Source organism: Novosphingobium meiothermophilum (assembly GCF_003171715.1).
GTDB lineage: Bacteria > Pseudomonadota > Alphaproteobacteria > Sphingomonadales > Sphingomonadaceae > Novosphingobium > Novosphingobium meiothermophilum.
In genome coordinates, this window is record NZ_QGHL01000005.1 from 1 (window position 1) to 56,932 (window position 56,932).

Sequence of the window (56,932 nt, forward strand, 5' to 3'; positions counted from 1 at the left end):
CAAGGACGAAGACGCCCCCATCTTCCAGGTCGCAGACATCGGCCTCGTCGCAGACCTCTTCTCAGCCGTCCCGGAACTCACAGAAAAGCTGTGAGGTTTGACCAGGGGTGAAGCGCATGAAGGCCCCGCAGCGATGCGGGGTCTTCGCTCTGCAAAGATCGACCGATTGCAATCCATGCAAGTGCAATTCCGCCCTTCGCACTTGCCGATCCAGCCGGTTTCACCCAGATAAGGCTTGCCTTCCAGGCATCCTCTCCCAAACTTTCCAAGGCTGGCCTTCGGGTCAGCCTTTCTTTTTGCGCAACCGGGCTTCGGTCAGGCAGGCTCTGTGGGCGACCGTCCTGCTTATTGCCTGCGATAGTCGGCAATGATTGCGCCGCACGCGGCAAGCTCGGCCTCGTGGCTTTCCTCGCGCCAGGTTTCCTCCAGCGCCTCGGCTTCCCACTGCTGCATCGCCGGATGGGCCAGCACCCGTTCCACCCAGTCCGCACCGCCGCCCACATCAAGCCCGTATGTGCGGATGCGGAAGGCTACTGGCGCGAAAAAGGCGTCAATCGCCGTGAAGGCCGGTCCGGCCAGCCACGGTCCGCCAAACCGCCCCAGACCTTCCTCGAAGATTTCGCGCAGGCGCGCGACGTCACGCAGCAATTCGGGCCGCATCGGGCGGGGTGTCACCCGCACGCCCACGTTCATCGTGCAATCGTGGCGCAAGGCGGCAAAGCCGCCGTGCATTTCGGTGACGGCACACATGGCAAAGGCGCGGGCGGCTTCGTCCTGCGGCCACACGCCGGGATGACGCTCGGCCAGATAGAGCGTGATGCCAAGCGAATCCCAAACCATGCGCGCGCCATCGAGCAGCACGGGAACCTGTCCTGTCGGCGAGAAGCTGCGGAACTCCTCGTAGTTCGACGGCTTGGTGAAGGGTTCGATCCGGTCGGCAAAGGCAATGCCCAGCGCCTTCATCAGCAGCCACGGGCGCAGCGACCAGCTCGAATAGTTCCGGTTCGCGGTTATCAGGACATAGCTCACCGGAAACAACTCCCCGGCTATTCAACGTAGTGCGCCGTAGTGCGGGCGCGGACGTCCGCTGCCGAGACACCGGGCGCACATTCGATGAGGCGGAAAGGCGAATTGTGATCCGGGCGCTGGAATACGGCAAGGTCGGTCACGATCATGTCGACCACGCCGCGCCCCGTCAGCGGCAGCGTGCAAGCGGGAATGAACTTGGGGCTGCCGTCCTTGGCGACATGCTCCATCACCACGATGATCTTTTTCACGCCTGCGACAAGGTCCATCGCGCCGCCCATGCCCTTGATCATCTTGCCGGGGATCATCCAGTTGGCGATATCGCCGTTTTCGGCCACTTCCATCGCGCCCAGCACGGTCAGATCGATCTTGCCGCCCCGGATCATGGCAAAGCTGGTGGCGCTGTCGAAATAGGCGGAATGCGGCAGTTCGCTGATCGTCTGCTTGCCCGCATTGATGAGATCGGGATCGACCTCATCGTCATAGGGGAACGGCCCGATGCCGAGCATCCCGTTCTCCGACTGGAGCGTGACCGTCATGCCTTCGGGCACGTGGTTGGCCACCAGCGTCGGAATGCCGATGCCGAGGTTCACATAGAACCCGTCCTGCAATTCCTTCGCGGCGCGCGCGGCCATCTCGTCACGGCTCCAGCCAGCCTTCAATCCGTCATGCGTGGTCATGGTATCGGTCTTCCTGCAAGAATCATCTGATCGGAGGCGGCACAAGGAACCAACCGGCTCCGATATGCTGCTCCAGCGCCAGCGCCACCGGCCCTTCTGGGTTGCGCAGGTAATCGAACACTTCGTCGAAATCGGCCTTGCGATCCCCGGCAATGGCCAGAACGCACCAGTCCCGGTCCAGCCGGTCGAGGATCTGCTGCTTGCGCGTTTCGCGCGGGCGCAGAAGGGCCACCGGATCGATTCCCAACGGATCGAGGCCGGTTGCCTTCAGGATCGTGCCCAGCCGTTTTGCCTCGCTTTCAGGCAGCGAGGCGATCCACAGCACGGCAACGCCCGTGGCGCGAATGGCGCGAAGGTGATCGGCAAGCCCTTCGTCCGGGCTGGGCGGATCATCGAGATCAAAGGGATCGGTGCCCACATCAAGATCGATCAGCACGGCGCCGCGCTGGCGATCACAATTGCGCAGCACCGGGATGGCGGCAAGGCTGCGCTGATCCACCAGCACCGACTTGCGGACCACGCCAGCCGCAGATCCGGATGCCTGCGCGCGGGCAAGGGCAAAGGCGGCAAAGGCAGTATAATCGCTCGCCTGAACGGCCGCGGGCGGGCGGGGGATTGCCGTTGCGGGAGGGGGCAGTTCTTCCGCCCCTTCGCCGAGGGGCTTCACCCGTGCTTCATCGATCGACGGCCCATCCTCGCCTGCTTCGAGCGCCTCGGACGGAAGAGCGGGTGCGGCCGCAGCTTCGGCGGATGCCGGCGCGTCGACAGGCGCGGCGGGGGCCTTCATCGGCGGCGGCACGGCGACACCCTGCCCAAGCGTGACCTCGGCGCGGGCGGGCTTTGCCGCAGCAGCCTTGGCCTCTTCCGGCTTGGCCTGCCTGTTGCCGACAGACCGCCCCGCCATCGCGCCGCCCGCCGCCAGCGGGGCGAGCGCCGCGGCGGCAACACAGCCGCCAAGCTGTGTCGCGCCAAGGACCAGCGCCAGCACCGCCGGGAGAGGCAGTGCCCGCAGGCTCATGCGGCTTCCCGCTCGCGCACGGTGCGGAACTCTATCTTCTTGTCGTAGGGTGCGCCCACGATCATGCGCTGGACATAGACGCCCGGCAGGTGGATGCAGTCGGGATCAAGACTGCCCGCAGGCACGATCTCTTCCACTTCCACCACGCAGACCTTGCCGCAGGTGGCCGCAGGCACATTGAAATTGCGCGCGGTCTTGCGGAAGACGACATTGCCCGTTTCATCCGCCTTCCACGCCTTGACCAGCGAGAGATCGGCAAAGATGCCCTGCTCCAGCACATATTCGGCCGGGCCATTGGGACCATCGAACACCTTGGTTTCCTTGCCCTCGGCCACCAGCGTGCCGACGCCCGTGCGCGTGTAGAAGCCGGGAATGCCCGCACCGCCTGCGCGCATCCGTTCTGCCAGTGTGCCCTGAGGGCAGAACTCCACTTCCAGCTCGCCCGCCAGATACTGTCGCTCGAACTCCTTGTTCTCGCCCACGTAGCTGGAGATCATCTTTCTGACCTGACGGGTGCGCAGCAGCTTGCCGATGCCTTCGTTGTCGATGCCGGCATTGTTGGACGCGAAGGTCAGATCCTTGACCCCGCTGTCGCGCACGGCATCGAGGAGCCGTTCAGGAATGCCGCACAGCCCGAAACCGCCGCAGGCAATGAGCAGGCCATCGCGCAGCAAGCCATCCAGCGCCGCGGCGGCATCGGGGTAGAGCTTCTTCGACATCAACAGATCTCCCTTTCGGCCAAGCGATAGCACAGCCCACAAATTGAAAAGAGCGATTGTTTTTTATCGCAATCAATAACACTCTCTGATGAAATGAAGCGCATTGCCCTGTATCATCTGGAAACCCTGTTGTGGATCGCGCGGCTTGGCACCTTCCGCGCGGCGGCCGAACGCCTGAACACCACTCAGCCAGCCATATCCGCCCGCGTGCGGGAAATCGAGGACCAGCTTGGCATCGCCATATTCCGGCGCGAAGGGCGCAACATGGTGCTTACCGCGCGGGGGCGGCGGCTGGTCAAGGAATGCGAACCCCTTTGGGCCGGGTTTGAACGGGCGCTGCTTACCGCATCGGGCTTTGAAGGCGCGACCGGCGTGGTGCGGATCGGCAGCGGAGAGATTGCCGCGGCTTCGTGCCTGCCCGGCTTCGTCCATGCTATCGAGCATGATCTGCCGGGCGTCACGCTGGAAGTGGAACTGGACCTCACCGCCCGGATGTTCCAGCACCTTCTGGCAGGCACGATCGATCTTGCGTTCCTTGCAGGGCCGGTCGCCAGCCCCGGCATCCGCACGGCTCCGATCGGCGAGGTGGGGCTGGTCTGGGCCGCCAGCCGCCAGACCGTGGAAGCGGGCGGATTTGGCGCGCCGCTGCCAGTATGGTCGATCCCCGATCATTCGCCGCTTCATGGCGTGACCGTGGCTTCGCTGGCCGAACACGGCATTGCCCCGCGATCGCTGGGCACCTGCAACAACGTGCGCACGCTGATCGACATTGTCAGCGGCGGCGGGGGCGCGGCAGTCATGCCCGAACCGATGGTGCGCGGCCTGCTGGCCTCAGGCGTGCTGGCCGAAGTCCTGCCGCGTCCGGCCCGGCGCCTCAGCTTCGAAGCGGCTATACGCAGCACCGAGAGCGATCCGCTGGTGCTTGAACTGTTCCGCCGCGCGGCCCGGCTCAGGATCGACGCGTAGGAACGCCTCAGCTCCTGCCGCCATGGGCGCGGTTTCATCCTGGCGCCAGCAGATCCAGCCCCAGCACGGCCCCAAGATCGGCCAGCGCCTGCTCCCCGCTCGTCACCTTGATGGCGTGCATTCCCAAAGCGGCTGCCGGTTTGCAGTTGATGCCCAGATCATCAAGATAGACGCACTGCGCAGGCGCAAGACCAAGGGCTTCGCACATCATGAGATAGATGCGCGGATCGGGCTTGCGCACGCCAGCCTTGCTGCTTTCGATGACATGTTCGAAGCGCGCAAAAATCTGCTCCAGCGTGTCGTGCGCATCGGCGCTGCGCGCCATGCCCGCGCCATGCCCGGCTGGCACGTTGTTGGTGATGCAGCCCAGCCGGAAGCCGGCCCCGGCCAGCCGGTCGAGCGCGCCGACCATCGCCGGACGGACCGCCCCCGCCAGCACCGCGAGGACCGAAGCACCATCAAGTTCGTGGCCCAGCGCGCGGGCTTCTTCGGCAAAGAGCCGGTCAAAGGTCGCAGCATCGATTTCAGAACGCTCGAACTGCGCCCAGGCGTTGCTGTCGGGGTTGGTGGCGTTGATCCGCCGCACGAAATCGCGCGGCAATCCGCGTTCGGCCTCAAGCCGGTTGAATGCCTCGAACGGCGAGGATGTGATGACCCCGCCAAAATCGAAGATCACCGCTTCAACAACCGATGCAGAGGTCATGCAATCTCTCCGAAGGCCGGGTCAGGCCGTCATTCATCCGACACCTCCTAATCATCCGATGAAATGGCGCAACTGCTGATATTGCCATGATATTTGACGCAGATCATGGTCTCGGTCATGCTGCGGTCCATAGAGAGTCCCGACCAGGCGGCCATCAGGAGGATCCCCATGCGCTCCATTCTTTGCCCGATCGATATTTCGCAATCGCTTGACGACCGGATCGAAACGGCGCTGGCCTTGGCACGGATCTGCGATGGCCATGTCACGTTCCAGATTGCCACGCCTTTTGCCCAGATGGCGGTGTGGGAACCCTTTGGCGGGGCAGCTGTATCGGCCTATGCGCTGAAGGAAGCGCGCGAAGCCAACGAGAAACTGGCCGCCGAACTGGATGCGCGTTTCGCCTCGCAGGACGTGCCATTCTCGATCGAGGTGCTCGATGCCGAACGAATCACCGCGGCTGCTGCCGCAGCGCGGTTTGCCGATGTCGTCGTGGGGAGCCTGACCGATCCCACCATCGAGGAAATGTCCCTCAGCCTGCGTTGCCCGGTGCTGGGCGTGCCGCGCGGCCTGCCGATGCTGACGTTCGACAAGCCGGTGCTGATCGCATGGGATGGCGGCCACGAAGCTGCCAACGCGATGCGCGCCGCCCTGCCGCTCCTGCAGATTTCGGGTCAGGTCCATTTGCTCACCGTGCGGGAGAAGGACAACAGCTTCCCGGCCGCGGATGCAGCAGTCTATCTGTCGCGCCATGGCGTTCATGCCGAAACGCATGAGCGCGAGCGCAGCGGATCGATCACTGGCACCATTACGGAAACGGCGGAACAGATTGGTGCCGGGCTGATCGTCATGGGCCTTTACGGGCACAGCCGCCTGCGCGAGCTGCTGCTGGGCGGCGTATCGCGCGAAATGCTCGACGGATCGCGCATCCCGCTGCTCATGGCACACTGAACCCGCGCCCCTCGGCACAATTTGCCCCCTGCAACCGCGCCGGCACAGCCGTGCGCGGTTGCGATTGTATTGGGACTGGCCGTCGGAATCCGGCACTGCGGCCCTGCGACTCGTGCAGGCTCTGCCTCACCTGCGCGATTCCGCCGCATCGGCGGAAATTGTCTACAAATCGGCATTTTGCATTGCACCATCCTGATTCGCAGCACCCCACATCAATCGTTTGCGAAACGGACGATCACGTCTCGTTTCCATGGAAACCATTTTAATTTCTGTTTAAATCAATATTTTGATTAGAGGATTGCAAAAAGCGCAACCGATACGGTTTATTTCGCAATTGCACAAATCCATGGCGTGATGCATACAGAAACTGCCTTTCAGGCATCCTCTCCCAAAACTTCCCGGCCCGGCAGGCAACTGCCGGGCCTTTTTTTGCCCGCCATTGCCCGCAAGGCGCCATCCCGGCCCCCGGATGGCGCGACGGCGCATCCTGCCCTTTGAAATCCTTGAACGGCTCACCACATCGGCTCGTATCAGCAGTTCAGGAGGCAGCGGAAAACCCATGGCAGATGCGGCAAACGAAGCCCGGCAGGATCAGCGCACGGCCCGCCTTCAGGTCGCTGGTGCCCGTCAGGAGGAAAGCGGCCACGGCCTTGCCCGCATCAGTCGCCACGTCATGGCCCAGCTTGGCCTTGCCGAAGGGGACGTCATCGAGATCGTGGGCAAGCGCGCCACCGCCGCGCGCGTGATCCAGCCCTATCCCGAAGACGAAGGGCTGGAATTGATCCGCCTTGACGGCTTGCAGCGCGCCAATGCCGATGTCGGTTCGGGCGAGCATGTCGAAGTGCGCAAGCTGGAAAGCCGCCCCGCCCAGCGCGTGGTCTTCGCGCCCGCCCAGAAGGACCTGCGCCTGCAAGGACCGGCGCTCGCGCTCAAGCGCAACTTCGCGGGCCGTCCGCTTGTCACCGGTGATCTTGTTGCCACGGCGGGACAGCAGCAGATCAGCCGCGCCGACATGCCCCCGCAACTGCGCCAGATGCTGAATGCGCCCGCCTTCGCACTGACGCAGATTCGCCTGACCGTCGTTTCCACCAGCCCCAAGGGCGTGGTTCACATCGACGAGAACACCGAGGTGGAACTGCGCCCGGAATACGAGGAGCCACGTTCGGGCCGGGCCGATGTCAACTATGACGATGTCGGCGGAATGGGCGACACGATTCGCCAGTTGCGCGAGATGGTCGAACTGCCGCTGCGCTATCCCGAACTCTTCACCCGTCTCGGCGTTGATCCGCCCAAGGGCGTTCTGCTCCACGGCCCGCCGGGCACGGGCAAGACCCGCCTCGCGCGTGCGGTGGCGAACGAAAGCGATGCCGCCTTCTTCACCATCAACGGCCCTGAGATCATGGGTTCGGCCTATGGCGAGAGCGAGAAGCGTCTGCGCGAGGTGTTCGAGGAAGCAACAAAGAATGCGCCCTCGATCATCTTCATCGACGAGATCGATTCGATCGCGCCCAAGCGCAGCGAGGTTCACGGCGAGGCGGAAAAGCGCCTCGTCGCGCAGTTGCTCACGCTGATGGACGGATTGCAGGCGCGCTCCAACCTCGTGGTCATTGCCGCCACCAACCGGCCTGATGCCATCGATGAAGCCCTGCGCCGTCCTGGCCGTTTCGACCGCGAGATCGTGGTGGGCGTGCCCGATGAACCCGGCCGCCGCGAGATCATCGCCATCCACACCCGCGGTATGCCGCTGGCCGAGGATGTGGACCTGAAGGAACTGGCCCGCACGACGCACGGCTTTGTCGGCGCCGATCTTGCCGCGCTGGCGCGTGAAGCGGCTATCGAGGCAGTGCGCCGGATCATGCCGCGCCTCGATTTCGAACAGCAGACGATTCCGCAGGAAGTGCTCGATTCGCTGCGCGTCGAACGCGACGATTTCCTGCAGGCGCTCAAGCGGGTGCAGCCTTCGGCCATGCGCGAGGTCATGGTCCAGACCCCCACCATCGGCTGGGCCGATGTCGGCGGGCTTGACGAGGCGCAGGAGCGCCTGCGCGAAGGCGTGGAACTGCCGCTGAAGAACCCGGAAGCCTTTCACCGCCTTGGCATCAGGCCGGCCAAGGGCTTCCTGCTCTATGGCCCGCCGGGCACTGGCAAGACCTTGCTGGCCAAGGCCGTGGCAAAGGAAGCCGAAGCCAACTTCATCGCCATCAAGTCCTCGGACCTGCTCTCGAAATGGTATGGCGAGAGCGAGCAGCAGCTTGCCAGGCTCTTTGCCCGCGCCCGGCAGGTGGCGCCCTGCGTGGTGTTCATCGACGAGATCGACAGCCTCGTGCCCGCGCGCGGCAGCGGACAGGGCGAGCCGAGCGTCACCGCGCGCGTGGTCAACACGATCCTTGCCGAGATGGACGGGCTTGAGGAACTGCAATCGGTGATCCTGATCGGCGCGACCAACCGGCCCAACCTTGTCGATCCGGCGCTGCTGCGTCCCGGCCGGTTCGACGAACTGGTCTATGTGGGCACGCCCAGCCTTGCAGGACGCCAGCACATTCTGGGCATCCACACGCGCAACATGCCGCTGGCGGCGGACGTTGATCTGGCCGCCATCGCGCGGGAAACCCCGCGCTTTACCGGGGCCGATCTGGAGGACGTAGTGCGCCGCGCCGGTCTCAATGCCATCCGGCGCGCAGGCGGCAACGTCGAAAGCGTGACGGCGGCCGACTTCGCCGATGCCCTCGCCGCCTCGCGTGCAACGGTGACGGAGCAGATGGAAGAAGAATATGCCCGCATGAAGGGTGAACTGAAGAAGCGGGCGATGAACCCCGGTCCGCTGGGCTTCATCACGCCGGGCATGGTCCAGCCGCTGCGCGAGAGCAAGCACGGCTGACAACGCGGCCGGGAAGGCTCGAACAGCAATGGCTCAGGCGTGGGGCTGGCCGGAACCGGTCAGTTCCCCGCTTCGGCCAGCGCGAAGCGCATTTCCACAACGAGCCCGCGCTCGCTCGCGCGGCGGGTGATCGTGCCGCCAAGCTGGCGCTCGGACGAGCGGATGAGCGCCGAACCGAAGCCCTCGCGGCCCGGCTCCATGGTGACACCGCCCGGCTGCGCGCAGATTTCCTCCCACAGGAGGTGGGCGCCGTCCCCGTCGCGGCGCCATGCGATGCGCAGCAGCCCCCCCGGCTGCGCCCATGCGCCGTATTTCACGGCATTCGTCACCAGTTCGTGCAGCACCAGCCCAAGCGGCACGGCATGCCTGCCGGGCAGGACCAGCGAATCACCATCAAGTTCACACCGCTCGCTGGCCGAACGGTAGGGCGCAATGGCCTTGCCGATCAGGTCGGCAAGATCGACTGTCTGCGCCTGCCCCGCGCCTTGCGTTACTTCGTGTGCCGTCACCAGCGCATGGATGCGGCTGGCGATGCGATCGACCGCAGGCGCGGCGGCAGTATCGCCCCGCGCGCTCATCTTCACGATGGCAAGGATCACGGCGAACAGGTTCTTGACCCGGTGGTTGAGTTCTTTGGCCAGAAGATCGGCACGGTCGCGTGCTGCGGCGATCTCGGCGGCATTGGCGGCGCGCGCTTCGGCTTCGGCCATGCGGATGGCCTGCCACAGGCCCAGTGCGAGCGCACAGACGATGACCACGAACAGCGCGGCCAGCGATGGCAGCATCCGCGCCTCGGCGGCAGCGGCGCGCTGCACCGCCAGATCAAGCCGCGCCTGCTCTATCGCTTCGAGACGCGCCACTGCCCGGCGCAGCCCGGCCATGGCCAGTTGCCCTTCATCGGACAGCACGCGAACATGCGCATCGGGAATGCGCCGGGCGGCCACAAGCTCCACCACCCCTGCCATTTCCGCCCACTTGGCATCGCCCATCCGGGCGATCTCGGCCAGAAGGCGTTCCTGTTCGGGCGGCAAAGGCCCGCCCATGCGGCTGCGCAGGCGTTCCAGCGCGGCATCATATTGCGCCCGCCCCTGATGATAGGGCGCGAGATAACGGGTATCGCTGGTGATAAAGAAGCCGCGCTGCCCGGTTTCACCGGTGATCGTGGCCCGCACGATCTCGTCAAGCGCGGCAAGGATGCCGCTGGTGCGCGCAGCCTGCGCGCGCTGCACGCGCTCGGCCTCGACCGTCGTCAGGATGAGCGTGAAAGTGCCCAGCAGCGCAAGTGCCACCACGCCGAACAGCGCCAGGGTGGGAATACGCTGGCGCCAGGTGCGGCCCTTGCCATCGCCTTGCGCGGGGCTGCTGCCAGTCATTGCACGTTGCCTGTCATTGCACCGGCCTAACGCCTCGCGTATCGCGCCGCAATGCGCCGGAGGCGGGAACCACCGCCGCCGCGCGATGAAATGGCGCCGCGCGGGCATCGCACCGCGAGTGTCCGAGAACACCGCAAGGGTTGACGCGGCAGCCCCCTTCGCCTATCGGCCACCCCCTGATTCCGGGCGGCTCAACGCTGGCGTCCGGCACTTTCAACAGATTCGCCAAAGAAGAGAAAACCGATGAAGCGCACTTTCCAGCCCAGCCGCCTTGTGCGTGCCCGCCGCCACGGCTTCCGCGCCCGCATGGCGACGGTCGGTGGTCGCAAGGTTCTGCGCGCCCGCCGTGCCCGCGGCCGCAAGAACCTCTCGGCCTGAAGCCAGACACAACCGTTCCGGCCAAGGCGAAGGCGGGCATGACCCGGATCGCCACCATCCGGAAACGGGCAGACTTCGTTGCTGCAAACCGCGGAATCCGGGTCGCAAGGCCCGGATTCGTGCTGTTGGTCAACCGCGATGTCGTGCCGCCGGACGAGGCGGACCTGCGCTTCGGTGTCACCGTAACGAAGAAGATCGGCAACGCGGTTGTCCGCAACCGGATGAAGCGCCGCTTCCGCGCCCTGCTACGCGAAGCCCTGCCGCAAGGCGGCATTGCCGGCGCGGATCACATCCTGATCGGGCGCGAGGGCGGAATCGAACGCGATTTTGCCCTGCTGCGCGATGAACTGGCTGCCGCGCTTGCCCGTGCTGCGGCGGGCAAGGGCGATCCCCCCCGCAAGCGTCCCGGCGACAGGGGCGGTTCGGGCAGGCAACGCGCAGGCAGACAATGAAGCGCGTTCTCATCCTCATCGCGCGGGCATGGCAGCTTGGCCCATCGCGGATTCTGCCGCCTTCGTGCCGTTACAGTCCATCGTGCTCGCAGTATGCGATCGAAGCTCTGGAAAAGCATGGCGCGATTAAGGGTGGCTGGCTTGCAGCGAAGCGGCTATTGCGCTGCCATCCATGGGGCGGTTGCGGCTACGATCCGGTCCCTTGAACCTATTTCATGCAGTTTGCGCCGCATCTGGCGGCCACGAGATACAGGATTCGAAACCCGGTGCAAAATCAGCGCAACGTCATCCTCGCAGTGGTCCTGACGGGCCTGCTGCTGATCGGTTGGGAAGCGGCCATGCGCTGGTTCTACCCGCAGGCGGACGTCAAGCCACAGGCGGCCGCAAGCGCGCCCGCCGCGCAGGCCGACAAGCCCAAGCCCACCCGCGAAGGCGGCCTGCAATCGCCCGCCGACATTGCGCTGGAGAAGAAGGATCTTGCCGCCGAACTGACTGCTGGCAACCGCCTGCCGATCGATGCGCCCGGCATCAAGGGTTCGATCAACCTCAAGGGCGGGCTTGTCGATGACGTGACGCTCGTGCGCCACCGCGAGACGGTGGACCGCAAAAGCCCCCCGGTGCGGCTGTTCTCGCCCGCGGGCACCCCGGCGCAGCACTTCGCGCAGATCGGCTGGGTTGGCGAGGGCGTGGCCACCCCCGATGCCGGAACGGTGTGGACCGCCGACGCCGCGAAGCTGACCCCGCAGACGCCCGTGACGCTGCGCTGGACCAACTCCAGCGGACAGACCTTCTCGATCCGCTACGCGATCGATGCCGATTACATGATTACCGCCACGCTGGCCGTGGCCAACACCGGCCCGGCGCCAATCGTGGTAAAGCCCTTCGCGCTGGTATCGCGCACCGACAAGACCGCCAGCATCGACACCTGGCAACTCCACTCCGGTCCCATCGGCGCGGTCGATGGCACGGTGACGTTCGACAACAACTACAGCACCGTGAGCGAGGCGCCGGGACAGCTCGTGCCGCTCAAGGGCGCAACCAACTGGATCGGCTTCACCGATATCTACTGGCTTTCCGCGCTCATCCCGGATGCCGGGGCCAAGGCGGAAGGCGCCTTCCGCGCCATCGGACCGGGCCTTTACCGCGCCGATCTCATCTTCCCCAATGTCTCGATCGCGCCGGGCAAACAGCAGACGCAGACCGTGCGGCTCTTTGCGGGCGCCAAGGAAAACTCTGTCCTTGAACGCTATGAGGCGGCCGGCGTTGCGAACTTCAGCCTGTCGATTGACTGGGGCTGGTTCCGCTGGTTCGAGAAGCCGATCTTCTGGCTGCTCGATTCGCTGTTCAAGCTGGTCAAGAACTTCGGCGTGGCGATCATCCTGCTCACGCTGATCGTGCGCGGTGTGATGTTCCCCATTGCCCAGCGCCAGTTCGCCTCGATGGCGGCCATGCGCGCGCTCCAGCCCAAGGTCAAGGCGGTGCAGGAGCGCTACAAGGACGACAAGCAGAAACAGCAGCAGGAAATCATGGAGCTGTACAAGCGTGAGAAGGTCAATCCTCTCGCGGGATGTCTGCCCATCTTCCTCCAGATCCCTGTGTTCTTCGCGCTCTACAAGGTGCTGGTTATCGCCATCGAGATGCGCCACCAGCCCTTTGTCCTGTGGATCAAGGATCTTTCCGCCCCTGATCCGGCGCATGTGCTCAACCTGTTCGGTCTGCTGCCGTTCGATCCGCCGGGCTTCCTCGGCATTGGCGTGCTGGCGATCCTGCTCGGCATCACCATGTGGCTCCAGTTCAAGCTTCAGCCCGCCGCGATGGACCCGGCGCAGCAGCAGATCTTCGCCTTCATGCCGTGGATCATGATGTTCGTCATGGCACCGTTCGCGGCCGGTCTGCTGATCTACTGGATCACCTCGAACGTGCTGACCATTGCCCAGCAGAAGTATCTCTACAGCCGTCATCCGCAACTCAAGGCGCAGGCCGAAAAGGACCAGCAGAACATCGACCGCGCCGCTGCGCGTGACGAGAAGGTGGCTTCCGCGCGGAAGCCGAAAGCCCGGTGAGCGCGACCGAACCTTCAGGCCCCGATTCCGCACAGCAGGATCAGGAAGCGCGGGCTGAACGGATCGAACAGGCGCGCCTGCTCTTTGCCGGTCGGGTCGAGTTCCTGAAATCGGCCCCGGCGCTCAAGTTCCTGCCCGATCCCGATGTGCCCGAAGTGGCCTTTGCGGGCCGGTCCAACGTGGGAAAGTCCTCGCTGCTCAATGCCCTGACCGGGCGCAAGTCCATCGCCCGCACCTCGGTCACGCCGGGCCGCACACAGGAACTGAACTATTTCGAGGTAGGTGATCCCACCCGTCTGCGTCTGGTCGACATGCCCGGCTACGGCTTCGCCAAGGCCCCGCCAAAGGTGGTGGAAACATGGCGCCGTCTGGTGCGCGATTACCTGCGCGGGCGCGTGGTGCTGAAGCGCACGCTGCTGCTGATCGACAGCCGCCATGGCATCAAGCCAGTCGATGCCGACATGATGCAGATGCTCGATGAAGCGGGCGTAGGCTATCGCATCGTTCTTACCAAGGCCGACAAGATCAAGGCCAGCGAGCTGGCCGAAGTCACGGCCCAAACGCTCGCCGCCGCCCGCAAGCGCACCGCGGCCTACCCCGAAGTGATCGTCACCTCATCGGAAAAGAAGATGGGGATCGAGGAACTGCGCGCCGCCGTCCTGCAAGACGCGCTCGGCTGATTCGCTGGGGGATGGTGAGCCCTGCTGGGTTCGAACCAGCGACCTACTGATTAAAAGTCAGTTGCTCTACCGACTGAGCTAAGGGCCCGCCCTGTGTGCATCGAAGCGCGCGGCGTGGCGCGTCACCTAGGGGGACGGGGACGGCTGGTCAAGTAGGCCGGTCATTTCCTCTTGCCCAGCCGGTGGTGCAGGTGGGCAAGTCTGAGCCCGGTGATCGGATCGCGCCAGTCGCGGGCAATCCGGGCGGCCGGATCAAGCACGAAGCTGCGGCCGCGAAACGCGCGGTGCGGGATCACCAGCACGGCATCCGCCCAGCATCCGCCGCTCCAAAGGATCAGATCAAGGTCCAGCGTGCGTGCGCGCCAGCGCTGGCCGAGTCGTCTGCGGCCAAAGTCCCGCTCGATGCCCTGCAGCAGACACAGCAGCGCGGGCGGTTCAAGACTGGTCGAAACCACTGCCGCACCGTTCGCATATTCACGCTGCGAAGGACCGACGGGACGGCTGCGCACGAAGGTGCTTGCCGCCTCGATCCCAAGCCCGCGCGCAGCCATTTCCGCCAGTGCCGCGCGCAGCACGGCCTGCGGGCGCCCATGGCGCGGATGGCGCTGGTTTGATCCCAGCGCAACGAGATAGCGGTGCCTGATCGTCCGGCCTTCCGTCAGATGTCCTCGGCCAGCCGTCCGTAAAGCTGCGGACGGCGATCGCGGAAGAAGCCCATGCCGGCGCGGTGCGTTGCAGCGCGGCCAAGATCGATCGCAGCATGAAGAACACCGGTTTCCCCTGCGCCGAATGCGGCCAGGAAATCGCCCCATTCATCGGTGATGAAGCTGTGGCCATAGAAGCGCTGGCCCTCTGCGCCATGCTCGGTTTCCGTTCCGATCCGGTTGGCGGCAATCACCGGCATGCAGTTCGATACGGCATGGCCGATCATGGCGCGGCGCCACATGCGGCTAGTATCAAGACCGGCATCATAGGGTTCCGATCCGATGGCCGTGGGATAGAACAGCAGCTCTGCCCCCATCAGCGCCATGGCGCGCGCGCATTCGGGATACCACTGGTCCCAGCACACCCCCACCCCGATGCGCGTGCCGAACACATCCCAGACCTTGAAGCCGGTATTGCCGGGGCGGAAATAATACTTTTCCTCATAGCCCGGCCCATCGGGGATATGGCTCTTGCGATAAATCCCCATGACCGCGCCATCGGGGCCGATCATTGCCAGCGTGTTATAGTAATGGTGGCCATCGCGCTCGAAGAAGCTGGTGGGGATGGCCACCCCGTGCGCCTTCGCCAGCCGCTGCATTTCGCGCACCGAAGGATCCTCGGCCAGCGGGTGGGCCATGGCAAAGAGCGCCTCGTCCTCGACCTTGCAGAAGTATGGTCCGGCAAAGAGTTCGGGCGGCAGAATGATCTGCGCGCCATCGCGGGCGGCCTGTTCCACCAAGGCAGCGGTGGCGGCGATGTTCTCGGCCTCGCCTCCGGGAAGGGCGAGTTGCAGGGCGGCAACGGTGATCGTGGTCATGGCTGCCGGACTAGGCTGCTCCCCCCTTCAATTCAACCATCGCCGCGCCCCTGTCACATCAGGCCTGTCACATCAGGCGTGTCACATCAGGCGTGCTATATCATGCACGCTTGCGGAACAGCAGCGTCATGCGATCGCTCTCGCCAATGGTGTTCAGCCGCGCCTTCTCGGCATCGTCCTTTGCCCCGGCATACGTCGGCGGCAGGGTCCACACCCCGCCGGGCCAGTTGGCCGGGTCTTTCGGATTGGCGTTGGCCTCGCTCTTGCCCACGAAGGTAAAGCCGTTCACTTCCATGAACTTGATGACATCGGCCTCGCGCAGATAGCCCTTGGACCCGTCGCTGTCGGCAAAGCTGGCATCGGGTCTGGCGCGGTGCTGCTCAATCCCGATCATGCCATCGTCCTTCAGCAGTTCGCGCATCTTCTTGATCTCGTTGTCGGCAATGTTCGACCGCATGAGGTTGTGCATGGCGCGCATCACCAGAATGCGATCGAAGGTGCCCTTCTCGTCATCAGGAATCGTGCCGAGCGAAAAGGCGCTGAACTTTTCGGCAGGCTGTTTCGCCCATTCAGCTACTTCTGACGGAAACTTGGCTGCGGCCGCCTGCACCGCGGCCTGACGCTGCTCGTTTGCCGCGCTCATATCGGCAAACAAGCCCACGAGCTTGCCCTTGGACGCCAGATAGATGCCCAGCAGGCGTGAATACCAGCCGCCGCCGGGCGCATATTCGCCTACCTTCATGGTCGGTCCCACCTGAAAGAAAGCCAGTGTCTGATCGGGCTTGCGATAAATGTCGCGGGCGCTGTCCTCCTTGCGCAGCGGATGGGCCACAGCAGCCGCCAGCGCCGGATCCACCTTGATTTCGGCGTGATGCGCATGGCCTTCGTGCTGATGGGCAAGTGCCGGAGGGGCAAGGCCGACTGCCGATGCGGCAAGGGCAATCAGGGCAAGGTTCAGTCTGGACATCGGGCGATTCTCCAAAGGGCCGGTGACAAGCGCCATGCGCCTGCCTATCTCGGCGGAACACTTGGAGAATAAGACGCATGAGCGAACAAGCAACGGCCATTCTGGCAGGCGGATGCTTCTGGTGCACCGAAGCGGTGTTCCGCGATGTCATCGGCGTTACCGACGTGGAGAGCGGCTATATCGGGGGCACGCTGGCCAATCCCACCTACAAGCAGGTGTGCAGCGGCACCACGGGCCATGCAGAGGCCATCCGCGTCACGTTCGATCCGGCCGTGATCGGTCTCGACCAGATCCTCGACATCTTCCTTGCCACGCATGATCCCACCGAGCTCAACCGGCAGGGCAACGATATCGGCACGCAGTATCGCTCGGCCATGTTCCCGCTTGACGAGACGCAGAAGGCCGCGATGGAGGCCGCCATCCAGCGCGCGCAGTCCGATTGGCCCCGGCCCATCGTTACCACCATCGAACCGGCCACGACCTGGTATCCGGCCGAGGATTACCATCAGGAATACTGGCAAGGCGAAGGCCAGAGGAACCCCTATTGCCTTGCCGTCATCCCGCCCAAGCTGATGAAGTTGCGCAAGAGCTTTGCCGGAAAGGTGAAGGGCTGACCGGCTAGCCGCGCAGCGCCGCCAGCGCGATCCGGCGGTAGATGCGCGCAAGCGTGTGCAGATCGGCCATGGCCACCGCCTCGTCCTTCTTGTGCATCGTGGCATTGCACAGGCCGAACTCCACCACCGGACACACCGCGCGCAGGAACCGCGCATCGGACGTGCCCCCGGTGGTGGAAAGTTCAGGCTCCAGCCCGGTTTCGGCCTTCACCGCATCCACGATGAGATCAGAGAACGCGCCGGGCAGGGTGATGAAGCTTTCGCCCGAAATCACGGCGCGCACTTCGCCGCGATGGCGTTCGGCAACCTCTTCGACCAGCGCAATCAGCGCCGCGCCGGTATGCCGGTCGTTGAAGCGGATGGAGATTCGCGCCCGCGCCTCGGCAGGGATCACGTTGGTGGCCGGATTGCCCACATGAAGATCGGTGATTTCGAGATTGGATGGCTGGAACCATGCCGTGCCCTCGTCGAGCACCAAGGCATCGAGTTCGGCGAGCAGGGCAACAAGGCGCGGGATCGGATTGTCAGCCAGATGCGGATAGGCCACGTGCCCCTGCGCGCCCTTGCAGGTGATCCACATGTTCACCGAACCGCGCCTGCCGATCTTCACCATGTCGCCCAGACGGTGCACCGATGTCGGCTCGCCCACAAGGCACAGGTCAGGTTCGACCTTCATCTCGCGGATAAGGTCGATCAGCGGCAGGGTGCCGTATCGCGCGGGGCCTTCCTCGTCGCCGGTGATGATGAAGCTGATGGTTCCGGCCTCGGCGGGAATATCGGCCACGGCCGCCACCATGGATGCGATCGCCCCCTTCATGTCCACCGCGCCGCGTCCGTAAAGCAGTTCGCCCCGGCGTTCGGCTGCGAAGGGCGCCGAAGTCCAGCCCTCGCCCGGCGGCACCACATCGAGATGCCCGGCAAAGGCAAAGTGGCGCGTGCCCTGCGGCCCCTGCCGGATGGCGAACAGGTTCTCGACCGGGCCGTCGGGCGCCTCGCCCGCCACGAAGCGGTGGATGGCAAAGCCCAGCGGGGCCAGCATGGCGGCAAGGCAATCGAACACCGCGCCTGTGGCAGGTGTCACGCTGGGGCAATCGATCAGCCGTTCGGCAAGGATCACCGGATCGGGATTGGCGGCATCGGACGGCATCAGCGGGCTGGCTCCTCGAACTGTTCGATGACCCAGTCCTCGCTTTCCGCCGCGTGCAGCCACGCCTGCATCCAGTCATGGGTCCAGACCGCTTCCATGTAGGCGCGGGCAAACCCCGGCACAGGCACCCCATAGGTCATGAAGCGCGAAACCACCGGTGCATAGATGATGTCGGCGGCGCAGAACGTGCCGAACAGGAACGGCCCGCCCTTGCCAAAGCGCGCTCGCGCCTCGGCCCAGAGGGTGAGGATGCGCACGATATCCGCGCGCACTTCGGCGCTGATTTCCACGCCTTCAAAGCGCTTGCGCATGTTCATCGGCAAGCTGCGGCGCAGCGGCAGATAGCTGGAATGCATTTCCGCCACCATCGAACGGGCCATGGCCCGCGCGGCATCGTCCTTTGGCCAGAACCGGTCACGCCCCACCTTGTCGGCCAGATAGTCGATGATCGCCAGACTGTCCCAAACCACGGGGGCATCGGGGCCTTCGCCATCCCACAGGATCGGCACCTTCCCTGATGAAGGGGCCAGATCGTCGCCGCGCCGGAGTTCGTCCCAGTCCTCGCCATAAAGCGGCACGGTCACTTCCTCGAAGGCAAGGCCCGATTGCCTGCACGCCAGCCAGCCGCGCAGCGACCAGCTCGAATAGTTCCGGTTGCCGATAATCAGCTTCATCAAACCGCCTCGATCATGCCCATGGGCCGATTTCACGTCTCTGGTCGCCTAGCCATTCAGATTACGGCTGTCGAGCATGAACGGAACGCTCGCCGGGTGTAACCCGCTTAACCCGATGGAAATGATGACTGACGCACCCTTGACAGATGAAGCACCGCCGCAACCAGCGCCAGTTTACCTCCGTCCAACGCCGCCGGACCCAGCGCAGATCAAGCAGGGATCCGCTATGGTTCAAGCTGCTGCTGGTCGCCCTGCCCATCGGGGCAGGCAGCGCTATATTCTTCACTGGCGGGCCGCCTCAGGCCGATGCAGCGGCGCTATCGGCGCTGCCTGGCTCCGCACCGAGAGACCGCGAACGCGCCACGTTCACCAGATGCAATGGCGGGGGCTGGAACTGCGTCATCGATGGCGACACCATCCGCTACCAAGGCCGGAAAATCCGTATTGCCGATATCAACACGCCCGAAACCCGCGAAGCTCGTTGCAACACCGAACGCGCACTGGGCGACAGGGCGACGGCAAGGCTGATTGCCCTGCTGAACGCCGGTCCGTTCACCCTTGAAGCCACCGACCGTGAGACCGACCAATACGGTCGAACCCTGCGCATCATAACCCGCGGCGGCCAAAGTCTGGGCACCGCGCTGGTTGCCGAGGGACTGGCAGAGAACTGGAAGGGCTACCGCAGAAACTGGTGCTGATCGGAATTCGGGCTACGCAGAAACGAAGGCAGGCTCACGGGAAACATGGTATTCGTGGTTTTTCCCTAGAGTGGCCTCATGCTTCACGCTTTCAACGTTCGGATGGCCAGTTTCCAGATGGCACTCGCCATCGTATCTGAAGTGTAACCGGTGCGGCTATCTGGCGGCAGCGCGTCAACAATTCCAATTCTCCAGGCACGGCAAAGCCAAAGCGCCACGCCGCGCGCGGGGAGTGAGGTCCGCAGGTGGGTGCAATCATCATTGGCAAGAGCGAGATGTTGACGCTCGCCCTGCCGGGGTTGATCGCGGGTCTGGTCCTGCTGATGGCAGGCGGGCAGCTTGTGGTGCGGGAAGCGGCAACCCTTGCTGCGCGCCTTGGCATTTCCCCGATCGTCATCGGGGTGGTGATCGTGGGCTTCGGCACCTCTGCGCCCGAACTGGCAACGGCGGTGCGCGCAAGCCTTGCCGGCACGCCAACGCTTGCCTTCGGTAATGCGGTTGGCGCTTCCATGGCCAATCTGCTGATTGTTCTTGGGCTGGCCGCGTTCCTTGCCCCGCTGCACATCGCGCCTTCGGCCATACGGGCCGAGATCGTGGCGATTATCGTCGCCGCAGCTGTGTTCGTGCTGCCCGGCCTTTTGCCGACACTCGCGCAGCCGGGTGGCTTCGTCATGCTGTGCGGGCTGGCACTGTGGATGGCCTACAGCCTGCGCGGCCAGTTCCGGGCTGCCGCCGCCGTGCAATCTGCCGCCTTGCAGGCGCGAGAGGCCGCGGCAATGGTCAATCCTTCCGAACCGCAATGGCGTGCAGCGGCCCTGCTGGTTGTGGGAATCGGCCTTCTGGTTGCGGGAGCCGATCTTCTGGTCTCGGCGGCAATCACCCTCGCCCGCCGCATGGGCATCGGCGAGGACATTCTGGGCCTCACGCTGCTTTCGGTCGGCACCTGCCTGCCGGAAATGGCCACGGCGTTCGCCGCCGTGCGCAAACGCCAGCCTGATATCGTGATCGGCAACGTGCTGGGCAGTTGCCTCTTCAACATCCTTGCCGTGGGCGGGGTGGTTCACGCCATGGCGGGCACGGCGCGGCTCTCCTCCGGCGAGATGTTCGACCGGCTGAGCCTGCTTGCGGCCAGCCTTGGTGTCGGCTTCCTGCTGCTCAGGCGCTCACCGCTTCGCAAAGGCAGCGCGGTCCTGCTCCTTACAGTCTATGGCCTGTGGCTGGCCATCCGGCTTCTGGCGATGAGCGGGGATTAGCGGCGAGAAACGCAGGGGGTGCGGGGGACGCCTTGGGAACAATTTCCCTTGGCGCCGCCCGTCCCGTCACTCCGCCGCAATGCCTGCCGCGCCGAACATGTCGATATCGGCTTCCACCGGCAGTTCCTCGTTGGCAACGGTCTTTGCCTTGCGGCGCTTGTCAAAGCTGGACCATACTGTGTTCCAGTCGCCCTTGGTGGCGGCCTTCGAATATTCCGTGGCGCGGGTTTCGAAGAAGTTGGCATGCTCCACGCCGTTCAGCAGCGGGGCCAGCCAGGGCAGCGGATGATCCTCGATCATGTAGATCGCCGGCAGGCCAAGCTGCGAAAGGCGCCAGTCGGCAATGTAGCGGATGTAGCGCTTGATTTCCTTGGCGCTCATCCCCGGCACCGGGCCTTGTTCAAAGGCCAGATCAATGAAGGCATCTTCAAGGCGCACCGTCTTCTGGCAGCAGTCGATGATGTCTTCCTTGACCGCCTTGGTGAGGCAGCCGCGCTCCTTCACGAAGGCGTGGAACAGGCGCACGATGCCTTCGCAGTGCAGCGATTCATCGCGCACCGACCACGAAACGATCTGCCCCATGCCCTTCATCTTGTTGAAGCGCGGAAAGTTCATCAGCATGGCGAAGCTGGCGAAGAGTTGCAGCCCTTCGGTAAAGCCGCCGAACATCGCCAGCGTGCGGGCAATGTCCTCGTCCGTCTCGACGCCGAAGGTCTGAAGATAGTCATGCTTGGCCTTCAGTTCCTCGTATTCAAGGAACATGCCGTATTCGCTTTCGGGCATGCCGATCGTGTCAAGCAGGTGCGAATAGGCGGCGATGTGCACCGTCTCCATGTTGGAGAAGGCGGCCAGCATCATCTTGATCTCGGTCGGCTTGAACACGCGGCCATACTGTTCGTGATAACAGTTCTGCACTTCCACGTCGGCCTGCGTGAAGAAGCGGAAGATCTGCGTGAGCAGGTTGCGCTCGTGGTCGGAAATCTTCTGCGCCCAGTCGCGGCAATCCTCGCCCAGCGGAACTTCCTCCGGCATCCAGTGGATCTGCTGCTGGCGCTTCCAGAACTCATAGGCCCAGGGATATTCGAAGGGCTTGTAGGTCGGGCGGGCTTCAAGAAGGGGCATGGGAGGTGTCCTGTGCTGATTCTTTTAATCTAAGGTCTGGCGGGGCGCGGTGAAAGCGGGCGGGGCGCTTTGCCGGCCCAAGATGCGCGGTTTTCCACTGCGGCGAATCGTGCCTTTTCGGGCATGTCGCGCCCGCATGAACGCAAAGGGCGGCGCACCGGAAAAACTCCGGCGGCCGCCGCGTCGCTTGGCTGCAAGGCAGGTTGCGCTGCGCCTATTTCCAGAACCAGCCCGGCTTGAGGCTGCGCTCCTTGCGGTTCTTCCACATCGAGACATACATCCACAGCCCGGAAATGCTGAAGAAGATCAGCGCAAGGCCGGTCATCAGCGAGATGGCCACGCCCACCGGTCCGAACTCTTCGCCCGAATGGAGGTGGTGGAACCAGCCGACCAGCGATTTCACGCCCCCCGGAGGCGCCTTGGGCCGGCACATCATGGTTTCCGGACAGACAAAGCCTTCGGGCACCGGGGGTGGCCCGGCCTGTTGCCCGGCGGGCCAGAGCGCGGTCACGTGGCTGGCGACGCCGGTAAAGGCCATCCACAGCATGAAGACCCCGAAAAACACCGTGATCCAGCGGTGCCACTTGCGCATGAAACGAACCCCTTTGATAATGCGAATTGATCGCAAGATGAGACAAAGCCGCCTTAGCGGGCTTGCCTGGGATCGTGCAAGCACAAGTCTTGTCGCGGATTGTCGCAGCCACGCGCCAGCCGCAAAGTGTCGCGGGGTGTAACGGAGCTGAAGGCAAGTTACTTCTTTTTAGGTTTATCTGGCGCTTGCGTTAATGCAGCGGCCGAAATGGATTTGATCTCCTTTGCGGTCAGCTTCTCACCCCGCAAACCTTTCGAAGCGATTGTCGCCACTCTGGAAGAAGTTCTCTCGTTTCTCATCGGGCACCTAACCTTTCACAAGCGAGAAACCAAATCACTGGCAGGCCAGGCATTCCTCGTAGTCGGTCTGGCCGGCCGAGAGTTCGATCTTCGGTGCCTCTGCGGTGTTGTCCGCCTCGACCCCGCCGGCAAAACCTGCGCGCTGGACCGACTTCGAACGCAGGTAATAGAGGCTCTTGATGCCCTTTTCCCACGCCTGATAGTGCAGCATCATCAAGTCCCACTTGTCGACATCGGCCGGGATGTAGAGGTTCAGCGACTGCGCCTGATCGATATAGGGCGTGCGGTCAGCGGCGAACTCCAGCAGCCAGCGCTGGTCGATCTCGAAGCTTGTCTTGTAAACCGCCTTTTCCTCGGCACTGAGGAAATCGAGATGCTGGACCGAACCGCCGTGTTCGAGGATCGAGTTCCACACATTGGTGGAATCCTTGCTCTTTTCCGCCAGCAGCTTCTGCAGGTAGGGGTTCTTGACCACGAACGAGCCGGACAGCGTCTTGTGCGTGTAGATATTGGCCGGGATCGGCTCGATGCAGGCTGAAGTGCCGCCGCAGATGATCGAGATCGACGCGGTGGGCGCAATCGCCATCTTGCACGAAAAGCGCTGCATCACGCCCATTTCCGCCGCATCCGGGCACGCGCCGCGTTCCTGCGCGAGCAGGATCGAAGCCTCGTCGGCCTTGGCGGCGATATGCTTGAACATCTTGAGGTTCCACGCCTTGGCCATGGCAGACTCAAAGGCGATGCCCTTCATCTGCAGGAAGGAATGGAAGCCCATCACGCCCATGCCGACCGAGCGTTCGCGCATGGCCGAATACTTGGCGCGGGCCATTTCATCGGGCGCGCGGTCGATATAGTCCTGTAGCACGTTGTCGAGGAAACGCAGCACGTCCTCGATGAAGCGCTTGTCGCCGTTCCACTGGTCCCAGGTTTCGAGATTGAGCGAGGAAAGACAGCACACCGCCGTGCGATCATTGCCCAGATGGTCGCGCCCCGTGGGCAGGGTGATTTCCGAGCACAGGTTCGAGGTCGAAACCTTCAGCCCCAGGTCGCGATGATGCTTGGGCATCATGCGGTTCACGGTGTCGCTGAACACGATATAGGGCTCGCCCGTGGCAAGGCGGGTTTCCACGAGCTTCTGGAACAGCGAGCGCGCATCGACCGTGTTGCGGATCGAGCCATCCTTGGGGCTGCGCAGGTGGAACTCGGTCCCGTCGCGCACGGCCTCCATGAACTCGTCGGTCAGGAGGACGCCGTGGTGCAGGTTGAGCGCCTTGCGGTTGAAATCGCCCGAAGGCTTGCGAATTTCGAGGAACTCCTCGATTTCCGGGTGCGATACGTCGAGATAGCAGGCTGCGGAACCGCGCCGCAGCGAACCCTGGCTTATCGCCAGTGTCAGGCTGTCCATCACCCGCACGAAGGGAATGATGCCGCTGGTCTTGCCATTGAGGCCGACCGATTCCCCGATACCGCGCACCTTGCCCCAGTAGGTGCCGATGCCGCCCCCGCGCGAGGCGAGCCAGACGTTCTCGTTCCAGGTGGCAACGATGCCTTCAAGGCTGTCATCGACCGAGTTCAGATAGCACGAGATCGGCAGGCCGCGCCCGGTGCCGCCGTTCGAGAGCACCGGCGTTGCAGGCATGAACCACAGCTTCGAGATGTAGTCATAGAGGCGCTGGGCGTGCCCCTGATCGTCGGCATAGGCATCGGCCACGCGCGCGAAGAGATCCTGATACTTCTCGCCCGGCAGGAGATAGCGGTCATCCAGCGTATCCTTGCCGAAATCGGTCAGCAGGGCATCGCGGGACGCATCGGTCACGATGGTGAAGCGGCGCGGGTTGACCTTCTTGGAATCGCTGACGGGAGCAGCCGCAACGGCCGCCGCAGCAACGCTTGCCGCCATGCCCGCCACCAGCGCTTCGCTTCCCGCGTCCTTCGCCTTCATGTCCATCGCCACACCTGCCACCTTTGCATCAGCAGCAAAAGCCAGCTCGTCCTGCGCCACCACGGAGCCGTCTCCAGTCCTGAAATCCACGTCGCAACCCCCGCCAGCGACCCGGCATCCGGGCCTGCACAACCACCAAAACACCGAATCGGGAGTTGATCGCTCAACCGCACCGATCCTACAGGAGACAGAACGGAAGTGGAACATAATTGTCCCGCCCGCGCTCGGCTCCGCAATCCAATACCATTGCCCCGGAACCCCCGGAGCCATCGCCGTGACCGTGCCACAGGGGTCGGCAGACATGGGCGCGCAAACCCGTCGCGCGGAAGACACGCCCGAATGCCTGAAACTAGGTTTAGAGGTCCCCCTGAAGTCCGACCACAACCCATAGTGCCTTATCCGGATTCAGACACAAGGGGGTAATCATCCGGAGGCAGACTCGATTCGTCGCACGCCCGATTCGCTTCGTCGCGCCAAAAGCCATGTTGCAGTGCAGCGACGCGCGGAGGAAGCGGCACTTCAAGAGGAAAAATGCGCGCACCGGGATTTTTTTGCGTCCGGCCACCAAATTGTGGACAAGCTGCGGTCAATCGCCACGATAGGGCGTGTCCACAGGAATGGGGTGCATACGTGCTGAATCTGATCTCGATCCTCTTCACCGGCCTCGTCATCGGGGTGCTGGCCCGCTTCCTCTATCCCGGTGCGATCGAGATGGGGCTGCTCAAGACCATTCTGCTGGGCATAGGCGGCGCCCTGGTGGCGGGCGTCTTCGCAAGCTGGAAATCGGGCAGCACCTTTGGCGAAGGCGTGAACCGCGCGGGCTGCCTCGCCTCGGTCATCGGCGCGATGCTGCTGATCTTTCTGGGGCGCAATCTCTGAGGCTGCCCACGGCCTGAAAGGTCAGGCGCGCGGCGCGATCCGCCGATAGCTGAGCGCTTCGGCCACGTGGACGCGGCCCACCGTCTCGGCCCCTGCCAGATCGGCAATCGTGCGCGCCACGCGCAGCATCCGCGTGTAGCCGCGCGCCGAAAGCCGCATGGCCTCGGCCGCCTGGGCCAGCAGCTTTCGCCCTGCTTCATCCGGCGCGGCGTGGGTATCCAGCAGATCACCATTCAGTTCGGCGTTGCAGCGCATCCCCGTGCCCTCAAGCCGCGCGGCCTGCACGCCCCTTGCCCGTGCGACACGTGCTGCCACCTGGTCCGATCCTTCGGCGGGCGGCGGCAGGGCAAGATCAGCGGCTGACACGGGATCGACTTCCACGTGCAGGTCGATCCGGTCGAGCAGCGGGCCGGATACCTTCGACTGGTAATCGCCCGCGCAGCGCGGCGCGCGGCTGCACCCCAGCGCCGGATCGCCCAGATGCCCGCAACGGCACGGGTTCATCGCCGCGACAAGCTGGACGCGCGCGGGAAAGGTCACATGCGCATTGGCACGGGCAACAGTCACCTCGCCGGTTTCGAGCGGCTGGCGCAGCGAATCAAGCACTGCGCGCTGGAACTCAGGCAACTCATCAAGGAACAATACGCCCAGATGCGCGAGGCTCACCTCGCCGGGGCGCACTTTCAGTCCCCCGCCCGTCAGCGCGGCCATCGATGCCGAATGGTGGGGGCTGCGAAAGGGCCGCGCGCGGCTGATGCGCCCTTCCTCCAGCGTGCCCGCAACCGATGCCACCATTGAAACCTCCAGCGCCTCGGCCGGGGTCAGTTCGGGCAGGATTCCGGGCAGGCACGAGGCCATGAGCGATTTGCCGGCGCCCGGCGGCCCGATCATCAGCAGGTTATGCCCGCCGGCCGCTGCAATCTCCAGCGCGCGCTTGGCGGTTTCCTGCCCCTTCACCTGTCTGAGGTCTGCCATCCGCCGGGCAGGTTCGGCCAGCCCTTGCGCAGGTTGCGGCAGACGGTGCGCGCCCTTGAGATGGTTGAGCAGACCAATGAGATCGGGCGCTGCAATCACGTCGATTCCGCTGGCCCAGCGCGCTTCAGCCCCCTGCGCCGCGGGGCAGATCAGCCCCTTGTCCTGCCCGCTGGCGTGGATCGCCGCCAGCAGGACACCCGGCGATGGCAGCACGCGCCCATCCAGCGCCAGTTCGCCCACGGCCACGTAATCGGCGATCTGCTCAAGATCGACCACGCCCATCGCGGCCAGCAGCGCCAGCGCGATGGGCAGATCATAGTGCGAGCCTTCCTTGGGCAGATCGGCAGGCGAAAGGTTCACCGTGATCCGCTTGGGCGGCAGCGCCAGCCCCAGTGCCGAGAGCGCCGACTGCACCCGCTCGCGGCTTTCGCCCACGGCCTTGTCGGGCAGGCCGACAAGCCGGAAACCCGGCATTCCGGGAGCGATCTGGCACTGCACCTCGACGCTGCGCGCCTCAAGCCCAAGGTAGGCAACCGTGGCAACCAGCGCGACCATGCAAACTCCCGCCCATAAGCAATTGCCCTCAGGGTAGCGCGCATGAGGCTGCAATGCAGACGGGATGCTGCCATTCTCGAAGCAATTGGCCGATGGCCGCCCTCATTACGGTAAACCGCCCTTAACCGCCTTCCTTCGCATTCCGGCAATGCCCCGCGCGCGAGAAGGCGGGTCATGCTCTGCCGCGTTCTCCTGTCCCTTGCATGTGCCGCTCTGGCCTTTCAGACCGCTTCGGCGCGCGAGGTGATGACCCGCACATGGGTGGAAGACGGCATCGAGTGGACCGAGACCACGGTGATCGAAGTGGTCGAGCCGGGTTCGGAACGCTTCATTGCCAACATGCGCGACGAGGCGCCCGTTACGCGCGGAATTGCCAGCTTCGGCCCGTTTGCCGTGCTTGACGGTTCACACGCCGCGCTCGTGGCAGAGACTGACAGCCATTCCCCGGCCGATTTCCAGAAGATGCTGCGCGCGTTTCCCGGCATCCGGGTGCTGGAAATGGCCGATTGTCCCGGCACGGTGGATGATTTCGCCAATCTTCGCCTTGGCCGCATGATCCGTGCGCAGGGCATTGCCACGCATGTGCCCGAACATGGCTCGGTGCGGTCGGGCGCGGTGGAGCTGTTTCTGGCCGGGGCCACGCGCAGCGCCGCGCCCGATGCTGCCTTCATCGTCCATTCCTGGCTCGACGAGGATGGCCGCCAGCCCGCAGACTACGCGCCAAGCCATCCGGTGAACCGGGCCTATCTCGATTACTACCGTGACATGGGCCTTCCCGCCGACAAGGCGGCCGCCTTCTATGCCCTGACCAACTCGGTCCCGCACGAGGAAGTGCTGATGCTGGGCAAGGGCGATCTGGCAAGGTTTGCCGCCCTGAACTGAGCTGCTGAAGTTATGTGCTGAACCGGGGCGCCCAGCCAGGGCGCGAAATCCTCGCCCCCTGCGGCGCCTGCCGGATCAGTGCGCCGCCCCCCACGAAAGGCCCGTGCCGATTTCCACGCCCAGCGGAACGCTGAGCTTCACGGCCGGTTCGGCGGCCGTGGCCATGACCCGCTCGATCACGGGCCGGGCCGCGCCGACATCTGCCTCCGGCAGTTCGAACACCAGTTCGTCGTGCACCTGAAGCAGCATCTTCACCTGCCCCAGACCCGCCTCTTGCAGCGCGGGCATCATGCGGGCCATGGCGCGCTTGATGATGTCGGCGCTCGTGCCCTGGATCGGCGCGTTGATCGCGGCGCGCTCGCTGCCCTGCCGTTCGGCCTGGTTCCTGGAATTGATGCGCGGGAACCACGTCTTGCGGCCGAACAGCGTTTCCGAATAGCCACGCTCGCGCACGCTCTCCAGCGTTTCGTGGATATAACGCTGGATGCCGGGGAACCGCTCGAAGTAGCGATCGATCATCGCCTGCGCCTCGTCTGCACTTACCCCCAGCCGCGCGGCAAGGCCCCAGCGGCTGATGCCATAGAGGATGGCGAAGTTGATCGTCTTGGCCCGGCCGCGCGTGTCACGATCGACGTGGCCGAACATTTCCATCGCGGTGCGCGCGTGAATGTCCTCCCCGGCCGCGAAAGCCTCCTTCAGGGCGGGCACATCGGCCATATGGGCTGCCAGCCGGAGTTCGATCTGGCTGTAGTCCGCCGCCAGCAGCAGGTTGCCGGGCTCGGCCACGAACGCATCGCGGATCTGGCGGCCGATCTCGGTGCGGACCGGAATGTTCTGCAGGTTCGGCTCATTCGATGAAAGGCGCCCGGTCTGCGCGCCCACCAGACTGTAACTGGTGTGCACCCGGCCCGTATCAGGATTGATCGCGGCCTGAAGCGCGTCGGTATAGGTTGATTTGAGCTTCGACAGTTGCCGCCATTCGAGCACCAGCGTGGCCACTTCCGCGCCTTGTGCCGCAAGGGCTTCCAGCACCGACTGGTCGGTCGAATATTGCCCGGTCTTGCCCTTCTTGCCGCCCTTGTAGCCAAGCTTGTCGAACAAAACCTCGCCAAGCTGCTTGGGGCTGCCGATGGCAAACGTCATGCCCGCCTTCTCGTGGATCGCCGCTTCCAGCCGCGCGATTTCGGCGGCAAAGCCGGTGGAAAGCCCGGCCAGCTTCTCGCGGTCCACCCTGATGCCGTTACGCTCCATCATCGCCACGACCGGAATCAATGAGCGGTCGACTCGCTGGTAGATGCGGGTGCCGCCCTCATCCGACAGCCGCGGCAGGAACAGGCGATGCAGGCGCCATGTCACGTCGGCGTCCTCGGCGGCATAGCGTGTGGCATCGGTCAGCGGCACTTCGGCAAACGAGATCGCCTTCCTGCCCGTGCCGCACAGATCCTTGAACTTCATCGTCGTGTGCAAAAGATGCCGCTCGGCCAGTTCATCCATGCCATGGCCGCCCATTCCCGCCTCGCCGCGCCCGGCATCAAGGCAGAAGCTCATCACCATGGTATCATCGATCGGCGCAACCGTTATGCCGTGGCGCGCCAGCACATTGATGTCATACTTGATGTTCTGCCCGACCTTGAGCACCGCATCGCTTTCCAGCAGCGGCTTGAGTGCGGCCAGCGCATCGGCCCGGTTCACCTGCACAGGCCGTTCGGCAAACATGTCGGCCCCGCTGTGGCCCATCGGGATATAGCAGGCATCGTTCGGCCCGATGGCAAGGCTTACCCCCACCAGATCGGCACGCATGGCATCAAGCGCGCTCGTCTCGGTATCCACCGCCACCACCCGCGCTTCGAAGGCGCGGGCGATCCACTGGTGCAGTTCGCCCATGGACTGAATGCAGGCATAGGCCCCGTAATCGATCATCGGCCATTCGGGCAGGGGCTGGCGGGTGCTTGGCTGCTTGCCTTCGCTGCCGGGCCTTGGCGCAGGAGCCGCGCCATTCTCGGCCTTTGCGGGATTGAGCTGCGTCTTCGGCCCCGGACTGCCCTTGCCATCGTTCAGGCGCCGGAGCAGGCTGGTAAAGCCGTGTTCTTCGAGGAACGCCGCCAGCGGTTCGCGCGGGATCTGGCCCAGCGCGAAATCATCCAGCGCCACCGGCAGCGGGCAATCCTCCTTCAGTTGCACCAACTGCCGCGAAAGCCGCGCCATGTCGGCCTGTTCGATCAGGCTCTCGCGCAGCTTGCCCGGCTTCATCGAAGGCGCGGCGGCGAGCGCGGCTTCAAGATCGCCGTATTCCTGAATCAGCTTGGTGGCGGTCTTGGGACCGATGCCGCGGATGCCCGGCACGTTGTCGACCGAATCGCCCATCAGCGCCAGCACGTCGCCCACACGCTCAGGCGTGACGCCGAACTTTTCCATCACTTCCGGCACGTGGATGCGCTGGTTTTTCATCGTGTCGAGCATGTCGATCGACGCGCCGTTCTCGGCCGTGCCGACAAGCTGCATCAGATCCTTGTCCGAAGATACGATGGTCACATCCCAGCCGCGTGCAGTGGCGGCGCGGGCATAGGACGCGATGAGATCATCCGCCTCCAGCGCGTCCTCCTCGATGCAGGCAAGGCTGAAGGCGCGCGTGGCATCGCGGATGAGCGGGAACTGCGGCACCAGATCTTCGGGCGGCGGCGGGCGGTTGGCCTTGTACTGATCGTAAAGGTCATTGCGGAACGAGGTGCCGGCCTTGTCGAGAATCACCGCCAGATGCGTCGGTCCATCGGCCTTGTGGAGATCCTCGGCCAGCTTCCACAGCATCGTCGTATAACCATAGACCGCGCCAACGGGCACGCCCTCAGGATTCGTGAGAGGCGGCAGGCGGTGATAGGCACGAAAGATATAGGCCGATCCGTCAACCAGATAGAGATGCTGTTTTTCGCTCATCGGCGCGTGTTAGCAGGGCGCCGCCCGCGCGTCATCGCTCTTGCGGCACCACCTTTGTTGAACTTTTGCGCGGCGCACGATGGCGCGCAAACCCCGCAAAATCCGGCAGAAAAAAGGCAGCCCGCCCCGCCCGGCAGGCAGGTTGAGACGAAATGCATACGTCTTGTGCTTGCAACCGGATGAATTGCCGATTAATTGGGTCGCGAAGTCTACCGGTTGAGTAGGCTTTGCGGCGGGCTGCTTGCCCGGCGCTGTTCACTTCAATCCAGGGATTGTAACGCATGCGCAAGCTCATCCTCGCCGCTGTCGCCGGCACCGCCTTCGCTCTCGCTGGCTGCTCGGAAAAGCCGGCTGAAGAAGCCACCGAAGCTGCTGTTGAAGCCACCGACGCTGCTTCGGACGCTGCTGCTGACGCTTCGGGCGCTGCCTCGGAAGCTGCTGCTGAAGCTTCGGAAGCTTCGATGTAATCTTTGCCTCACGGCAGATTGCAAGAGTTTCAAAGGGGCGTGGTCTTCGGACCGCGCCCCTTTCTCTTTGGCATCATGCGGATTGCGCCACATCAGGTGCCATGCAGCGGTGCGCCCTGCGACAAACCCGGCGCTGCGCCTCAGCGCCGCCGCGCAAGATCCTGTCCGCCACCCGACAGCGGCGTGGCATAGCCGTCGTAGATGACGCGCATCATCCGCGCGATGAGCTTTGCATGCGCGGCGTGGCCTTCCGGACCGGTCACGAAGAACGCCACCGCCAGATGCCGACCGTCGGGCAGGCGCACGATGCCCACATCATCGGTCACACCCCATAGCGTCCCGGTCTTGTGCGCCACCAGCGTGCCTTCGGGCAACCCTGCGCGAATGCGGGTCTTGCCCGTGCTGGTGCGAGTCATCGTATCGAGCAGCACCGCGCGGCTTTCCGGGCTGAGCACGCCGCCACGGTCGATCGCGGCCAGCAGGGCAATCATGGCGCGCGGCGTGCTGGATGTGCGGGTGTCGATCACCTTTGCCGGATCGACCTTGCCATCATCGCGCACCAGCGTTGCCATCGTGTGATCGAGACGCTGTCCGGCGATGCCATTGCGCGTAAGCCAGCGATTCACATTCTCGACCCCGCCGACAACCTGAAGCAGACCATCGGTTGCCTCGTTGCTGCTGCGGGTAATCATAAGTTCCATCAGCGTCTGCGCGGTCATCAGATCGCCCGCGCGCAGCGGCGCTTCAGGGCTGATCCGCCCGGTCTCGCGCACCGGAAGCATCAGCGGAAACTGCTGGTCCAGCCGGTAGTTGCCCTTCTCGACCTGTTCCAGAAAGGTGGCGGCAACCGCGATCTTGGCGGTGCTGGCCATGGGAAAGGCCATGTCGGGGTTGATGAAGATCTGCCCGCCGCCATCAAGGTCCATCGCTGCCACGCCAATGCGGCCGCGCCCTTCGGCGGCGATCGCCTCGACCTGCTGCTGGATGATCTGGTCGCGCTGTTCCTGAATGGAAAGCGACGCGCGGCTCTGCACCGATGGAACCGTCGCCACAAGCGCCGGGGCCGCCATGAACAGGCTGGCGATGATTCGTGCCGTGCGAAACTTCATGCCCAAAGGTATCCCGACCGTGCCTTATCCCTGGTTAACGACACTAACCTTTTGCAAATCGCGGGGAAAGTGTCCTTCTGAACACCTCGGCGCAGCCAGCGTGCAGGTTGGCCGATCCCCGTGCCTGATATCGCCATGTTTCCTGCCATGATCTGCCAAGCTTTTCCCGCTGGACTTTAACCGGACGGTTAAGGATAGTCCGCCCGGCGGCGCAACGACCGCAGCATGGAGAGGCTATGGAAAGGCTTCTGGAAGCCGTGATCCGCCGCGCCGGATCGGTAAAGGCCGGCACCCCGGTCGAAGCGCTTGAGCGCCTTTCCGGCGGCGCGAACATGGAGTCCTGGCGGTTCTCCTGCGGCGCAGACAGGTTCGTGCTGCGCCGCGCGCCATCGGCGGAATGGATTGCTGCGCGCCCGCTCGACATGGCAGGCGAAGCCGAACTGATCCGCCGCGCCCATGCCGCTGGCGTCGCCGCGCCCGAAGTGATCGCCGAACTGGCACCCGAAGATGGCCTCGGCATCGGCTTCGTGATGCGCTGTCTGCCCGGCACGGCAGATCCCGAAACGGCGCTGTCCTCACCCCCTATGCCGCTTGCTGCGGACCTTGCGCAGGCCATGGCCCGCATCCACGCGCTCGATACCGGGGGGCTGGATTTCCTGCCTCGCCTCGATCCGGTTCAGGGCATCGAAGGTCTGGCCCGGCAGTTTGCCGAAGCCGGAGGCGACCGGCCGCTCATCGCGCTGGGCCTTTCCTGGCTGCGCCGCAATCTGCCGCCGCCCGCGAAAAGCGTGGTTGTCCATGGCGATTTCCGCATCGGCAATCTCATGGTCGACAAGGGGCGGCTTTCGGGCGTGCTCGACTGGGAACTGGCGCATCTGGGCGACGGGCACGAAGACCTTGCCTATGGCTGCATGACGGTCTGGCGTTTCGGCAGGCTTGACCGGCCCGGCTTCGGCCTGACCGACGTAGCGGGCCTTGCCCGCGCATACGAAGCGGCAGGAGGCGAACCGTTCGATCCGGCGCGCTTCCGCTTCTGGCTGGTCTATCGCACTGTCTGGTGGGCGCTGGGCTGCCTTGGCATGGGGCAATCCTGGCGCAGCGGCACGGACCGCTCGCTCGAACGGGTGGTGGTGGCGCGGCGCTGCGCCGAACAGGAACTGGACCTCCTGCTCCTGCTCGAAGCCGAGGCTCCCGAAGCGGAACGCCTGCGCCCCCTGCCCCCGCCAGCCCCGCCACCCGCCGCGCAGAGTGGCGAGCCAACCGCGGCTGAAATTCTCACGGCCGTGTCCGAATGGCTGGCCGCCACGGTCAAGGACCGGCTGACCGGGCGCGAACGCTTCGAACTGGCCGTGGCGCGCAATGCGCTTGGCATCGTGCAGCGCGAACTGGCCGGGCGCACCGATCCGGCCGACAGAACGCTGGCCGATGATCTGCTTGCCGGACGCCTTTCCCTCGCCACGCCGGGCCTGCTGGCAGACCTGCGCCGCCGCGCCCTGTCCACCCTTGCCGCCGACATGCCAAGATACCCGGCCCTTGCCGCCGCCACCGCCCTTTGGGAGCACGCCTGATGGACTTCGATCTTCCGCAAGACCTTGTCGCCTATCTTGGCGAACTTGATGCCTTCATCGAGGCCGAGATCAGGCCGCTCGAACAGGCGGACGACAACATCCGCTTCTTCGACCACCGCCGTGAATGGGCGCGCACCGATTTCGAGAATGGCGGCCTGCCCCGCCACGAATGGGAAGCCCTGTTGACTGAGGCCACCCGCCGTGCCGATGCCGCCGGGCACTGGCGCTTTTCCGCGCCCAGAAAGTATGGCGGCAAGGACGGCAAGAACCTCTGGATGGCAGTAATCCGCGATCACTTTGCCGCCAAGGGCCTTGGCCTGCACAACGATCTTCAGAACGAACATTCGATCGTGGGCAACTTCCCGTTCGTGGCGATGTTCGAACACTTCGGCACCCCCGAACAGCAGGACGAGTTCATCAACGGCGGCTTCGCACGCACCCGGCGAGTCGCCTTCGGCCTTACCGAACCCGGCCACGGATCGGATGCCACCCACATGGAAACCCGCGCCGTGCCCGAAGTGCGCGATGGCGTGCCGGGCTGGCGCATCGACGGCGAAAAAATGTGGACCACCGGAATGCACGTGGCCACCCATTGCGCCACTTTCGCGCGCACCAGCGGCGCGGATGGCGATGCGCGCGGCATTACCTGCTTCCTCGTGCCCAATCCCACCGAAGGTCTGGTGATCGAGGAATACCTGTGGACTTTCAACATGCCGACCGACCACCCGCGCATTTCGTTCAGCAATGTCTGGGTGCCTGAGAGCGCCATTCTTGGCCCCATCGGCGGCGGGCTGGCGATTGCGCAAAGCTTCGTCCACCAGAACCGCATCCGGCAGGCGGCATCCTCGTTGGGGGCAGCCACCTTCTGCATCGAGGAATCGGTTCGCTACGCGCGCGAGCGCAAGCCCTTTGGCCAGGAACTGGCGCGCAATCAGGCCATCCAGTTCCCCCTGGTCGAACTTGCCACCCAGTGCGAGATGCTGCGGCTGCTCATCCGCAAGACCGCGTGGGAAATGGACCGGCTCGAAGCCGAGGAAGGCGGGCACAAGCGCATCGAGCGCGAACTGTCGGACAAGGTCTCGATGTGCAATTACTGGGCAAACCGGCTGGTCTGCGAAGCGGCCGACCGTGCGATGCAGGTTCATGGCGGCATCGGCTATTCCCGGCACAAGCCGTTCGAGCACATCTACCGCCACCACCGCCGCTACCGCATCACCGAAGGTGCCGAGGAAATCCAGATGCGCAAGGTGGGCGCCTTCCTCTTCGGCTATCTGGGGCCGAGAAAGGACTTGTTCGGCAAGGGTTAGGACCGGGGCATCACTCGAACAGGCGATCGAACCAGGTCTTCGTCGGGGCTGTCACGCCCGGCGAGGCTTTGGCCGCTGAAGCCGGGGCGTGGGCGAACAGGCCCTCAACCAGCGCGCGCACCTGCACGCGCCGCCCGCGCGCAGGCTGGTAGGAAGGCTTGGCCACGTCATAGACCAGCGCGGTGCCGTCCTCGCACCACGTCCCATCGAAGAACAGTGCCTGTTCCTTGCGCCGGCGGGGCAGAAGCTCCTTTGGCCTCGCCCAGTCTAGCATCCGGGCGCGCGCGCCTGCCACGTCGCCGCGCACGAACCGGCCCAGCCAGCTTGCCCGCGCAATCGCGCCGGTGTTCCAGTGGAATGACAGCGCTGCCGCAAGCTGGGCCTCGCTCGGATCGTGCCGCCCGAAGGCGGCCAGCACTGGCGGGAGATACTTCTCGCGCAGCAGCCACAGATAGACGCCGATGCAGTGCTCAAGTGGCTGCGGCCTGTCCTTGTAGCGGGGGAACACCGTATGCCCGCTGGCATCGGTGATGCCCACGCTCCATGTCCACACCCCGACACTGTCCCTGTAGGCTTCGGTGACGATTCCTTCGTGGGCAATCAGTTCAAGAGCGATCCGGGGGGTAAGTTCGCGCATGAGATTTTCCGACTCCGTTGCAAAGGCCAGAGTCGTGCGCATCGGTTCGCGTGTAGGAAAGCGCAGATGAAACCCATCAAACGCAAAGCGGCCCGCCGCGCGTGGCGCAGCGGGCCGCTGAGTCCACGGTCATGAGCCGCGTGTGCCCGGATCAGGTCGAGATCAGGCGAGCGCTGCCTTGAGATCATCCACCAGATCGAGCCGCTCCCACGGGAAGAAATCCCCTTCGGCCTTGCGACCGAAGTGGCCATAGGCGGCCGAGCGCTGATAGATCGGCTTGTTGAGGCCCAGATGGGTGCGGATGGCGCGCGGGGTAAGGCCCCCAAGCCGGGCAATGCCCAAAATCGCCTTTTCGATCCTGTCGTCGCCCACGGTGCCGGTTTCGTGCGTATCGACATAGAGCGACAGCGGCTCGGATACGCCGATGGCATAGGCAATCTGGATGGTGCAACGCGTGGCCAGCCCTGCCGCCACCACGTTCTTGGCAAGATAGCGGGTGATGTAGGCGGCCGAACGGTCAACCTTGGTCGGATCCTTGCCCGAAAATGCGCCGCCACCATGCGGGGCCGCACCGCCATAGGTATCGACGATGATCTTGCGCCCGGTCAGGCCCGCGTCGCCATCCGGCCCGCCGATGACGAACGAACCGGTCGGGTTGATGTAATACTTGGTCTCGCGCAGCAGAACGGGCGGAATCACTTCGGCCACCACGCGCTTCACGTATTCGTGCAGTTCGGCTTCCTTTTCGCCTTCGTCATAGCCCGGCGCGTGCTGGGTCGAGACGACGATGGCAGTGGCGGCCACCGGCAGCGAGCCTTCATAACGCAGCGTGACCTGGCTCTTGGCGTCAGGCTCAAGGAAGGGTGCCGCGCCCGAATGGCGGTCGGCCGCCATGCGCTCAAGGATCTTGTGGCTGTAGTAGAGCGTGGCAGGCATGAGATCGGGCGTCTCGTCGGTGGCATAACCGAACATGATGCCCTGATCGCCTGCGCCCTCGTCCTTGTTGTCGGCCGCGTCCACGCCCTGCGCAATGTGCGCCGACTGGCCGTGCAGACGGTTGATGAATTCGAACTTCTCCCAGTGGAAGCCGTCCTGCTCGTATCCGATGCGCTTCACCGTCTCGCGCACGGTCTTCTCGATCTCTTCCTGCGCGCCCGGCGCCCATTCACCTTTCTCGTAAACGCCCTTGCAGCGGATTTCACCCGCCAGCACCACAAGCTGCGTCGTCGTCAGGGTTTCGCAGGCGATGCGCGCTTCGGGGTCCTTCGACAGGAACAGGTCGACGATCGCGTCGCTGATCTGGTCCGAAACCTTGTCGGGATGGCCTTCGGAAACGCTTTCGGAAGTGAACAGGTAATCGGTGCGCATGGGTGATCCTGTGCTGGTTGGCCTGTGCCAGAGAGCGGAGGCGCTGAAGTGAAACCTTGCGGATGCGATATAAAGAAACCTTTATGTCACCTTCCGCTTAGCGTTTCCGCGTAGTCCTTGCAACCAGTGCGACGAAAAGAAGCACTATCGCCCACCCAAGACCCAGCATGTTGCCAGCCTGCGCAAAGAGCGTCGGCGCGCGGGCGGGCGGAACCTTGCCCTCAAGACGCCCGGCCATCTGGCTCGGCACGAACTGGCGCACGATGCCATGGGCATCGATCACCGCACTGATTCCGGTGGTGGTGGCGCGCAGCACTGGCAGTCCTTCCTCGATCGCGCGCATCCGGGCCTGCGCCAGATGCTGCGGCGGCCCCCATGATCCGAACCAGCCATCGTTCGAAGGGTTGAACAGGTAATCCGGGCGCTTCGTCCGATCGACCACCTGCCCGGAAAAGATGATCTCGTAACAGATCTGGATCCCGGCCTTGCCCCATCCTCCCCGGCTGACCGGGCCAAGATCGAGCGTGCGCGGACCCGGCCCGGACAGGAAATCAAGGCTGCCTGCCACCAGCCGCGAAAGGCCGATGGGCTCCAGCAGCCAGCGCATCGGCAGATACTCGCCATATGGAACAAGATGCGCCTTGGCATAGGATGCGCGGATCGCACCGGAGGCATCAAGCGCCGTCACCACGTTCCAGGCGCCAACAACCCTGCCGCCTTCCATCGCCAGATCGGTGGTGCCGGTCATCAGCAGGCCGCCCTTGCCCGTCACCCTGCCCAGCCGCTCGCGCGCCAGCGCCGGATTGCCGAGATAGGTCGTCTCGTCATACCAGAACGGGGCATAACCCGGACGCAGGAAATCCGGCACGCCGCTTTCCGGCCAGAGCAGCAGCCGCGTCTCGCCCGGCTTTCGCGGCAACGACAGCGCCGCCGTCTTGCGGAACTGGTTTTCGTAGTTGGCCGGATCGTTGAGCAGGTCCTGCCGCACATCGGGCTGGACCAGCGTATAGGCAAGCGTGCCCTCGCGCTGCTGCGGAGCATGGAGCAGCGGCACCAGCATCACCAGTGCCGCGCCCAGCGCATGAACGCCGCTCATGTGCCACTTGCCGCGCTGCAGGGCCTGCCATGCCGCCAACCAACAGCCCCCCAGCAGGACAACCAGCCCCGATAGGCCATAGGTTCCCGTCCACGGCGCCACCAGCGCCAGACCCGGCCTGCCAAAGCTGCCAAGCGTGACCATCGCCAGCGGATTCCAGGCAAAGCCGGTAAACACCCAGGCGCGCAGCCATTCGGTCACGATCCATGTCGCCGCCAGCGCCGGAACCAGCAGGGCGCCATGCCTTCGCGCCAGCCACCAGCCCCCCAGCGCTGCGAGCGCCGGATAGACCGCCAGATAGACCGCCAGCAGCACAACCGCGATCCAGCCCAGCCACTTGGGCATTTCCGCCTGATAGGTGAAAGCCGTGGCAATCCAGCCATTGCCCACGATGAAATGGCCAAGGCCGAAGCACCATCCGGCCAGCAGTGCATCGCGCCAGCCTTCGGCATGACTGAGGCGAAGAAGCAGGAATGCGAGAGCCGCCAGCGTCAGCGGCCACAGGCCGAGCGGCGCAAATCCGCAGGCCGCAAGGCCGCCAGTCAGAGCCAGCAGGGCGCAATCACGATAGCGGGGGTGCAGCTTGCGGATCAGGGAGATCATCGCCGCCTGCTATGCGGCGCGCCGGGGCCGACCGCAAGCGGCCAGCGCCCGGCGTCATATCCTCGGCAAACGGTTTCAGCCTTCTACCGGCTCGCTCGCTTCGACAATCGGGGTCTTGCGCGGGCGGCCGCGCTTCTTCGGCGCAGCAGCAGGCGCTTCGGCCGCTTCGGCTGCGGCTTCAGGCTCTGCCCTCACGCTGATCGAAGGAGGCAGGAACGAAGCGTCAAGCGTTGCCGGAGCCTCATCGGCCGAAGCCTCGGCACCTGCGGCCTCGCCTTCAGCAGCAGGCTTGCGCGGGCGGCGTTCCCCGCGCGGGCGCAGGCCGCGCGCGGCCCGGTTGTCCCGCACGAAGGGATTGTCCTCGGCCGGGCTGACCGGTTCACCCTCGATTGCGGGAATGCCCTCACCGGGCAGAGTCTCCTGCGCGGCGGCCACGGCTTCGTCGTCACGGGCGCGATTGCGGTCAAACCGCCTGCGGCCATCGCCGCGATCTTCGCGAGAACGGGCCTCACGCGAACGATCATCACGGGGACGCTCTTCGCGTTCGCGGCGTTCGCGGCGCTCATCGCTCCGGTCACTGCGTTCGCCCGGCTCGGCGCGCTCCTGCCGATCCTCGCGCTCCTCCCGTTCGCGCCGGGTCGATACCGGCCGGTCAAAGGCGGGGAAATCGCCCTCGACGCTGAAATCGCCGCCATCGTCCTCGATGTCCTGCTCCTGCCAGCGATCACCGCCGCCCTGGCTTCCGTTCTGGCGGCTGCGCTGCTCTTCCTGACGCAGGCGGGTATCGGCGATCACGCGGAAATAGTGGTCGGCAAACTGAAGATAGTATTCGGCCTGAACGCGGTCGCCGTTCATGTGGGCGTCCTGCGCAAGCTTGCGATACTTCTCCAGCATCTGGGGCGCATTGCCCCGTGCACGGCTGTCGATCCGGTTGAGCTGCTGGCCACCACTCTGCGATCGGTTGTTGCCCCGGCCGCGACGGCGGTTGTTCCCACGATTGTTATTCAACTCAGGCACTTCCTTCATTGGGGCGGCCTATCTGGAATGCAGGTTCGCCGGATGCGGGCAAGCCACACAAGCTTGCTTGCAGGACGTTCCCGTATTGTCGAGCTACCCTTTAGCCGCGCAACCTCCGCCACCGGCCTGCATTGCCGGCCAGCAGTTCCCAGCATCTGCGCTCGTCCCGGCCCCTGTGGCCGTTCATCCCTGCAAATGGTGGAGTGGGCCGGAACGGGAAGGCTTCATCCGTTCCTGACCTGCCCCTTCAATTAGTCGGCCACAGCCTGCTTGCCAAGAGGAATATTGGCCGGAACGGCCATTTCCACAGCCCTTTCGCGCCCGCCAAGATCGCGATGGATGCGCGGTGCCATCCCGCAGGCGCGCGCCAGTTCTGCCACCGCCGCGCCCTGCGTCCAGCCGATCTCGATCACGGCACTGCCGTTTTCCGCAAGCAGACCGGGAACTTGGGGAATCAGGCGGCGATAGTCATCCAGCCCGTCCGGACCGGCAAACAGCGCCTCGGCAGGCTCGAAGCCCCGCACCGACCGTTCCAGTTCGGCCCCGGTTTCGACATAGGGCGGATTGGACAGGACAAGATCGAACCGGCCGATTCCCGCAGCCCAGCCCGGCATCGTCCAGTCCCCTTCGATGAACCTTGCAGCAGGCGCCAGCCGCGCGCCATTGGCCCGCGCCACGCCGATCGCAGCGGGCGAGCGCTCCAGCCCGATACCTTCGGCATCAGGCCACAACGAGAGCGCGGCCAGCAGGAGCGCCCCCGACCCGGTGCCCAGATCCAGAATCCGCGCTGGCGCCGGCCGCCCGGCAAAGGCCGCCCGCGCCGCATCGATCAGCGTCTCGCTGTCTCCACGCGGAATCAGCACGGCAGGGCTGACCTCAAGCTCCAGCCCGTAAAACGCCGCAGAACCGGTGATGTAGGCAACCGGCTCATGCCGCGCGCGGCGCTCTACCAGCGCCGCAAATCCTTCCGGAACACTCGCGGCCATGTGGCGCAGCAGCAGATCGGTGCGGGTGCAGCCAAGCGCGTGCGCCATCAGCAGTTCGGCATCGAGCCGCGCCGTGTCGGACATGGCAGCGAGCCGCGCGGCCGCACGGCGCAGCGCTTCGCCGATGGTCACGCGTCCATCGCCGCCAGCCGCTTGGCCTGATCCTCGGCGATCAGCGAGTCGATCAGTTCGCCAAGCCCTGGCCCTTCCAGCACTTCGGGCAGGCGATGCAGCGTAAGGTTGATGCGGTGATCGGTCACGCGGCCTTGCGGGAAATTGTAGGTGCGGATGCGCTCCGAACGGTCGCCGCTGCCCACCATTGCCTTGCGCGCCTCGGCCTCCGCGCCCTGCGCGGCCTCGCGCTTGAGGTCATAGAGCCGTGTGCGCAGCACCTGCATGGCCTTGGCCTTGTTCTTGTGCTGGCTGCGTTCGTCCTGACATGTCACGACAAGCCCGGTGGGCAGATGGGTGATGCGCACGGCCGAATCGGTCGTGTTCACGTGCTGCCCGCCTGCGCCCGATGCCCGATAGATGTCGATCTTCAGGTCCTTGTCCTCGATCGCCACATCCACTTCATCAGGTTCGGGCAGCACAGCCACGGTCGCGGCAGAAGTGTGGATGCGCCCGCCGCTTTCGGTCACGGGAACCCGCTGCACGCGGTGAACCCCGCTCTCGAACTTCAGCTTTGCAAAAACGCCGGTGCCCGAAATGTTGGCCACCACTTCCTTGTAGCCGCCAAGGTCGTTGGCGTTGACACTGATCGTCTCCACCCGCCAGCCCTGTTCAGCGGCATAGCGTTCGTACATGCGGAACAGGTCTGCGGCAAACAGCGCGGCCTCGTCACCCCCCGTGCCCGCGCGAATTTCCAGCATGGCCGGGCGGCTGTCGGCCGAATCGCGCGGCAGCATGGCAATGGCAAGCCGGTGCTCGGCTTGCGGAAGCTCGGCGCGGATGCGGGCCAGTTCTTCCTCTGCCAGTTCGCGCATTTCGGGATCGGCACCGGAATCGCCCAGCGCGGCAAGGCTGGCCATTTCCGCCCGCATGTCGGCCACCGCGCGCGCCGCGCGGGCAACGGGTTCCAGTTCCGCATAGTCGCGGCTTGCGGCGATGAAGTCCGCGCCTTCCAGCGTACCGGATGCCAGCCGCGCCTCAAGTTCGGCGAAGCGGTTGGCAAGCTGGGCAAGGCGGGCATCGCTTACCGACATGCACACCTCCTCACGCCGCGCACGGCCTCAACGGCACTCACTGCGCCGCCGAAACGGCCTGAGCGTGCCGCTCCAGCCTTTCCACAAGCGCAGTGTCCGCCCCTTCGTCTGCCCGGACACGGGCCGCAGGGCGGCCATCGCGCATGGCCAGTGCAAGGATCGCCCGTGCTCCCATCTTCACCGCCTTGTCGAAACGCTTGCGTGCCGACCCGGCGGACACGATCTCGGCCGCCACGCCCTCGCGGCGCAACTGCGCGACATGCGCAAGGCCCACGATCAGCAGGGAATCATCCTCGACCACGACGATCACGTCCGCCCTCGCCTCGCCCTTCTCGCCCACGAGCATCGCCAGACGCTCGATCCCCGCCGCCCAACCGACGGCCGGCGTAGGCGGCCCGCCCAGCGTTTCCATCAGCCCGTCATAGCGCCCGCCGCCCAGCACGGTGCCCTGCGCGCCCAGCCGGTCGGTGACGAACTCGAACGCTGTATGCCGGTAATAGTCCAGCCCGCGCACCAGCGCCGGAGCGCGAGTCCATTGGACGCCTGCCGCATCGAGGCCGCTCGTCACCTTGCCGAAGAAGTCCTGCGCCTCCCCGCTCAGGAAATCGTCGATCCTGGGCGCGAGCGCGGTGAAGGGCTTGTCGCGCGGATCCTTGCTGTCGAGGATGCGCAAGGGATTGCGCTCAAGCCGGTCCTGCGAATCTTCGGACAAGTCGCCCTTCACGGCGCGGAAATGGTCGACCAGCGCCGTGCGCCACGCCTCGCGGCTGGCGCCATCGCCCAGCGTGTTGAGCTGGAGCGTCACCCCGTCTGCAATGCCCAGCTCCTTGAGCAACTGGTCGGCCATGACCAGCAGTTCCACGTCTGCCTGCGGTTCGGCCGCGCCGATCACTTCGGCATCGATCTGGTGGAACTGACGATAGCGCCCCTTCTGGGGGCGTTCATAGCGGAACAGCGGACCATGGGTGGCCACCTTCAGCGGCGCATACTGCTGCCAGCCATCGGTGATATAGGCGCGCGCGATCCCTGCGGTGAACTCCGGCCGCAGCGTCAGCGATTCGCCGCCCCGGTCCTCGAACGAATACATTTCCTTGGAAACGACATCGGTCGTCTCGCCCAGCGAACGGCTGAAGACCGCGGTCTTCTCGAACACCGGCATCTCCACGCGGCGAAACCGGTAGAGCTTGCGAACGCGCTCGAAGGTTTCCACGACAAAGGCGAATGCCTCGGCATCGGCGCCGAAGATGTCCTGCGTGCCGCGAACAGGCTGAGGCGTCTGGATGCCTGAAGTCTGGGTGCTGGGGGTTTGCTGACTCATGGCGCGCGATTAGCGGCATTCGTGCAAAACGGAAAGTGCGGGAAAAAAGGCGCAGGCCAATGGTTGCGGATGCGACCGGTTCGGGCCATGAACTGCCTCCATGCTCAAGACATTCGCGGTCGCCCCGCTCCTCCTCGCCCTTTCGGTTTCCTCGCAGGCCCTTGCCGCCAACTCGGCCCCCATGGCCGTCCCCATCGTGCAGACCGTGCCCGATGCGCAGGATGTTGCATATCCCGGCACGATGACGCTCGATATCGATGCTTCGGACATCACCCGCCGCGCCTATCGCGTCACGCAGACCATCCCGGTCGCTGCGGGCGCGAAGGAACTCATCCTGCTGTTCCCGCAGTGGCTGCCCGGCAATCATGGCCCGCGCGGCCCGCTGGCCGAACTGGTGGGCGTGCAGTTCTTCGTCGATGGCAAGCCCGTGGAATGGAAGCGCGACCGGGTCGAAGTCTATGCCTTCCACGTGAAGCTGCCTGCTGGCGCAAAGGAAGTGGTGGCCCGCTTCATCCACACTTCGCCGCTCGATTCCCGTGAGGGCCGGGTGACGATGACCCCGGAAATGCTCAACCTGCAATGGGAGAAGATGAGCCTCTACCCTGCCGGCCACTATGTGCGCCGCATCCGGGTGAAGCCATCCGTCACCCTGCCCGAAGGCTGGACGCCCGCCACTGCGCTCGACGGCATGAGCATGGCGGGCAATCGCGCGACATGGGCCGAGACGGACTATGAAACGCTGGTCGATTCGCCGATCTTTGCCGGCAAGCATTTCCGCAAGTGGGATCTGGGGCAGAAGGTCACGCTCAACGTCGTGGCCGACCGGCCCGAACTGCTGGCCGCCAAGCCCGAATATATTGCCGCCCATTCCGCGCTGGTCGACGAGGCCCAGATTGCCTTCGGCGCAAACCACTTCGATCACTATGACTTCCTGCTGGCGCTGTCCGACAAGATCGGCGGGATCGGGCTGGAACATCACCGTTCCAGCGAGAACCAGCTTGAACCCGATGCCTTCACCGCATGGGCCGCCAACGAGTGGGACCGCAACCTTCTGCCGCATGAATATGCGCATTCGTGGTCGGGCAAGTTCCGCCGCCCCGCCCGGCTTTGGACGCCCGATTACCGGCAACCGATGCAGGGCGATCTGCTGTGGACCTACGAAGGGCAGGACCAGTTCTGGGGCCTGGTGCTGGCCGCGCGTTCCGGGCTGCAAGGCAAGGACATGGTGCTGGGAATGCTGGCCGCATGGGCGGGCGGTTATACCCAGCAGCCGGGGCGCGAATGGCGCTCGGTCGAGGATACCGGCTTCGACCCGGTCTTTGCCGCGCGAAAGGCCAAGCCCTATCCCTCGCTGGCCCGTAACGAGGACTATTACACCGAAGGCGCGCTCGTCTGGCTGGAAATCGACCAGATCCTGCGCGAAGGCACCGGCGGCAAGCGGTCGATCGACGATTTCGCCAGAGCCTTCTTCGGCATGAACCCCGGCGACTGGGGCCAGATCCCGTTCGAGGTGGACGAGATCATCACCAAGCTCAATGCGCTCTACCCCTATGACTGGGCCAGGCTGATAGACACCCGCATCAACCAGCCGGGCCAGCCCGCGCCGCTGAACGGGATCGAGAAGGGCGGCTACCGGCTGGTATGGAAGGAAGAGCCGAACCCCTACACCAAGGCGGTGATGGACTTCAGCAAGAGCCTCAGCCTTGCCAACTCCATCGGCCTTGTGCTCGACAAGGAAGGCAAGGTCACATCCAGCCGGTGGGACAGCCCCGCCTTCAATGCGGGAATCGTGACAGGCGCGCAGATCATCGCGGTCAACGGCGCCGCCTACAGCGCGGATGAGATCAAGAAGGCGATCACCGCCGCCAAGGGCGAGAAGGGCGCCCCGCTTGAACTTCTGGTCAAGCGGGGCAGCCGCTATGACACCATCATGCTCGATTATCGCGACGGCTTGCGCTTCCCGTGGGTGGAGCGCGTGGCCCCCGGCAAGGCTCCCACCGGGCTTGATCTGCTGCTTCAGCCCCGCCGCCCAGTCGCCGCTAAGAAGTGACGAAATGGTGCCCACTGCGGCGGAGGAGGCAGCATCCCCCGCCGCAGCAAGTGTCGCCATAAGTATTGTTGCAGCGCAACAGCGGCTTCGCTAGGGGCGGGGCGTTCTCTCCACCCCTAACGAACAGGGCCACAGATGCGCATCGACATGATTCCCACCGGCGACAATCCGCCGGAAAGCCTCAACGTCATCATCGAAGTTCCCGTCGGCGGCGAACCGGTCAAGTACGAGTTCGACAAGGCATCGGGCGCGCTGTTCGTGGACCGGATCCTGCACACGCCGATGCGCTATCCGGCCAACTACGGATTCGTGCCGCACACGCTTTCGCCCGATGGCGATCCGCTCGATGCGCTGGTCATCGCGCGCTCGCCGTTCGTGCCCGGATCGGTGGTGCGCGCTCGCCCCATCGCGGTGCTGAACCTTGAGGACGAGCACGGCGGCGATGAAAAGCTGGTCTGCGTGCCGGTCGATTCGACCTTCCCCTACTATTCGGATGTGAAGGAGAAGGAAGACCTGCCCGAAATCGTGCTTCAGCAGATCGAGCACTTTTTCACCCACTACAAGGATCTGGAAAAGGAAAAGTGGGTGCGCGTTGGCACCTGGGGCGGCGCGGAAGACGCCGCGCGCATAACGATCGAGGCGATCGAGCGCGCCAAGGCCGCCAAGGCAGGCTGATCGGTTCCGCACCGCAGGCCATGCAAGGGGCGCCGGTTCAGGCTGAACCGGCGCCCCTTTCCTGCGTTCAGTCTCCCGCCACGCTCATGCCGTCGATCCGCACGGTGGGCGAATCTATGCCGCGCCAGATTTCAAGATCATTGGCAGGCGTCAGCGCGGCGAACATGTCGATGAGGTTGCCCGCTACGGTGAACTCGGCGATCGGTCCAGCCAGTTCGCCGTTGACGATGCGCAGGCCCGAAGCGCCCCGGCTGTAATCGCCGGTCACGCTGTTCACGCCCTGCCCGATCAGTTCGGTGACATAGACCCCCTCGGCAATGTCCGCGATCAGTTCGGCCGGGCTGACGCTGCCGGGCTGGAGCACGACGTTGCCCGCCGTGACATGCGGTGCGCCCGATGACCCGCGCGAGGCGTGCCCCGTCGGTTGCCCGCCAAGCTGGCGTGCGGCGGCGGCATCCATCAGCCAGCCGCCCAGCCGACCTGCATCGATCAGCTTGCGCGCCGACGTGGGCAGCCCTTCACCGTCGAACGGTCGCGAACGCAGGCCGCGCGGGCGCAGGGGATCATCAAGGATCGTCACCGCACCGTCGAACAGCTTCTGGCCGTCGCGGTCGAGCAGGAAGCTGGCGCGCCGCGCAATCGCCGCACCCGACATCGCGCCGATAAGGTGCCCGATCAGCGAACCGGCAACCCGCGGGTCAAACACCACGGGCATGGCCGCGCTTTTCACTCGGCCCGGATTGAGGCGCGCCACCGCGCGCTCGCCTGCCTCCCGCCCGATCGCTTCGGGAGAAAGCAGATCGGCGGCATGACGCGTGCTGCGCCAGGCATAATCGCGCTGCATCGTGCTGCCCTCGCCCGCCACCACGCTGGCGGAAAGGCTGTGGCTGGAGGCGGCATAGGCCCCGGAAAAGCCGTGGCTGGTGGCCAGCGCAAAGAGGCCGCGCCCGGCGCTGGCCCCGCCACCTTCGCTGTTGGTCACGCCCGGAACGGCGCGGGCGGCATCCTCGGCTTCCTCGGCCAGACGGCGCAGCTGCGCCGGGCTGCGCTCGGCCGGATCATCAAGATCAAGATCGGGGATGGCACCGCGCAGCAAGAGGTCTTGCGGGGCCAGACCCGCAAACCTGTCGGACGGGGCAAGGCGGGCCATCGCCACCGCGCGGCTGGCCAGTTCATCAAGCGCACCGTCACCAAGGTCGGTCGATCCGATCGAGGCGGAAGCCCCGCCGACAAAGACGCGCAGGCCAATGCTTTCCGATTCGGAACGTTCGACATCCTCCAGCGCCCCCAGCCGGACCGAGACCGATTCGGACGAATTGCCCACATAGACCGCATCGCCTGCATCGGCCCCCGCGCGACGCGCCCGATCGATCAGCGCTTCGCAGCGTTCGCGGGCTTCGGCGGGTGAAAGCATGAACAGACCTTTCGCAACAGCAAGGCTGCGGGGTCTAGCGTCCGGAGGGCGTTACCGCAATCGAGAGGCCACCGTTCAGGACCGGCATGCCGGTCAATCAGAAGAGCACAGACAAGACCCGGAAAGCGCCAGTGATGACGAAGGGCAGAACCGCAGCCAGCAGCCAGACGCGGATCTGATCGCGCCGGAACGCCGCCTTGTAGGCAAGGTCATGCGCCTGTTCATCGGTGAGATGTTCCCAGCGCCGTTCGAACTGGCGGAACATCGGAATGATCGCGGCCACAAGCACGACCAGCGCGAACAGCGGCAGGATCGAGGCGCTGGTCCCCTGAATCTCGTGCATCGTCACGAAGATCTGCAACCCGGTATAGACCAGCAGACCATAGGCGACATTGTCGCTCATCTGCTTGCGCCAATCGCCCCTGTGCGACCATGTCGAAACGTCGGAGTGCGACCATGCCGCCCCATCGTGATGCGACTGCGCTGCCCGGACATCTGCGTCCCGCGAGTGGAGGGCCTTGTTCATGGCGCCGTTCCCTTCATCCTGCTCCGGGGAGAGTAGAACACGCACGCGCGCGGCCCGCAAGGCCAAATCCTGTGCGCTGCGCGCTTCACCGGGGCTTAATCCGGCTGGTGTAGGCCATGCTAAACAGGCAACCATGCATAAATCCTGCCAGATCGAAGCGGCAGGCTTTGCCCTGCGGGCCCGACCCGCTATTGGGTGGCATCGAGCCTGAGCAGGAAGCCGAGCCAGATTGATGAGCGTGATCGAAGAATCATCCATGCCCGCCAATGCCGCCCCTCCCCTTCCGCAAGGCGGGCTGGAAGTGGTGTCGATCGCCAAGTCCTACGACAAGCGGGCCGTGCTTACCGACATCTCGCTTTCGGTGGGCAAGGGCGAAGTCCTGGGCCTGCTGGGTCCCAACGGCGCGGGCAAGACCACCTGCTTCTATTCGATCATGGGGCTGGTCCGCCCGGATTCGGGCCGCATCCTTCTCGATGGCGTGGATATCACCAAGCTGCCGATGTATCGCCGCTCGATCCTCGGCCTTGGCTATCTGCCGCAGGAAACCTCGATCTTCCGGGGCATGACGGTGGAGCAGAACATTGCCACGGTGCTGGAACTGATCGAACCGGACAAGGCCACGCGCGAGGCGGAACTGGAACGCCTGCTGGATGAGTTCGGCCTTGCGCGGCTGCGCGCCAGTCCGGCCATGGCGCTTTCAGGCGGTGAGCGTCGCCGCTGCGAGATCGCCCGCGCCCTTGCCGCGCGGCCCTCGATCATCCTGCTCGATGAGCCTTTCGCCGGGATCGACCCGCTGTCGATCAGCGACATCCGCCATCTGGTGAAGGATCTGAAGCGGCGCGGCATCGGCGTGCTCATCACCGATCACAACGTGCGCGAGACGCTCGACATCGTGGACCGCGCCTGCATCATCTATGGTGGACAGGTCCTCTTCGCGGGAAGCCCCGAAGCGCTGGTGGCCGATGCCAATGTCCGGCGGCTCTATCTGGGCGAAGGCTTCACGCTGTGATCGCGGCGGATTGATGCGGGTGCAGGGGGGCATCTGAACCATGGCTCTGGGGCCAAGGCTGGACATTCGCCAGACCCAGTCGCTGGTGATGACGCCGCAGTTGCAGCAGGCGATCAAGCTGCTGGCGCTGTCCAACCTCGAAGTGGAAGCCTTCATCGGCGAGGCGCTCGACGCCAACCCTCTGCTTGAAATCGGCGATACCCCACCGTCTGATCCGGCCGAAACCACCCCGCCCGAAGAACTGCGACGCACCCATCTCGAATCCTCGCCGGTCGATCAGCTCGTGGCCGAAGGGCGGGTGGAAGAGGATCGTCCGCTCGACATCGATGCCAGCACGCTCGACCGCGACCGCGATACCGGCGATGGCGCGCTGCTCGAACTGTCCTCGCAGCGCAATGACACGGGCGGCGGCGAAGGGCCGGACATCGACGAGCATGGCCGGTTCGAGACTTCCCTGGCCGAACACCTCCACGGCCAGATCGGCGCGACCACGTCCGATCCCCAAGCGCTCTTCGTTGCGCGCTGGCTGATCGATCAGCTCGACGAAGCGGGATACCTCAGGCTGCCGCTGGCCGAAGTGGCCGAGGCGCTGGGTCTTGGGCAAAGCGTGGTGGAGCAGGCGCTTGCGCTGGTCCAGTCGCTTGATCCCACCGGGGTCGGCGCGCGCAGCCTTGCCGAATGCATCGCGCTCCAGGCGAAGGAGGCGGACCGTTATGACCCGTGCATGGCGCGCCTGATCGACAATCTCGAACTGCTCGCCCGCGGCGAGATCGCGCGGCTCAAGCGCCTGTGCCACGTGGATGACGAAGACTTTGCCGACATGCTGGCAGAGCTGCGCGGCTATGATCCGCGCCCTGGCCTGCGCTTTGGCAGCGGCATGGCCGAAGCGGTGGTGCCCGACATTCTGGTGCGCCCCGCCGGAGCCGGGTGGGACATCGCGATCAATCAGGCCACCCTGCCGCGTCTCATTGTCAACCGCAGCTATTACGTGGAATTGCGCGGCGCCTGCATGAGCAAGGAGGCGAAAGCCTGGCTGGGCGAAAAGCTGGCCGATGCCAACTGGCTGCTCAAGGCGCTGGACCAGCGGCAGAAGACCATCCTCAAGGTGGCGAGCGAGATCGTGAAGCAGCAGGACGGCTTCTTCCGCCACGGCGTGGCGCACCTGCGCCCGCTTACCCTGCGCCAGGTGGCAGAAGCCATCGAGATGCACGAATCAACCGTCAGCCGCGTGACCTCGAACAAGTATCTCAACTGCGACCGCGGCACCTTCGAGCTGAAGTATTTCTTCACCTCCGGCGTCGGTTCATCCGACGGCGAAGGTGCATCGGCCGAGGCGGTGAAGGCCGCGATCCGTCAACTGATAGATGCCGAAGACCCAAAGGCCATCCTTTCGGACGATGCGCTGGTCGATCTGCTGAAGGCAAAGGGCTTCGACCTTGCCCGGCGCACCGTGGCCAAATACCGCGAGGCGATTGGCCTTGGCAGTTCGGTGCAACGGCGGCGACAGAAGGCGCTGGCCGGGGTTCGCTGAACGCCGCGTGCGGATTTCAGGGCGCAACCGGGCGTTCGGCCAGCATCTCGCGCACCATGTTCTGAAGGCGCGCATCGAAGCGGGCAAGCACCTGTCGGTCCTCTGCCTTGTCCCAGTGCGTGATGAGTTCGCGGCCATTGAACCAGTGCAGGGCATAACCCGGCGGATCGGCCACGATCAGGTCGCGCCCGTCGGGCTGGTCGGGATCGATCGGTCTCAGATCGAGTGCCACCTGCGGCGCGGTTGACGGGCACGTGGCAACAAGGGTGCCCTCCCATGCGGCCGTGATGGCCCGGTGGATGTGGCCGCAGATCAGGCCGACGATGTTGCCGCGCCCGCGCAGGCAGGCTGCCAACCGCTCGACCCAGGGCTCGGCCGGATCGGTGTTCATCCAGGCTATGCCCACCTCCATCGGTGGGTGGTGCAGCACGATCAGGGTGAGCGCATCGGGCGCCTCCTCAAGCCGCGCCCTGAGCCAGGCGGCGCGCGCTTCGCAGAAGGCCCCGCCGTGGCGCCCTTCCTCCAGCGTGTCGAGCACGATGATCCGCAGCGGCGGAGCATCGATCACATATTGCAGAAACCCCTCGGCAAAGGCCGCTTCGGGAAAGACCTGCGCGAAAGGTGCGCGCGCATCATGGTTGCCCAGCGCGTAGTGCACGGGAAACGGGATAACCGAAAACGCCTCGCGCAGCCGCTCGTAGCTTTCCCGGTCGCCGCGATCGATGAGGTCGCCGGTGGCAATGAGCAGATCAGGCCGGGGTTGCAGGCAGGCCAGTTCCTCAAGCACCCGGTCAAGCCGCTGGCGGTTGAACTCGCCGGGGCAATCCGGCTCGAACCCCAGATGAATGTCCGTGACCTGTGCGATGAGGAGCGTGCGGGGCTGCATCATCGTTCCGCGCCCCTCCCTCAATGCAGTTTCATCGTCAGGCGCGGATGCCCGGCGATGGCAAGGTTCGCGCCCGCAGGCGCGTTCGTGTCCTGCTTGGGGCGCTTGCCCTTGGGCAGCCACGGCGCATCATCGTCCATGTGATAGGAATGACACATCGCGCAGGAGGATTCGACCGGGTCTTTCACCGCAATGCCCGCAAGTCTGGCGCCTTCACCGCCGACATGGCAGGTGCGGCAGCCGCCCTTGCCGTCGATCCCCGGCACCAGAACGTCGCTGGCCTTCATCGATGTGGCGGCGGAGGCATGGCAATAGGTGCAATCGGTTTTCCTGTGGGCCTTGTGATCGAACCACCCCTTGCGGAAATAGCGCTCGTTCTGCGCCACCGGCTGGATGAGGTAGCCCCCGGTCGCTGCGGTTCCACCGCGCGTCACCACGTGGCAATCATGGCACATCCCGCCTTTGGAAAAGGCCCTGTCGATGGCCTGCCCGGCACTGGCCGGATGGAACCGCACGGCGCGCGCATAATCGGCCGCGCTTGCGGCAAGCGCGGCATCGCCCGGCACCCGCCGCGCCATGCCTGAGAGGTTTGCGGGCCGCACCGGTGCAGTGTCGCGGTAGAACGCGCGCAGATCGGCCACGACCAGTTCCGGCTCGCCATGGCGAAGCGTGCGCACCGTGCCGCCGATCCGCTCGAAGCCGAGCGCGTGGCACGACTGGCACGCCTGTTCCATCTTCACCGGCTGGAAGCGCACCCCCGCGCTGTCGGGCCGGTGGCAATCGGCGCATTGCAGGCTGTCGGCGCCCGCGAAGCGGCCTGGCATACGGCGCACCATCTGGGCAATGCCGTTGGTCTTCGAAAGGTGCTGGCCGTGGGTGAACTTGAGGCCGTTGTCCTCTTGCAGGTTCTTGCTCCACGCGGTGCGACGCAGCACGGGTTTGCCGCGTTCCACCCCCGCGACGAGCGCGGGTCTGAACTGCGGGTGGGCCGTTCCGAAATCGGCGGCATCGGCGATCTTCGTATCGGGCAAGCGCGCCTTCATCCCATCGTGGCAATCAGCACAGAACTGTTGCCGGGTGGCAGGCATAGCACCCGCGCCTTCGTGCTCGGTGTGACAATCGACACAGCGCCCGGTCGGCCGGTTGAATGCACCCGCCACCGCGCGCTGCACTGCGGCCATGCCGGAAGGTTCGCCTCGTGCCTGCATCAGCCGTGCCTTGTCGGCGACATGATCGTGCGCGTCCTTGCCGTGACAGGTCAGGCAGGCGTTGTCGGTCACGGCCACGAAGGCCTGCGTGTGGCACGACTGGCAATTCTGGCCGAGAGCCTTGTGCGAAAGGCTCAAGGGACCGGAAGACCAGGTCTGGTCGGCATGGAAACCCTGCGGACGGCGCGCATCGGCCTTCATCGCCAACGGCTTGTAGGTGGCATAGCTGTAGATTGGCAGGGCAAGAAAGGCGAACAGCACCAGCAGGGCAAAGCCCCAGGCCGATATGCGCTTGCCGGGCAGAAGGCCCCTCAGCGAATAGGCATCGGCCAGATCCCTGTCCTCTGCGCTGTCCGAGAGGGCTTCCACCCGCCGCACCGCCAGCACCGGGGTCTTCCCGTCGTCGGCCAGCGAAATGGCGATCCTGTGCCCCCCCAGTGCCAGTTCGCCGCCCACCGCCGGGTCGATCTCGGCGCGCAGGGTGCTGCGTCCGTCTGCCGTGAAGGGCTGCTCGGTGGCCGCGGTGATGACAAGCCTGCCATTCTGCGCAAGCGCGATCCGCGCGTGGACCGGGTTCACCGCAAGATCGGGCAGGTGCACCGCACATGCCGTATCGCGCCCCACGGTCAGTTCGCGGATGTTGTAGCTTGCGGACCGGACGATCTCCTCGCCGCTGGATTTGAGCGCGATCTGGCGGACAATGAAGCTCATCTCTCGCTCACCAGTAGAAAAAGACACTGACGACATGCGCGCAAAGCGCGGCAATCAGCGCGAAAGTGACGGGGACGTGAACATAGAGCCAGCCCTGCAACCACGCCTTGAGCTTGAGATGCTGGCGCAGCCGGTCGAGCATGGCATCCTTGCGCGCCAGCAGGGCATCGATCCGGCCGAGCAGGTCATCCTTGGTGCGCTGGCGCGCGGCGCGCAGGGCGCGCAGGTCCATCATCGCGCGGTGGGTGGCGCAGTCCGGATAGCGCCCGGTCATCCGGTTCCACAGGCTTCCGCCGAAGGGATTCTGTTCAAGGCTCTGCCCCACCAGCGCAGCGGCCTGCGGATCGAGCGGCTGCGCGGCTTCGTGGATCTGGCGGTCGATCGAACGCAGCGCTTCCACCATCTGCCTTTCGGTGATCGCGCCTTCCGCATCATAGCGGTTGGCAGACAGCGCGCGCGGCAGCGTGGCATAGACCCAGATGCCGAATACGCCCGATGCCACCACGATCAGCATCAGCGCCCATGCCAGCGTGTGCACGTTCCAGCCGAAGTGAAAGCCCGAATGGAGCGTCCCGATCACCGTGACGCAAAGACCCAGATAGACATGCGCCGAAGTCCAGCCCTTGAGGCTCCACCGCCCCGGCGTGATCGCCCGCTTGCGCACGCCCAGCATTGTCAGCCACAGGATCAGCAGCGCGCCGATGGTGCCCAGCGCATAGCCCAGCCAGCTTGATCCGAAGTGCGTGCCGGGCAGGGGCACGAAGATGTAAAGCGCCGTCAGCCCCAGCGCGAGCGCGCCCGAAAGCTTGGCCCAGAACATGCGCCGATGGGTGAGGAACCCTTCGTGCGTGCTGCGCCGTTCGCGGCTGGCGCCGGTCTTGCGCGCGGCCGCCGATGGCGCTGCGGGCGAGGCGGGTGAAGGTGCGGTGGCTGGCGGTTTGACAGAACTCGCCATGGTTCAGGCCCCCTCGCGTTCAAGCCGGGCCACGGTCAGGAACTCGTCGGGCGAGACGCGGATCGCCGCCCCTGTCGGGCAGGCACGCACGCAGCTTGGCCCGCCCTCGATCCCGGAACACATGTCGCACTTTATCGCCTTCTTGCGGTCAAGCGCTTCGTCCACCGCCGGATCGCCGGTATATTTCGTATGCTTCTTCGACCATGTGCGCGAAGGCTCGCCCGGCCCCGGCCCGGCGCCGAACAGCAGCCAGGACAGCAGCGAGGGTTTGCGGGGTGGCACCTTGTCCATGCGGATCACGCCATAGGGGCAGTTGCGCTGGCAGTTGCCGCAGCCGATGCAGGTATCGTTGATCCTCACTTCGCCGTCCGGGCCGCGCTGGATCGCATTGGGCGGGCAATCGGCCATGCAGTGCGGATGCTCGCAGTGCCGACACGATGTGGGAACGTGCAGATGCGCAAAGCTCTTTCCGGCCTCGCGGTCCAGCCGCGACAGGCCATCGTGCGTATCGGCGCAGGCTTTCTCGCAGTTGTCACAGCCCACGCAGAGCCGCTCGTCGATCAGCAGAACGTCGGTCGCCTCGCCCAGCCCTTGCGAGACGAGGAACTTGGCCTGCTCGGAATAGAGATCGACCACGCCGGAGAAGGTGTCCTTCTTCGTCTCGATGAAGGCGTTGGTGGCGCGGCGCACCTCCATGTCCTTGCGCGCGCGGTCCAGCAGGGCGGGCTTGGCCGCCAGAACGCGGCGGAACGCCTTGCCATCGATGCGGATGACCTCGCTCTTGATCGCGGCGCGCACCGTGGCCGTGCGCGGCCCGCCATCGATCACCGCCATTTCCCCGACATAGGATCCTGCGGGAAGATAGGACAGGAACACGGGCTTGCCGCCAACCTGCTTCTCCACGATCATCGATCCGACACGGATGACATAGACGAACCGATCCTCATCGCCTTCGGTGATGATCGCCTCGCCCGCGCGGACCTGCATGATCGTCGAGGTTTCCACCACTTCGGCAATGTCTGCCGGGGTCAGGCCCGAACCGAACATCTGGAGGATCTGGCGCTCGGTGGATATACGCTCGATCGCGCGCCTTGCGGTCGGCACCTGGCTTTGCAGCTTGAGCGCGGCATTGCGGCTGATCTCGATGCACACGGTGTCCTCGGCAGCCACCACCGTTGCCCCGCGCTTGCGCCCGGAAATGAGACCCACCTCGCCGAAGATCGAACCGGCAGGAATCGGCACCACCTTCAAGGGATCCTGCGGATCGACCCGCACATGCACGCTGCCCGATGCAATGGCGAAGAGCGAGGAGCCGGGATCGTTCTTCTCGAAGATCACCTCGCCGGCACGATAGGCGCGCATTTCGGAATCGAGCATGAACTCGCGCAGTTGCAGCGTCGTCATCCCTTCGAGGATGCTGACATTGTCGCGCAGGAACGCCAGCCATTCGTCCACCGTCCGCCCGCCAGCCAGCCCGGCGAACTTTGCCTCCAGCAGCGGCTCGTCGGCGGGCTTCAGGCCGGTGTTGCCGTTGATGAACTCGACGACATCATAACCCTGGTTCATACAGTGCTTGATGAGCGGATAGCCCGCCAGCGCACCGATCACGAAGATGCCCGGCGCGCTCGATTCGAACTGCGGCGAAAGCGTGGGGAAGGCCAGCCGGTCAGCGCTGGCAAACTCGATGCCGCACCCTTCGACAAAGGCGCGCGGCGGGGCCGAGCCGATCCGCGCGATGATCCGGTCGCAGCGGATGCGCTCCTCGCCGTCGCGGGTGGACAGCGTGACCCAGCCCGGCTCGATCGCCTTGACCTCGGTCTCGTAGCGGATGGTCAGTCTGCCCGCCGCATCATCCTCGATCAGCGCCTTGGCGTTCGGCTCCTTGGCGGTGGAGAAACTCTCGCGCACATTGGCCGACTTGGGATTGCGGTTGAGAATGGTGACGACATTGCCCTGTGCCGGATCTTCAACCAGCCCGCGCGCGTTCTCGATGCCGGCATCGCCCGTGCCGATGACGACGACATGCTCGTCCAGCACGGCATAGGGATCGTCAAGCTGATAGGTGACATGCGGCAGATCGCCGCCCGGCGCACGCACCCGGTTGGGATTGCCCTGCGTGCCGATGGCAAGGATCACGTTCTCGGCCAGCACTGTCTCGCCGCTGGCAAGGGTGATGGCATAGGGCGGGGCGTGGCGCTGCAGTTCGGTGGTGGTGGCCGAACCATCGCGGGCGCGGCTGACGATCTTCTGCACCGATCCGGCAATGGGCGCGCCCGTGCCCTGAATAGCCCTCACTTCGGCGTTGTATTTCACGTTCACGCCCAGTTCTGCGGTGCGTGCATTCCAGCGG

The 56,932-nt window shown here is 64.9% G+C and carries 51 protein-coding genes and 1 tRNA gene (1 of these 52 cut by a window edge); 20 read left to right on the forward strand and 32 right to left on the reverse strand.

The window, feature by feature from the left end; translation table 11 throughout:
- Window positions 1-345: 345 nt before the first annotated feature.
- From DKM43_RS03275 to DKM43_RS03290, 4 genes are read right to left on the reverse strand one after another with little or no spacing between them, the layout of a single operon-like run.
- Window positions 346-1,029: a glutathione S-transferase family protein gene (locus DKM43_RS03275; protein ID WP_109797079.1), complete on the reverse strand. Its 684-nt coding sequence runs from the start codon at window positions 1,027-1,029 to the stop codon at window positions 346-348.
- 17 nt (window positions 1,030-1,046) lie between these two features.
- On the reverse strand, window positions 1,047-1,706 hold the full coding sequence (locus tag DKM43_RS03280) for a CoA transferase subunit B (protein ID WP_109797080.1): 660 nt from the start codon (window positions 1,704-1,706) through the stop codon (window positions 1,047-1,049).
- Window positions 1,707-1,728: 22 nt separating this feature from the next.
- The gene (locus DKM43_RS03285; RefSeq protein ID WP_109797081.1) at window positions 1,729-2,724 is read right to left on the reverse strand and encodes a hypothetical protein; all 996 of its coding nucleotides are present in this window, start codon (window positions 2,722-2,724) and stop codon (window positions 1,729-1,731) included.
- Complete coding sequence (locus DKM43_RS03290; protein WP_109797082.1) at window positions 2,721-3,443, reverse strand: CoA transferase subunit A; 723 nt, start codon at window positions 3,441-3,443, stop codon at window positions 2,721-2,723. Before DKM43_RS03290 ends, DKM43_RS03285 begins: the two co-directional genes overlap by 4 nt.
- Window positions 3,444-3,536: 93 nt before the next feature.
- On the opposite strand from DKM43_RS03290, the gene DKM43_RS03295 reads away from it, so the two are divergent.
- Window positions 3,537-4,409: a LysR family transcriptional regulator gene (locus DKM43_RS03295; protein ID WP_109797083.1), complete on the forward strand. Its 873-nt coding sequence runs from the start codon at window positions 3,537-3,539 to the stop codon at window positions 4,407-4,409.
- Window positions 4,410-4,443: 34 nt separating this feature from the next.
- Here DKM43_RS03295 and DKM43_RS03300 read toward each other — a convergent pair whose 3' ends face one another.
- Entirely contained in the window at window positions 4,444-5,112 is a 669-nt protein-coding gene (locus DKM43_RS03300) for an HAD-IA family hydrolase (protein ID WP_109797084.1), read from the reverse strand.
- 168 nt (window positions 5,113-5,280) lie between these two features.
- Here DKM43_RS03300 and DKM43_RS03305 point away from each other — a divergent pair, with 168 nt between their 5' ends.
- On the forward strand, window positions 5,281-6,060 hold the full coding sequence (locus DKM43_RS03305; RefSeq protein WP_109797085.1) for a universal stress protein: 780 nt from the start codon (window positions 5,281-5,283) through the stop codon (window positions 6,058-6,060).
- A 273-nt stretch (window positions 6,061-6,333) separates the two neighbouring features.
- Here DKM43_RS03305 and DKM43_RS16330 read toward each other — a convergent pair whose 3' ends face one another.
- Entirely contained in the window at window positions 6,334-6,621 is a 288-nt protein-coding gene (locus DKM43_RS16330) for a hypothetical protein (RefSeq protein WP_145960465.1), read from the reverse strand.
- Here DKM43_RS16330 and DKM43_RS03310 point away from each other — a divergent pair.
- Window positions 6,620-8,938, forward strand: coding sequence for a CDC48 family AAA ATPase (locus DKM43_RS03310; RefSeq protein ID WP_109797228.1), 2,319 nt, complete (start codon window positions 6,620-6,622; stop codon window positions 8,936-8,938). The two genes, DKM43_RS16330 and DKM43_RS03310, sit on opposite strands and share 2 nt — an antisense overlap.
- Window positions 8,939-8,997: 59 nt before the next feature.
- Here the strand turns inward: DKM43_RS03310 and DKM43_RS03315 are convergent, their stop codons facing one another.
- Window positions 8,998-10,311 (reverse strand): sensor histidine kinase, encoded by a 1,314-nt coding sequence (locus DKM43_RS03315; RefSeq protein ID WP_161554027.1) that lies wholly within the window; start codon window positions 10,309-10,311, stop codon window positions 8,998-9,000.
- A gap of 243 nt (window positions 10,312-10,554) precedes the next feature.
- Here DKM43_RS03315 and rpmH point away from each other — a divergent pair, with 243 nt between their 5' ends.
- The 5 genes from rpmH to yihA are packed head-to-tail and all read left to right on the forward strand — an operon-like array spanning window position 10,555 to window position 13,884.
- A complete protein-coding gene (gene rpmH, locus DKM43_RS03320; protein ID WP_109797087.1) occupies window positions 10,555-10,689 on the forward strand; it encodes a 50S ribosomal protein L34 in 135 nt (44 codons plus the stop codon).
- A 38-nt stretch (window positions 10,690-10,727) separates the two neighbouring features.
- A complete protein-coding gene (rnpA, locus tag DKM43_RS03325) occupies window positions 10,728-11,141 on the forward strand; it encodes a ribonuclease P protein component (RefSeq protein ID WP_109797088.1) in 414 nt (137 codons plus the stop codon).
- Window positions 11,138-11,347, forward strand: a complete 210-nt coding sequence (yidD, locus tag DKM43_RS03330) for a membrane protein insertion efficiency factor YidD (protein ID WP_109797089.1) — start codon at window positions 11,138-11,140, stop codon at window positions 11,345-11,347. The genes rnpA and yidD overlap by 4 nt, the downstream gene beginning before the upstream one ends.
- Before the next feature lie 60 nt (window positions 11,348-11,407).
- Window positions 11,408-13,204, forward strand: coding sequence for a membrane protein insertase YidC (yidC, locus tag DKM43_RS03335; protein ID WP_109797229.1), 1,797 nt, complete (start codon window positions 11,408-11,410; stop codon window positions 13,202-13,204).
- Window positions 13,201-13,884 carry a ribosome biogenesis GTP-binding protein YihA/YsxC gene (gene yihA, locus DKM43_RS03340; RefSeq protein WP_109797090.1) on the forward strand — a complete coding sequence of 228 codons (684 nt, stop codon included), beginning with the start codon at window positions 13,201-13,203 and terminating at the stop codon, window positions 13,882-13,884. Before yidC ends, yihA begins: the two co-directional genes overlap by 4 nt.
- Window positions 13,885-13,896: 12 nt before the next feature.
- On the opposite strand, the gene DKM43_RS03345 is transcribed toward yihA, so the two are convergent.
- From DKM43_RS03345 to DKM43_RS03360, 4 genes are all read right to left on the reverse strand, one after another.
- A tRNA-Lys gene (locus tag DKM43_RS03345) sits at window positions 13,897-13,972 on the reverse strand.
- Between the two features lie 73 nt (window positions 13,973-14,045).
- Window positions 14,046-14,459, reverse strand: coding sequence for a 2-amino-4-hydroxy-6-hydroxymethyldihydropteridine diphosphokinase (gene folK / locus DKM43_RS03350; protein ID WP_236632357.1), 414 nt, complete (start codon window positions 14,457-14,459; stop codon window positions 14,046-14,048).
- Between the two features lie 83 nt (window positions 14,460-14,542).
- On the reverse strand, window positions 14,543-15,406 hold the full coding sequence (gene aguB / locus DKM43_RS03355; protein ID WP_109797091.1) for an N-carbamoylputrescine amidase: 864 nt from the start codon (window positions 15,404-15,406) through the stop codon (window positions 14,543-14,545).
- A 100-nt stretch (window positions 15,407-15,506) separates the two neighbouring features.
- Window positions 15,507-16,373, reverse strand: coding sequence for a class I SAM-dependent methyltransferase (locus tag DKM43_RS03360; protein WP_109797092.1), 867 nt, complete (start codon window positions 16,371-16,373; stop codon window positions 15,507-15,509).
- A 77-nt stretch (window positions 16,374-16,450) separates the two neighbouring features.
- Between DKM43_RS03360 and msrA the strand changes: the two genes are divergently transcribed.
- On the forward strand, window positions 16,451-16,987 hold the full coding sequence (gene msrA / locus DKM43_RS03365; RefSeq protein WP_109797093.1) for a peptide-methionine (S)-S-oxide reductase MsrA: 537 nt from the start codon (window positions 16,451-16,453) through the stop codon (window positions 16,985-16,987).
- A gap of 4 nt (window positions 16,988-16,991) precedes the next feature.
- Here the strand turns inward: msrA and dapE are convergent, their stop codons facing one another.
- Complete coding sequence (gene dapE / locus DKM43_RS03370; protein ID WP_109797094.1) at window positions 16,992-18,134, reverse strand: succinyl-diaminopimelate desuccinylase; 1,143 nt, start codon at window positions 18,132-18,134, stop codon at window positions 16,992-16,994.
- Window positions 18,134-18,808, reverse strand: a complete 675-nt coding sequence (locus DKM43_RS03375; protein WP_109797095.1) for a glutathione S-transferase family protein — start codon at window positions 18,806-18,808, stop codon at window positions 18,134-18,136. The genes dapE and DKM43_RS03375 overlap by 1 nt, the downstream gene beginning before the upstream one ends.
- A gap of 146 nt (window positions 18,809-18,954) precedes the next feature.
- On the opposite strand from DKM43_RS03375, the gene DKM43_RS03380 reads away from it, so the two are divergent.
- Both DKM43_RS03380 and DKM43_RS03385 read left to right on the forward strand, forming a co-directional pair.
- On the forward strand, window positions 18,955-19,506 hold the full coding sequence (locus tag DKM43_RS03380) for a thermonuclease family protein (RefSeq protein ID WP_109797096.1): 552 nt from the start codon (window positions 18,955-18,957) through the stop codon (window positions 19,504-19,506).
- 245 nt (window positions 19,507-19,751) lie between these two features.
- Complete coding sequence (locus DKM43_RS03385; protein WP_109797097.1) at window positions 19,752-20,759, forward strand: sodium:calcium antiporter; 1,008 nt, start codon at window positions 19,752-19,754, stop codon at window positions 20,757-20,759.
- A 66-nt stretch (window positions 20,760-20,825) separates the two neighbouring features.
- Here the strand turns inward: DKM43_RS03385 and DKM43_RS03390 are convergent, their stop codons facing one another.
- The 3 genes from DKM43_RS03390 to DKM43_RS03400 all read right to left on the reverse strand — a co-directional run bounded on the left by DKM43_RS03390 (window position 20,826) and on the right by DKM43_RS03400 (window position 24,804).
- Window positions 20,826-21,881, reverse strand: coding sequence for a ribonucleotide-diphosphate reductase subunit beta (locus tag DKM43_RS03390; RefSeq protein ID WP_109797098.1), 1,056 nt, complete (start codon window positions 21,879-21,881; stop codon window positions 20,826-20,828).
- Window positions 21,882-22,095: 214 nt separating this feature from the next.
- Window positions 22,096-22,557: a PepSY domain-containing protein gene (locus DKM43_RS03395; protein WP_269089602.1), complete on the reverse strand. Its 462-nt coding sequence runs from the start codon at window positions 22,555-22,557 to the stop codon at window positions 22,096-22,098.
- A gap of 249 nt (window positions 22,558-22,806) precedes the next feature.
- The gene (locus DKM43_RS03400; protein ID WP_109797100.1) at window positions 22,807-24,804 is read right to left on the reverse strand and encodes a ribonucleoside-diphosphate reductase subunit alpha; all 1,998 of its coding nucleotides are present in this window, start codon (window positions 24,802-24,804) and stop codon (window positions 22,807-22,809) included.
- A gap of 540 nt (window positions 24,805-25,344) precedes the next feature.
- Between DKM43_RS03400 and DKM43_RS03405 the strand changes: the two genes are divergently transcribed.
- Complete coding sequence (locus DKM43_RS03405; protein WP_109797101.1) at window positions 25,345-25,593, forward strand: GlsB/YeaQ/YmgE family stress response membrane protein; 249 nt, start codon at window positions 25,345-25,347, stop codon at window positions 25,591-25,593.
- 21 nt (window positions 25,594-25,614) lie between these two features.
- Here the strand turns inward: DKM43_RS03405 and DKM43_RS03410 are convergent, their stop codons facing one another.
- On the reverse strand, window positions 25,615-27,123 hold the full coding sequence (locus DKM43_RS03410; RefSeq protein WP_109797102.1) for a YifB family Mg chelatase-like AAA ATPase: 1,509 nt from the start codon (window positions 27,121-27,123) through the stop codon (window positions 25,615-25,617).
- A 174-nt stretch (window positions 27,124-27,297) separates the two neighbouring features.
- Here DKM43_RS03410 and DKM43_RS03415 point away from each other — a divergent pair, with 174 nt between their 5' ends.
- Window positions 27,298-28,005, forward strand: coding sequence for a hypothetical protein (locus tag DKM43_RS03415; RefSeq protein WP_109797103.1), 708 nt, complete (start codon window positions 27,298-27,300; stop codon window positions 28,003-28,005).
- Between the two features lie 75 nt (window positions 28,006-28,080).
- Here DKM43_RS03415 and polA read toward each other — a convergent pair whose 3' ends face one another.
- Window positions 28,081-30,936 carry a DNA polymerase I gene (gene polA / locus DKM43_RS03420; RefSeq protein ID WP_109797104.1) on the reverse strand — a complete coding sequence of 952 codons (2,856 nt, stop codon included), beginning with the start codon at window positions 30,934-30,936 and terminating at the stop codon, window positions 28,081-28,083.
- A 281-nt stretch (window positions 30,937-31,217) separates the two neighbouring features.
- On the opposite strand from polA, the gene DKM43_RS03425 reads away from it, so the two are divergent.
- Window positions 31,218-31,403, forward strand: a complete 186-nt coding sequence (locus DKM43_RS03425) for a hypothetical protein (protein WP_109797105.1) — start codon at window positions 31,218-31,220, stop codon at window positions 31,401-31,403.
- 140 nt (window positions 31,404-31,543) lie between these two features.
- Here DKM43_RS03425 and DKM43_RS03430 read toward each other — a convergent pair whose 3' ends face one another.
- Window positions 31,544-32,512 carry a serine hydrolase gene (locus DKM43_RS03430; protein ID WP_109797106.1) on the reverse strand — a complete coding sequence of 323 codons (969 nt, stop codon included), beginning with the start codon at window positions 32,510-32,512 and terminating at the stop codon, window positions 31,544-31,546.
- 236 nt (window positions 32,513-32,748) lie between these two features.
- Between DKM43_RS03430 and DKM43_RS03435 the strand changes: the two genes are divergently transcribed.
- Both DKM43_RS03435 and DKM43_RS03440 read left to right on the forward strand, forming a co-directional pair.
- Window positions 32,749-34,080 (forward strand): phosphotransferase, encoded by a 1,332-nt coding sequence (locus DKM43_RS03435; protein WP_109797107.1) that lies wholly within the window; start codon window positions 32,749-32,751, stop codon window positions 34,078-34,080.
- Entirely contained in the window at window positions 34,080-35,387 is a 1,308-nt protein-coding gene (locus DKM43_RS03440; protein ID WP_109797108.1) for an acyl-CoA dehydrogenase family protein, read from the forward strand. The genes DKM43_RS03435 and DKM43_RS03440 overlap by 1 nt, the downstream gene beginning before the upstream one ends.
- 10 nt (window positions 35,388-35,397) lie before the next feature.
- Here the strand turns inward: DKM43_RS03440 and DKM43_RS03445 are convergent, their stop codons facing one another.
- The 7 genes from DKM43_RS03445 to hisS form a co-directional block, all read right to left on the reverse strand.
- Complete coding sequence (locus DKM43_RS03445; RefSeq protein ID WP_145960467.1) at window positions 35,398-36,024, reverse strand: lysozyme; 627 nt, start codon at window positions 36,022-36,024, stop codon at window positions 35,398-35,400.
- A 162-nt stretch (window positions 36,025-36,186) separates the two neighbouring features.
- Window positions 36,187-37,392, reverse strand: a complete 1,206-nt coding sequence (gene metK, locus DKM43_RS03450) for a methionine adenosyltransferase (RefSeq protein WP_109797110.1) — start codon at window positions 37,390-37,392, stop codon at window positions 36,187-36,189.
- A gap of 97 nt (window positions 37,393-37,489) precedes the next feature.
- The gene (gene lnt, locus DKM43_RS03455; protein WP_109797111.1) at window positions 37,490-39,091 is read right to left on the reverse strand and encodes an apolipoprotein N-acyltransferase; all 1,602 of its coding nucleotides are present in this window, start codon (window positions 39,089-39,091) and stop codon (window positions 37,490-37,492) included.
- A 75-nt stretch (window positions 39,092-39,166) separates the two neighbouring features.
- On the reverse strand, window positions 39,167-40,108 hold the full coding sequence (locus DKM43_RS03460; protein WP_288116817.1) for a DUF4167 domain-containing protein: 942 nt from the start codon (window positions 40,106-40,108) through the stop codon (window positions 39,167-39,169).
- A gap of 251 nt (window positions 40,109-40,359) precedes the next feature.
- On the reverse strand, window positions 40,360-41,226 hold the full coding sequence (prmC, locus tag DKM43_RS03465) for a peptide chain release factor N(5)-glutamine methyltransferase (RefSeq protein ID WP_109797112.1): 867 nt from the start codon (window positions 41,224-41,226) through the stop codon (window positions 40,360-40,362).
- Window positions 41,223-42,299, reverse strand: a complete 1,077-nt coding sequence (gene prfA / locus DKM43_RS03470; RefSeq protein ID WP_109797113.1) for a peptide chain release factor 1 — start codon at window positions 42,297-42,299, stop codon at window positions 41,223-41,225. Before prfA ends, prmC begins: the two co-directional genes overlap by 4 nt.
- A 37-nt stretch (window positions 42,300-42,336) precedes the next feature.
- The gene (gene hisS, locus DKM43_RS03475) at window positions 42,337-43,617 is read right to left on the reverse strand and encodes a histidine--tRNA ligase (RefSeq protein ID WP_109797114.1); all 1,281 of its coding nucleotides are present in this window, start codon (window positions 43,615-43,617) and stop codon (window positions 42,337-42,339) included.
- A gap of 100 nt (window positions 43,618-43,717) precedes the next feature.
- On the opposite strand from hisS, the gene DKM43_RS03480 reads away from it, so the two are divergent.
- Window positions 43,718-45,667, forward strand: coding sequence for a M61 family metallopeptidase (locus DKM43_RS03480; protein WP_109797115.1), 1,950 nt, complete (start codon window positions 43,718-43,720; stop codon window positions 45,665-45,667).
- Window positions 45,668-45,802: 135 nt separating this feature from the next.
- Entirely contained in the window at window positions 45,803-46,342 is a 540-nt protein-coding gene (gene ppa / locus DKM43_RS03485; RefSeq protein WP_109797116.1) for an inorganic diphosphatase, read from the forward strand.
- Window positions 46,343-46,409: 67 nt separating this feature from the next.
- On the opposite strand, the gene DKM43_RS03490 is transcribed toward ppa, so the two are convergent.
- Complete coding sequence (locus tag DKM43_RS03490) at window positions 46,410-47,756, reverse strand: TldD/PmbA family protein (RefSeq protein ID WP_109797117.1); 1,347 nt, start codon at window positions 47,754-47,756, stop codon at window positions 46,410-46,412.
- A gap of 97 nt (window positions 47,757-47,853) precedes the next feature.
- Complete coding sequence (locus DKM43_RS03495) at window positions 47,854-48,282, reverse strand: hypothetical protein (protein ID WP_109797118.1); 429 nt, start codon at window positions 48,280-48,282, stop codon at window positions 47,854-47,856.
- A gap of 232 nt (window positions 48,283-48,514) precedes the next feature.
- On the opposite strand from DKM43_RS03495, the gene lptB reads away from it, so the two are divergent.
- The gene (gene lptB, locus DKM43_RS03500) at window positions 48,515-49,291 is read left to right on the forward strand and encodes an LPS export ABC transporter ATP-binding protein (RefSeq protein WP_109797119.1); all 777 of its coding nucleotides are present in this window, start codon (window positions 48,515-48,517) and stop codon (window positions 49,289-49,291) included.
- A 40-nt stretch (window positions 49,292-49,331) separates the two neighbouring features.
- Window positions 49,332-50,822 carry an RNA polymerase factor sigma-54 gene (gene rpoN, locus DKM43_RS03505; protein ID WP_109797120.1) on the forward strand — a complete coding sequence of 497 codons (1,491 nt, stop codon included), beginning with the start codon at window positions 49,332-49,334 and terminating at the stop codon, window positions 50,820-50,822.
- Between the two features lie 16 nt (window positions 50,823-50,838).
- Here rpoN and DKM43_RS03510 read toward each other — a convergent pair whose 3' ends face one another.
- The 4 genes in view from DKM43_RS03510 to DKM43_RS03525 are tightly spaced (at most 17 nt apart) and all read right to left on the reverse strand, a layout consistent with a single transcriptional unit that may run on beyond the window.
- On the reverse strand, window positions 50,839-51,711 hold the full coding sequence (locus DKM43_RS03510) for a phosphodiesterase (protein WP_236632358.1): 873 nt from the start codon (window positions 51,709-51,711) through the stop codon (window positions 50,839-50,841).
- Between the two features lie 17 nt (window positions 51,712-51,728).
- A complete protein-coding gene (locus tag DKM43_RS03515; protein WP_109797121.1) occupies window positions 51,729-53,627 on the reverse strand; it encodes a cytochrome c3 family protein in 1,899 nt (632 codons plus the stop codon).
- A gap of 7 nt (window positions 53,628-53,634) precedes the next feature.
- Window positions 53,635-54,582, reverse strand: coding sequence for a hypothetical protein (locus DKM43_RS03520; protein WP_109797122.1), 948 nt, complete (start codon window positions 54,580-54,582; stop codon window positions 53,635-53,637).
- A 3-nt stretch (window positions 54,583-54,585) separates the two neighbouring features.
- A protein-coding gene (locus DKM43_RS03525) for a cyclic nucleotide-binding domain-containing protein (protein WP_109797123.1) crosses the window boundary here: on the reverse strand, window positions 54,586-56,932 show its 3' portion. It continues 230 nt past the right edge of the window; 2,347 of the gene's 2,577 nt are visible here — the last part of the coding sequence; the start codon falls outside the window, past its right edge — the gene reads right to left on this strand; the stop codon is at window positions 54,586-54,588.

Bases quoted from the DNA above. Each gene is read 5' to 3' on its own strand.
- DKM43_RS03425 (WP_109797105.1), top strand. From the start codon at position 31,218: ATGCGCAAGCTCATCCTCGCCGCTGTCGCCGGCACCGCCTTCGCTCTC.
- rnpA (WP_109797088.1), top strand. From the start codon at position 10,728: ATGACCCGGATCGCCACCATCCGGAAACGGGCAGACTTCGTTGCTGCA.
- msrA (WP_109797093.1), top strand. From the start codon at position 16,451: ATGAGCGAACAAGCAACGGCCATTCTGGCAGGCGGATGCTTCTGGTGC.
- dapE (WP_109797094.1), bottom strand. From the start codon at position 18,134: ATGCCGTCCGATGCCGCCAATCCCGATCCGGTGATCCTTGCCGAACGG.
- ppa (WP_109797116.1), top strand. From the start codon at position 45,803: ATGCGCATCGACATGATTCCCACCGGCGACAATCCGCCGGAAAGCCTC.
- DKM43_RS03285 (WP_109797081.1), bottom strand. From the start codon at position 2,724: ATGAGCCTGCGGGCACTGCCTCTCCCGGCGGTGCTGGCGCTGGTCCTT.
- rpmH (WP_109797087.1), top strand. From the start codon at position 10,555: ATGAAGCGCACTTTCCAGCCCAGCCGCCTTGTGCGTGCCCGCCGCCAC.
- DKM43_RS03410 (WP_109797102.1), bottom strand. From the start codon at position 27,123: ATGGTCGCGCTGGTTGCCACGGTTGCCTACCTTGGGCTTGAGGCGCGC.
- DKM43_RS03435 (WP_109797107.1), top strand. From the start codon at position 32,749: ATGGAAAGGCTTCTGGAAGCCGTGATCCGCCGCGCCGGATCGGTAAAG.
- DKM43_RS03360 (WP_109797092.1), bottom strand. From the start codon at position 16,373: ATGTCCAGACTGAACCTTGCCCTGATTGCCCTTGCCGCATCGGCAGTC.
- DKM43_RS03315 (WP_161554027.1), bottom strand. From the start codon at position 10,311: ATGACTGGCAGCAGCCCCGCGCAAGGCGATGGCAAGGGCCGCACCTGG.
- DKM43_RS03380 (WP_109797096.1), top strand. From the start codon at position 18,955: ATGAAGCACCGCCGCAACCAGCGCCAGTTTACCTCCGTCCAACGCCGC.
- prfA (WP_109797113.1), bottom strand. From the start codon at position 42,299: ATGTCGGTAAGCGATGCCCGCCTTGCCCAGCTTGCCAACCGCTTCGCC.
- DKM43_RS03300 (WP_109797084.1), bottom strand. From the start codon at position 5,112: ATGACCTCTGCATCGGTTGTTGAAGCGGTGATCTTCGATTTTGGCGGG.
- yidD (WP_109797089.1), top strand. From the start codon at position 11,138: ATGAAGCGCGTTCTCATCCTCATCGCGCGGGCATGGCAGCTTGGCCCA.
- DKM43_RS03390 (WP_109797098.1), bottom strand. From the start codon at position 21,881: ATGCCCCTTCTTGAAGCCCGCCCGACCTACAAGCCCTTCGAATATCCC.
- lptB (WP_109797119.1), top strand. From the start codon at position 48,515: ATGAGCGTGATCGAAGAATCATCCATGCCCGCCAATGCCGCCCCTCCC.
- polA (WP_109797104.1), bottom strand. From the start codon at position 30,936: ATGAGCGAAAAACAGCATCTCTATCTGGTTGACGGATCGGCCTATATC.
- DKM43_RS03305 (WP_109797085.1), top strand. From the start codon at position 5,281: ATGCGCTCCATTCTTTGCCCGATCGATATTTCGCAATCGCTTGACGAC.
- DKM43_RS03495 (WP_109797118.1), bottom strand. From the start codon at position 48,282: ATGAACAAGGCCCTCCACTCGCGGGACGCAGATGTCCGGGCAGCGCAG.
- DKM43_RS03430 (WP_109797106.1), bottom strand. From the start codon at position 32,512: ATGAAGTTTCGCACGGCACGAATCATCGCCAGCCTGTTCATGGCGGCC.
- DKM43_RS03290 (WP_109797082.1), bottom strand. From the start codon at position 3,443: ATGTCGAAGAAGCTCTACCCCGATGCCGCCGCGGCGCTGGATGGCTTG.
- DKM43_RS03480 (WP_109797115.1), top strand. From the start codon at position 43,718: ATGCTCAAGACATTCGCGGTCGCCCCGCTCCTCCTCGCCCTTTCGGTT.
- DKM43_RS03490 (WP_109797117.1), bottom strand. From the start codon at position 47,756: ATGCTTTCACCCGCCGAAGCCCGCGAACGCTGCGAAGCGCTGATCGAT.
- DKM43_RS03510 (WP_236632358.1), bottom strand. From the start codon at position 51,711: ATGATGCAGCCCCGCACGCTCCTCATCGCACAGGTCACGGACATTCAT.
- DKM43_RS03295 (WP_109797083.1), top strand. From the start codon at position 3,537: ATGAAGCGCATTGCCCTGTATCATCTGGAAACCCTGTTGTGGATCGCG.
- metK (WP_109797110.1), bottom strand. From the start codon at position 37,392: ATGCGCACCGATTACCTGTTCACTTCCGAAAGCGTTTCCGAAGGCCAT.
- DKM43_RS03415 (WP_109797103.1), top strand. From the start codon at position 27,298: ATGCTCTGCCGCGTTCTCCTGTCCCTTGCATGTGCCGCTCTGGCCTTT.
- DKM43_RS03515 (WP_109797121.1), bottom strand. From the start codon at position 53,627: ATGAGCTTCATTGTCCGCCAGATCGCGCTCAAATCCAGCGGCGAGGAG.
- DKM43_RS03440 (WP_109797108.1), top strand. From the start codon at position 34,080: ATGGACTTCGATCTTCCGCAAGACCTTGTCGCCTATCTTGGCGAACTT.
- DKM43_RS03445 (WP_145960467.1), bottom strand. From the start codon at position 36,024: ATGCGCGAACTTACCCCCCGGATCGCTCTTGAACTGATTGCCCACGAA.
- DKM43_RS03280 (WP_109797080.1), bottom strand. From the start codon at position 1,706: ATGACCACGCATGACGGATTGAAGGCTGGCTGGAGCCGTGACGAGATG.
- DKM43_RS16330 (WP_145960465.1), bottom strand. From the start codon at position 6,621: ATGGGTTTTCCGCTGCCTCCTGAACTGCTGATACGAGCCGATGTGGTG.
- hisS (WP_109797114.1), bottom strand. From the start codon at position 43,617: ATGAGTCAGCAAACCCCCAGCACCCAGACTTCAGGCATCCAGACGCCT.
- DKM43_RS03310 (WP_109797228.1), top strand. From the start codon at position 6,620: ATGGCAGATGCGGCAAACGAAGCCCGGCAGGATCAGCGCACGGCCCGC.
- DKM43_RS03375 (WP_109797095.1), bottom strand. From the start codon at position 18,808: ATGAAGCTGATTATCGGCAACCGGAACTATTCGAGCTGGTCGCTGCGC.
- rpoN (WP_109797120.1), top strand. From the start codon at position 49,332: ATGGCTCTGGGGCCAAGGCTGGACATTCGCCAGACCCAGTCGCTGGTG.
- aguB (WP_109797091.1), bottom strand. From the start codon at position 15,406: ATGACCACGATCACCGTTGCCGCCCTGCAACTCGCCCTTCCCGGAGGC.
- lnt (WP_109797111.1), bottom strand. From the start codon at position 39,091: ATGATCTCCCTGATCCGCAAGCTGCACCCCCGCTATCGTGATTGCGCC.
- DKM43_RS03520 (WP_109797122.1), bottom strand. From the start codon at position 54,582: ATGGCGAGTTCTGTCAAACCGCCAGCCACCGCACCTTCACCCGCCTCG.